Source organism: Aerolutibacter ruishenii (genome assembly GCF_007830115.1).
Taxonomy (GTDB): domain Bacteria; phylum Pseudomonadota; class Gammaproteobacteria; order Xanthomonadales; family Xanthomonadaceae; genus Aerolutibacter; species Aerolutibacter ruishenii.
This window is the reverse complement of sequence record NZ_VLKP01000015.1, coordinates 1-55,635: the sequence shown is the minus strand read 5'-3', so window position 1 is coordinate 55,635 and position 55,635 is coordinate 1. Positions and strand designations below refer to the sequence as shown.

At 68.5% G+C, this 55,635-nt stretch carries 53 protein-coding genes, 5 tRNA genes, 1 other RNA gene and 1 pseudogene (1 of these 60 only partly in view); 17 read left to right on the top strand and 43 right to left on the bottom strand.

What is annotated here, in order from left to right:
• Positions 1-919, bottom strand: partial view of a translocation/assembly module TamB domain-containing protein gene (locus tag IP93_RS14480; protein ID WP_144816886.1) — the 5' portion only. The gene continues 1,118 nt to the left of window position 1, outside the view; the window shows 919 of its 2,037 coding nt (coding positions 1-919); it begins with the start codon at positions 917-919; its stop codon lies beyond the left edge, outside the window.
• Positions 920-964: 45 nt separating this feature from the next.
• Between IP93_RS14480 and IP93_RS14475 the strand changes: the two genes are divergently transcribed.
• A complete protein-coding gene (locus tag IP93_RS14475) occupies positions 965-1,720 on the top strand; it encodes a response regulator (RefSeq protein ID WP_144816885.1) in 756 nt (251 codons plus the stop codon).
• A 117-nt stretch (positions 1,721-1,837) separates the two neighbouring features.
• On the opposite strand, the gene recO is transcribed toward IP93_RS14475, so the two are convergent.
• The 9 genes from recO to rpoE all read right to left on the bottom strand — a co-directional run bounded on the left by recO (position 1,838) and on the right by rpoE (position 10,808).
• Positions 1,838-2,563, bottom strand: a complete 726-nt coding sequence (recO, locus tag IP93_RS14470; RefSeq protein ID WP_144816883.1) for a DNA repair protein RecO — start codon at positions 2,561-2,563, stop codon at positions 1,838-1,840.
• Positions 2,564-2,650: 87 nt separating this feature from the next.
• Entirely contained in the window at positions 2,651-3,556 is a 906-nt protein-coding gene (era, locus tag IP93_RS14465) for a GTPase Era (protein ID WP_144816881.1), read from the bottom strand.
• Positions 3,557-3,732: 176 nt separating this feature from the next.
• Positions 3,733-4,398, bottom strand: coding sequence for a ribonuclease III (gene rnc / locus IP93_RS14460; protein WP_144816879.1), 666 nt, complete (start codon positions 4,396-4,398; stop codon positions 3,733-3,735).
• Positions 4,391-4,768, bottom strand: a complete 378-nt coding sequence (locus tag IP93_RS14455; protein WP_144816878.1) for a DUF4845 domain-containing protein — start codon at positions 4,766-4,768, stop codon at positions 4,391-4,393. The genes rnc and IP93_RS14455 overlap by 8 nt, the downstream gene beginning before the upstream one ends.
• A gap of 47 nt (positions 4,769-4,815) precedes the next feature.
• Positions 4,816-5,601: a signal peptidase I gene (lepB, locus tag IP93_RS14450; RefSeq protein ID WP_144816876.1), complete on the bottom strand. Its 786-nt coding sequence runs from the start codon at positions 5,599-5,601 to the stop codon at positions 4,816-4,818.
• Between the two features lie 231 nt (positions 5,602-5,832).
• A complete protein-coding gene (lepA, locus tag IP93_RS14445) occupies positions 5,833-7,623 on the bottom strand; it encodes a translation elongation factor 4 (protein WP_144816874.1) in 1,791 nt (596 codons plus the stop codon).
• Between the two features lie 123 nt (positions 7,624-7,746).
• Positions 7,747-9,234, bottom strand: a complete 1,488-nt coding sequence (locus IP93_RS14440; protein WP_144816872.1) for a DegQ family serine endoprotease — start codon at positions 9,232-9,234, stop codon at positions 7,747-7,749.
• A gap of 60 nt (positions 9,235-9,294) precedes the next feature.
• A complete protein-coding gene (locus IP93_RS14435) occupies positions 9,295-10,191 on the bottom strand; it encodes a sigma-E factor negative regulatory protein (protein WP_144816870.1) in 897 nt (298 codons plus the stop codon).
• Positions 10,188-10,808: an RNA polymerase sigma factor RpoE gene (gene rpoE, locus IP93_RS14430; protein ID WP_144816868.1), complete on the bottom strand. Its 621-nt coding sequence runs from the start codon at positions 10,806-10,808 to the stop codon at positions 10,188-10,190. Before rpoE ends, IP93_RS14435 begins: the two co-directional genes overlap by 4 nt.
• A gap of 300 nt (positions 10,809-11,108) precedes the next feature.
• Between rpoE and IP93_RS14425 the strand changes: the two genes are divergently transcribed.
• Complete coding sequence (locus IP93_RS14425; protein ID WP_144816866.1) at positions 11,109-13,178, top strand: 3-hydroxyacyl-CoA dehydrogenase NAD-binding domain-containing protein; 2,070 nt, start codon at positions 11,109-11,111, stop codon at positions 13,176-13,178.
• A 180-nt stretch (positions 13,179-13,358) separates the two neighbouring features.
• Here IP93_RS14425 and IP93_RS14420 read toward each other — a convergent pair whose 3' ends face one another.
• From IP93_RS14420 to IP93_RS14360, 13 genes are all read right to left on the bottom strand, one after another.
• Positions 13,359-13,721: a PilZ domain-containing protein gene (locus tag IP93_RS14420; protein ID WP_144816864.1), complete on the bottom strand. Its 363-nt coding sequence runs from the start codon at positions 13,719-13,721 to the stop codon at positions 13,359-13,361.
• Complete coding sequence (locus IP93_RS14415) at positions 13,718-14,755, bottom strand: DNA polymerase III subunit delta' (protein WP_144816862.1); 1,038 nt, start codon at positions 14,753-14,755, stop codon at positions 13,718-13,720. Before IP93_RS14415 ends, IP93_RS14420 begins: the two co-directional genes overlap by 4 nt.
• Complete coding sequence (gene tmk / locus IP93_RS14410) at positions 14,752-15,405, bottom strand: dTMP kinase (protein WP_144816861.1); 654 nt, start codon at positions 15,403-15,405, stop codon at positions 14,752-14,754. The genes IP93_RS14415 and tmk overlap by 4 nt, the downstream gene beginning before the upstream one ends.
• The gene (gene mltG, locus IP93_RS14405) at positions 15,402-16,460 is read right to left on the bottom strand and encodes an endolytic transglycosylase MltG (protein ID WP_242006885.1); all 1,059 of its coding nucleotides are present in this window, start codon (positions 16,458-16,460) and stop codon (positions 15,402-15,404) included. Before mltG ends, tmk begins: the two co-directional genes overlap by 4 nt.
• Positions 16,457-17,350 carry an aminotransferase class IV gene (locus IP93_RS14400; protein WP_199747238.1) on the bottom strand — a complete coding sequence of 298 codons (894 nt, stop codon included), beginning with the start codon at positions 17,348-17,350 and terminating at the stop codon, positions 16,457-16,459. The genes mltG and IP93_RS14400 overlap by 4 nt, the downstream gene beginning before the upstream one ends.
• Positions 17,347-18,741: an aminodeoxychorismate synthase component I gene (locus IP93_RS14395; protein WP_144816859.1), complete on the bottom strand. Its 1,395-nt coding sequence runs from the start codon at positions 18,739-18,741 to the stop codon at positions 17,347-17,349. The genes IP93_RS14400 and IP93_RS14395 overlap by 4 nt, the downstream gene beginning before the upstream one ends.
• An 88-nt stretch (positions 18,742-18,829) precedes the next feature.
• Positions 18,830-20,083 carry a beta-ketoacyl-ACP synthase II gene (gene fabF / locus IP93_RS14390; RefSeq protein ID WP_144816858.1) on the bottom strand — a complete coding sequence of 418 codons (1,254 nt, stop codon included), beginning with the start codon at positions 20,081-20,083 and terminating at the stop codon, positions 18,830-18,832.
• 277 nt (positions 20,084-20,360) lie between these two features.
• Entirely contained in the window at positions 20,361-20,600 is a 240-nt protein-coding gene (gene acpP, locus IP93_RS14385; RefSeq protein ID WP_144816856.1) for an acyl carrier protein, read from the bottom strand.
• Positions 20,601-20,718: 118 nt separating this feature from the next.
• On the bottom strand, positions 20,719-21,465 hold the full coding sequence (gene fabG, locus IP93_RS14380) for a 3-oxoacyl-ACP reductase FabG (RefSeq protein ID WP_144816854.1): 747 nt from the start codon (positions 21,463-21,465) through the stop codon (positions 20,719-20,721).
• An 82-nt stretch (positions 21,466-21,547) separates the two neighbouring features.
• Complete coding sequence (fabD, locus tag IP93_RS14375; RefSeq protein ID WP_144816852.1) at positions 21,548-22,504, bottom strand: ACP S-malonyltransferase; 957 nt, start codon at positions 22,502-22,504, stop codon at positions 21,548-21,550.
• Positions 22,505-22,834: 330 nt separating this feature from the next.
• Positions 22,835-23,815 carry a beta-ketoacyl-ACP synthase III gene (locus IP93_RS14370; RefSeq protein ID WP_144816851.1) on the bottom strand — a complete coding sequence of 327 codons (981 nt, stop codon included), beginning with the start codon at positions 23,813-23,815 and terminating at the stop codon, positions 22,835-22,837.
• Between the two features lie 215 nt (positions 23,816-24,030).
• On the bottom strand, positions 24,031-24,225 hold the full coding sequence (gene rpmF / locus IP93_RS14365) for a 50S ribosomal protein L32 (protein ID WP_144816849.1): 195 nt from the start codon (positions 24,223-24,225) through the stop codon (positions 24,031-24,033).
• Between the two features lie 19 nt (positions 24,226-24,244).
• Positions 24,245-24,772, bottom strand: a complete 528-nt coding sequence (locus tag IP93_RS14360; protein ID WP_144816847.1) for a YceD family protein — start codon at positions 24,770-24,772, stop codon at positions 24,245-24,247.
• 123 nt (positions 24,773-24,895) lie between these two features.
• Here IP93_RS14360 and IP93_RS14355 point away from each other — a divergent pair, with 123 nt between their 5' ends.
• Together IP93_RS14355 and IP93_RS14350 are read left to right on the top strand one after the other, a co-directional pair.
• Positions 24,896-25,264 carry a hypothetical protein gene (locus IP93_RS14355; RefSeq protein ID WP_144816846.1) on the top strand — a complete coding sequence of 123 codons (369 nt, stop codon included), beginning with the start codon at positions 24,896-24,898 and terminating at the stop codon, positions 25,262-25,264.
• The gene (locus IP93_RS14350) at positions 25,261-25,836 is read left to right on the top strand and encodes a Maf family protein (protein ID WP_144816844.1); all 576 of its coding nucleotides are present in this window, start codon (positions 25,261-25,263) and stop codon (positions 25,834-25,836) included. The genes IP93_RS14355 and IP93_RS14350 overlap by 4 nt, the downstream gene beginning before the upstream one ends.
• A gap of 100 nt (positions 25,837-25,936) precedes the next feature.
• On the opposite strand, the gene IP93_RS14345 is transcribed toward IP93_RS14350, so the two are convergent.
• Positions 25,937-27,778, bottom strand: a complete 1,842-nt coding sequence (locus IP93_RS14345; protein WP_144816842.1) for a glycosyltransferase family 39 protein — start codon at positions 27,776-27,778, stop codon at positions 25,937-25,939.
• 45 nt (positions 27,779-27,823) lie between these two features.
• Between IP93_RS14345 and IP93_RS14340 the strand changes: the two genes are divergently transcribed.
• From IP93_RS14340 to IP93_RS14325, 4 genes are read left to right on the top strand one after another with little or no spacing between them, the layout of a single operon-like run.
• Positions 27,824-28,777 carry an AAA family ATPase gene (locus IP93_RS14340; RefSeq protein WP_242006884.1) on the top strand — a complete coding sequence of 318 codons (954 nt, stop codon included), beginning with the start codon at positions 27,824-27,826 and terminating at the stop codon, positions 28,775-28,777.
• A gap of 5 nt (positions 28,778-28,782) precedes the next feature.
• On the top strand, positions 28,783-29,748 hold the full coding sequence (locus IP93_RS14335; RefSeq protein ID WP_144816840.1) for a DUF58 domain-containing protein: 966 nt from the start codon (positions 28,783-28,785) through the stop codon (positions 29,746-29,748).
• Positions 29,741-31,723, top strand: a complete 1,983-nt coding sequence (locus IP93_RS14330; RefSeq protein ID WP_144816838.1) for a transglutaminase TgpA family protein — start codon at positions 29,741-29,743, stop codon at positions 31,721-31,723. The genes IP93_RS14335 and IP93_RS14330 overlap by 8 nt, the downstream gene beginning before the upstream one ends.
• Positions 31,720-32,208 (top strand): Slp family lipoprotein, encoded by a 489-nt coding sequence (locus IP93_RS14325; RefSeq protein WP_144816837.1) that lies wholly within the window; start codon positions 31,720-31,722, stop codon positions 32,206-32,208. Before IP93_RS14330 ends, IP93_RS14325 begins: the two co-directional genes overlap by 4 nt.
• 7 nt (positions 32,209-32,215) lie before the next feature.
• On the opposite strand, the gene IP93_RS14320 is transcribed toward IP93_RS14325, so the two are convergent.
• From IP93_RS14320 to dnaX, 4 genes are all read right to left on the bottom strand, one after another.
• Entirely contained in the window at positions 32,216-32,569 is a 354-nt protein-coding gene (locus tag IP93_RS14320; protein ID WP_144816835.1) for a histidine triad nucleotide-binding protein, read from the bottom strand.
• Between the two features lie 74 nt (positions 32,570-32,643).
• Complete coding sequence (gene recR / locus IP93_RS14315) at positions 32,644-33,243, bottom strand: recombination mediator RecR (protein ID WP_144816833.1); 600 nt, start codon at positions 33,241-33,243, stop codon at positions 32,644-32,646.
• Positions 33,244-33,304: 61 nt separating this feature from the next.
• Complete coding sequence (locus IP93_RS14310; protein WP_144816831.1) at positions 33,305-33,625, bottom strand: YbaB/EbfC family nucleoid-associated protein; 321 nt, start codon at positions 33,623-33,625, stop codon at positions 33,305-33,307.
• A 3-nt stretch (positions 33,626-33,628) separates the two neighbouring features.
• On the bottom strand, positions 33,629-35,623 hold the full coding sequence (gene dnaX, locus IP93_RS14305; RefSeq protein ID WP_144816830.1) for a DNA polymerase III subunit gamma/tau: 1,995 nt from the start codon (positions 35,621-35,623) through the stop codon (positions 33,629-33,631).
• Positions 35,624-35,952: 329 nt separating this feature from the next.
• Here dnaX and IP93_RS14300 point away from each other — a divergent pair.
• Positions 35,953-36,045: transfer RNA gene (locus tag IP93_RS14300), tRNA-Ser, on the top strand.
• Between the two features lie 85 nt (positions 36,046-36,130).
• An RNA gene (ffs, locus tag IP93_RS14295) (signal recognition particle sRNA small type) lies at positions 36,131-36,227 on the top strand.
• 10 nt (positions 36,228-36,237) lie between these two features.
• Here ffs and IP93_RS14290 read toward each other — a convergent pair.
• Together IP93_RS14290 and IP93_RS14285 are read right to left on the bottom strand one after the other, a co-directional pair.
• Positions 36,238-36,987: an MBL fold metallo-hydrolase gene (locus tag IP93_RS14290; protein ID WP_144816907.1), complete on the bottom strand. Its 750-nt coding sequence runs from the start codon at positions 36,985-36,987 to the stop codon at positions 36,238-36,240.
• Complete coding sequence (locus tag IP93_RS14285; RefSeq protein WP_144816828.1) at positions 36,987-37,736, bottom strand: 3-deoxy-D-manno-octulosonic acid kinase; 750 nt, start codon at positions 37,734-37,736, stop codon at positions 36,987-36,989. The genes IP93_RS14290 and IP93_RS14285 overlap by 1 nt, the downstream gene beginning before the upstream one ends.
• 45 nt (positions 37,737-37,781) lie before the next feature.
• On the opposite strand from IP93_RS14285, the gene IP93_RS14280 reads away from it, so the two are divergent.
• Positions 37,782-38,807 carry a glycosyltransferase family 9 protein gene (locus tag IP93_RS14280; RefSeq protein ID WP_144816905.1) on the top strand — a complete coding sequence of 342 codons (1,026 nt, stop codon included), beginning with the start codon at positions 37,782-37,784 and terminating at the stop codon, positions 38,805-38,807.
• Between the two features lie 187 nt (positions 38,808-38,994).
• Here IP93_RS14280 and IP93_RS14275 read toward each other — a convergent pair whose 3' ends face one another.
• Positions 38,995-39,405 (bottom strand): DUF6165 family protein, encoded by a 411-nt coding sequence (locus tag IP93_RS14275; protein ID WP_144816826.1) that lies wholly within the window; start codon positions 39,403-39,405, stop codon positions 38,995-38,997.
• A 103-nt stretch (positions 39,406-39,508) separates the two neighbouring features.
• Here IP93_RS14275 and IP93_RS14270 point away from each other — a divergent pair.
• Positions 39,509-39,599: transfer RNA gene (locus IP93_RS14270), tRNA-Ser, on the top strand.
• A 149-nt stretch (positions 39,600-39,748) separates the two neighbouring features.
• A complete protein-coding gene (locus tag IP93_RS14265; RefSeq protein WP_144816824.1) occupies positions 39,749-40,453 on the top strand; it encodes a PP2C family protein-serine/threonine phosphatase in 705 nt (234 codons plus the stop codon).
• Positions 40,454-40,537: 84 nt separating this feature from the next.
• Here IP93_RS14265 and dnaQ read toward each other — a convergent pair whose 3' ends face one another.
• From dnaQ to IP93_RS14250, 3 genes are all read right to left on the bottom strand, one after another.
• Positions 40,538-41,266, bottom strand: a complete 729-nt coding sequence (gene dnaQ / locus IP93_RS14260) for a DNA polymerase III subunit epsilon (protein ID WP_144816823.1) — start codon at positions 41,264-41,266, stop codon at positions 40,538-40,540.
• Positions 41,267-41,401: 135 nt separating this feature from the next.
• Positions 41,402-41,863: a ribonuclease HI gene (gene rnhA, locus IP93_RS14255; protein ID WP_144816821.1), complete on the bottom strand. Its 462-nt coding sequence runs from the start codon at positions 41,861-41,863 to the stop codon at positions 41,402-41,404.
• Positions 41,860-42,573 carry a class I SAM-dependent methyltransferase gene (locus IP93_RS14250; RefSeq protein ID WP_144816819.1) on the bottom strand — a complete coding sequence of 238 codons (714 nt, stop codon included), beginning with the start codon at positions 42,571-42,573 and terminating at the stop codon, positions 41,860-41,862. Before IP93_RS14250 ends, rnhA begins: the two co-directional genes overlap by 4 nt.
• A gap of 100 nt (positions 42,574-42,673) precedes the next feature.
• On the opposite strand from IP93_RS14250, the gene gloB reads away from it, so the two are divergent.
• From gloB to IP93_RS14235, 3 genes are all read left to right on the top strand, one after another.
• A complete protein-coding gene (gene gloB / locus IP93_RS14245) occupies positions 42,674-43,435 on the top strand; it encodes a hydroxyacylglutathione hydrolase (RefSeq protein ID WP_144816818.1) in 762 nt (253 codons plus the stop codon).
• Positions 43,436-43,488: 53 nt separating this feature from the next.
• Positions 43,489-44,427, top strand: a complete 939-nt coding sequence (locus IP93_RS14240) for a lytic transglycosylase domain-containing protein (RefSeq protein WP_242006883.1) — start codon at positions 43,489-43,491, stop codon at positions 44,425-44,427.
• An 84-nt stretch (positions 44,428-44,511) separates the two neighbouring features.
• Entirely contained in the window at positions 44,512-45,309 is a 798-nt protein-coding gene (locus tag IP93_RS14235; RefSeq protein ID WP_144816816.1) for an enoyl-ACP reductase FabI, read from the top strand.
• A gap of 192 nt (positions 45,310-45,501) precedes the next feature.
• On the opposite strand, the gene IP93_RS14230 is transcribed toward IP93_RS14235, so the two are convergent.
• The 9 genes and pseudogenes from IP93_RS14230 to IP93_RS14190 all read right to left on the bottom strand — a co-directional run bounded on the left by IP93_RS14230 (position 45,502) and on the right by IP93_RS14190 (position 55,220).
• Positions 45,502-47,481: a SurA N-terminal domain-containing protein gene (locus IP93_RS14230; RefSeq protein ID WP_144816814.1), complete on the bottom strand. Its 1,980-nt coding sequence runs from the start codon at positions 47,479-47,481 to the stop codon at positions 45,502-45,504.
• A gap of 229 nt (positions 47,482-47,710) precedes the next feature.
• Positions 47,711-47,787 (bottom strand) — tRNA-Asp (locus IP93_RS14225).
• Positions 47,788-47,891: 104 nt separating this feature from the next.
• A tRNA-Val gene (locus tag IP93_RS14220) sits at positions 47,892-47,966 on the bottom strand.
• Positions 47,967-48,004: 38 nt separating this feature from the next.
• A pseudogene (locus IP93_RS14215) lies at positions 48,005-48,370 on the bottom strand (HU family DNA-binding protein); the annotation flags it as partial.
• 116 nt (positions 48,371-48,486) lie between these two features.
• Positions 48,487-50,937, bottom strand: a complete 2,451-nt coding sequence (gene lon / locus IP93_RS14210) for an endopeptidase La (protein ID WP_144816811.1) — start codon at positions 50,935-50,937, stop codon at positions 48,487-48,489.
• Between the two features lie 260 nt (positions 50,938-51,197).
• On the bottom strand, positions 51,198-52,490 hold the full coding sequence (gene clpX / locus IP93_RS14205; protein ID WP_144816810.1) for an ATP-dependent Clp protease ATP-binding subunit ClpX: 1,293 nt from the start codon (positions 52,488-52,490) through the stop codon (positions 51,198-51,200).
• A gap of 197 nt (positions 52,491-52,687) precedes the next feature.
• Positions 52,688-53,314, bottom strand: a complete 627-nt coding sequence (gene clpP, locus IP93_RS14200; RefSeq protein ID WP_144816808.1) for an ATP-dependent Clp endopeptidase proteolytic subunit ClpP — start codon at positions 53,312-53,314, stop codon at positions 52,688-52,690.
• 235 nt (positions 53,315-53,549) lie between these two features.
• The gene (gene tig, locus IP93_RS14195) at positions 53,550-54,842 is read right to left on the bottom strand and encodes a trigger factor (RefSeq protein WP_144816807.1); all 1,293 of its coding nucleotides are present in this window, start codon (positions 54,840-54,842) and stop codon (positions 53,550-53,552) included.
• A gap of 292 nt (positions 54,843-55,134) precedes the next feature.
• Positions 55,135-55,220 (bottom strand) — tRNA-Leu (locus IP93_RS14190).
• A gap of 165 nt (positions 55,221-55,385) precedes the next feature.
• Here IP93_RS14190 and IP93_RS14185 point away from each other — a divergent pair.
• Positions 55,386-55,635: transposase family protein (locus tag IP93_RS14185; protein ID WP_144816805.1), on the top strand; the 250-nt coding region annotated here is incomplete at its 3' end.

Below are 55,635 nucleotides of genomic sequence, written 5' to 3'. Positions count from 1 at the left end.
TCGGGCTGTGCATGCGCAGCGTGGCGTCGCGCAGTTCGCCTCCGGGGGTCAGTGCCGCGCTTCCCGAGACGGACAGAATGCCGTCGTCCTGCCAGCGCAACTCGGGGAAGCGCCATCCGCCAGTCCCGTGCCTGGCGCCCTGCACGTGCAACCCCACCCGCCGGTCCTGCAGCGAGACGTAGGTGGTGCCGAACAGCAGTTCGCCGCCCAGGACCTGTCCCCACACCGACACCGTGCTCGTGTCGGCGAAGCCCGCATCGACATCCAGGTCAGCGCCTACGCCCTCCGCGGCAATGGTGCCGTCGGGTGTGTCCAGTGCGGCGTCCCGCACCTGCAGCGGCCCGTGGATGCGCAGCGGGCGCGCGGGGCTGCTGTCGATGTCCAGCCGCCCGGACAGACGCCCTGCGGTCAGGTTTGCCGCGGGCCACGCCGTGGCGAGCAGCGCCTGGGTCCAGGCCAGGGGGACGGCGGTCAGGTCGATGCGGGTGAAGTCGGGCGTGGCCGCATTGCGTTGCAGGTGCAGGGTCGTCGCCCCGCGCGCCAGGCGCGCATCGGTGGTCGCCACGCCCAATGCAATGGCGAGGCGGAACGGCGCGCCGTTGGCCGCGCGCAACTCGCCTTCGCAACGCCAACCACCCTGCCCATCCCGTTGCAGTGGGCACCGCCAGTCCAGGTTGCGGAACCGGTAGCCGAAATCGGGGGCATCGGCGCGCCCCGCCTGCAGCCGCAAATGGCCTTGGGCGGCGGCCGCGTCCCATTCGAGCCGCACGCGCACGTCCTGCAGCGTGGCCACCGGGGTGTGCACCCGCTGGATGCGCACGCTCATGGCCCGCGCGTGGCTTGCCCCCGCCGCCAGCAGCACCAGCAACGCCACCGCGCACTGCACAGGCAGCGCCAAGGGCGTTCGCGGGCGTACCATCCGTGTTTCCATGGCCGCAGCATAACCAGCCAGCGCGAACTGCTCATGAAATCCGATGACATTCCCTGCATCCTGCTGGTCGAGGACGATCCCGTGGCGCATGCGTTCCTCGCCGCCTCCATCGAGGCGGCAGGCTTCAGGGTCGACGGTGCCGGCAGCGTGGCGCAGGCGCTGGACCGTGCGGCCGAACGCGAACATGCGGCGTGGCTGATCGACGCCAACCTGCCCGATGGCCGTGGCGATGCGCTGCTCGTCCAGTTGCGCCAGCAGCATCCGGCTCGACCCGCGATCGCGCACACGGCATCCCACCTGCCCGAAGAACTGGATGCGCTGCTGCAGGCGGGGTTCCAGGAGGTGCTGGTGAAACCCCTGCCGTCCCGCGCCGTGGCCGATGCGCTGCAGCGCGCGTTGACACAGCTGGCATCCGGCACGCCCGGCGCAGCCGACGACGGGAACGCACCCGGCGCGCTGCCGGTATGGAATGACGAGGACGCCGCGCGCACCATGGGCGGCAACATGCAGCATGTCGCGGCATTGCGCGACCTGTTCCTGGCCGAGTTGCCCCAGGTGCGCGAGCGCATCGCCGAAGCAGGTCGCCTCGCGCGGGCGGCCACGGTGCTGGACGAGGTGCACAAGCTGCGCGCCAGTTGCGGATTCGTGGGGGCGGCGCGGCTTGCCTCGGCGGCCGCCGCGCTGCGCGCCGATGCCTGCGGCGCCGACGCGCTGGCGCAATTCGACCGTGTCGCGGAAGACACCTTGTCGATGCCGCCACTGCATCGGCAATGCATCGACGCCTGCTGATCGGCGGAACCGCCCCTGCATCGACACGGCGTCGATGCCTGCTGACCGAAGCCCCCCCCTGCATCGACACGCCATCAATGCCTGCCGACCGATGGACTGGCCCGCGCAGTGCGGCCGTTACCCGCCCGGACGCGGGAGTCCAGCCAGCATGTCCCACGACTTGAGTCCCCGCGGGCCCAGGTGGTGCGCCAGCACGGCGCGCAGTGCATGGCGCAGGCCGGCCAGGTCCTCGCGTTCGGGCAGCGTGTCATCGGCCAGCGCAAGCAACGCCCGGCCGGTGGCCGCCGTGGCCCGGTCCCCGTGGCCGCGATCGCTCAGCACGCGGCGTGGGCCATGTTCGGGCTCGATGCGGTAACGCGCCGCCGGATCGATCGGCACGCCCTCGCCATCGCACTGCCAGTCGAAGCCGTAGCCCAGCGCGTCCAGCAGGTCACGTTCATAGCGGCGCAACGTCCACGCCAGCGGCTCGTCGGACGCCATCCGCTGGCGCGCCGCCGCATACGCGACGAACACCTCCGGCACCGGGTCCATCCGTGGCGCCAGCCGCAGCGTGAGCTCGTTGAGGTAGAACGCCCCCATCATCGCGGCGCCGCCCAACCGCGGCGCGACATCGATGGCCTCGGCCGCCGTCAGGCGCGCCAGTTCACCGCGCAGCAGCGCGTCGAGCCGGATCAACTGCAGCGGCTGCAGGGCCGCACGCAGCACGTGGCGTTTGGGCCCCTGCACGCCGCGGGCGACCACGCCCACGCGGCCGCAGCTGGCGGTCAGCACTTCCACCAGCAGGCTGGTTTCCCGCCACGGTCGCGCGTGCAGGACGAAGGCGGGTTCGGCCATCAGTTGCATGTGCCCTCCCTTCGTCCTGACACCAGGAACACCCGCCCAGGCCGATGCGGTCGCGACGGGTCCGCCTCGCGCGCCGGCGCGCGCGACTCAGTCGTGATAACCGAAGGCGCGCAGCGCGGCTTCGTCGTCCGACCAGCCCTCGCGCACGCGCACCCACGTCTGCAGGAACACCTTCGCGCCGAACAGCCGTTCCATCTGGATGCGCGCCTTGGCGCCGATCTCGCGCAGGCGTTCGCCACCCTTGCCGATGACGATGGCCTTCTGCCCGTCGCGTTCGACCCAGATCACCGCGCCGATCCGCAGCATCGTGCCATCGACTTCGAACTGCTCGATCTCGACGGTGGTGGCGTAGGGCAACTCCTCGCCCAACTGGCGCATGAGCTGTTCGCGCACCATCTCGCCCGCCAGGAAGCGCTGGCTCTTGTCGGTGATCTCGTCCTCGCCGTACAGCGCGTCCTGCTCGGGCAGGTGCTGCAGCACGGACTTCACCAGCGGCTGCAGGCCGGTGCGCTTGAGCGCGGACACCGGGTGCACCGCGGCGAACTCACGGCCTTCGCTGACCTGGGCCAGGTACGGCAGCAGCGTCGATTTGTCCTTCAGCCGGTCCACCTGGTTGACGACCAGGATCACCGGCAGGCCGGCGCCACGCAGCGCCTCATAGGCGAAGCCGTCGGCCTCATCCCACTGCCCGGCGCGGACCACCAGCAGGGCCACGTCCACGCCTTCCAGCGCGCCGCGGGCGGCACGGTTCATCCAGCGGTGCATGGCCGTGGCGGTGGACTTGCCCTGGTCGCGGTGCAGGCCGGGGGTGTCGACCAGCACCAGCTGGCCTTCGGGAAAAGTGGCGATGCCCAGCAGACGGTGGCGCGTGGTCTGCGGACGCGGCGAGACGATGCTGATCCTGGCGCCCACGAGCGCGTTGGTCAGGGTGGACTTGCCGACGTTGGGCCGGCCGATGACGGCCACGTGGCCGGCGCGGTAGGGGGTGGTCATGCGGTAATTGTAGGCAGTCGTGGGCGCGCTGGCGCGAAATGATGCAGTCCCGTGCGGGCGGGTCATCGGGCAATGGCCGGAAGGGATCCGCGGGTAGTCCGCGCGGCCGGCCAACTTGAGCTGCTGGCCGGGGTGGCATCCGCCGCTGGCGGCCATCCGCCACCAAGGGCGGCCGGTCAGCGCCGCAGGCCTTCGACCTGCTCCAGCGCGGCCTCGGCGGCCGCCTGTTCCGCGGCACGCCGCGAGTTGCCCTGCCCCTCGGTGCGGACCGCCGGCTGGACCAGGGTGCAGCTGACGTGGAAGGTCTTGGCGTGCTCTTCGCCGGATTCGGAGATCAGCTCGTACAGCGGCAGCGGCTTCTGCCGCCCCTGCAACCACTCCTGCAGCCGCGTCTTGGCGTCCTTGCCCACCTTGTGCGGCGGCGGCAGGGCCGCGATGGCGGCCTCGAACCAGGGCAGCACGATGGATCGGCAAGCCTCGTAGCCGGCATCCAGGTAGATCGCGGCGATGATCGCCTCGACCGCGTCGGCGAGGATCGAATCGCGGCGGTGCCCGCCGGATTTCATCTCGCCCGGTCCCATCACCAGCCGCGGTCCCAGCTCCAGCGTGCGGGCGATGGCGGCCAGCGAGGATTCACGCACCAGTTCGGCGCGGGCGCGGGTCAGCGCCCCTTCGTCTGCACTGGGCCAATGGGCGTACAGCGCCTCGGCGATGAACAGGTTGACCAACCCGTCACCGAGGAACTCCAGCCGTTCGTTGTGTGGCGTTCCCGCGCTCCGGTGGCGGAGCGCGTGGGCCAGCAGGTTCGAATCGGCGAAGCGGTGGCCGATGCGATCAGTCAACCGCGCCCCGACGCAATTCCTGGTCCGCCTTGAACTTGCCCACCACGTCCAGGTTGGCGATCAGCGGCTTGCGGACTTCGTATTCCACCGTCATCACGTAGCCGGCGTCCTTGCGGACGACCTTGACGTTCTCGGCCTTCACGTTGTCGGCGTAGCTGATGTACAGGCGGCGGAAGAACAGGTCCTTGATCTTGGCCGGGTCGTACCCCGTCACGCCCGGTTCCTGCGCCAGCCCGTTGAGGGCCTGCTTGACCGCGTAGTACTCCGAATACATCGGGATGGTCTTCATGCCCATGTACACGAACACGCCGACCACGGCCAAGGTGATGATGAACCCGATCAGGGTCATGCCACGCTGCGTACGCTTCATCCGTTCACTCCCCAATTGTAACGGTTTCTGTGACTGGCCGGCTTCCCTCACCGGATGCCGGTGCCGATGCGGGAGAAGTCCACCCCGCCATCGAAGTTCATCCAGACCAGGAACGCCTTGCCGCGCAGGTTCTTCTCCGGCAGCAGGCCCCAGTATCGGCTGTCCTCGCTATTATCCCGATTGTCGCCCATCACGAAATAGTGGCCCGGCGGCACTTCCCACTCGCCTTCCCCGGGATCAATGAACGGAAGATCCGTCCTCTCGAGGACGCGGTGCTCGACGCCGGGCAGCGACTCGCGCAACTCCTCCGCACCGGTCATCTCCGTGCCATTGCCCTTGCCCTGGTACGTGCCGACCCGCGTGTACGAAAGCGGTTCTCCGTTCAGGTAGACCTGGTTGTCCCGGTACGCAATGCGGTCGCCCGGCACACCCATCACGCGCTTGATCCAGTCCTGCTCGGGGTGGTGCGGCGGGCGGAACACCACCACGTCACCGCGCTGCGGCTCGCCCAGTGCCACCACCTTGTGGTTGTTGATCGGCAGGCGCAGGCCGTACTTGAACTTGTTGACCAGGATGAAATCGCCGGTCAGCAGCGTCGGCATCATCGAATTGGAGGGGATGCGGAACGGCTCGGCGACAAAACTGCGCAGGATCAGCACGGCCGCCAGGATGGGGAAGAAGGCCTTGGAGTAGTCCACCACCACCGGCTCGGCGGCCTCGTCCAGCAGGCCCTCGCGTTGCGCGCGGCGCTTGGCCAGCACGAACCTGTCCAGCAGCCACACCAGGCCGGTGAAGAGGGTCAGCACGACCAGCGCGGTCTCAAACCAGATCATCGTGTTGCATTCTCCTTGCACCGCACAGATTCGGATGCGGCGCCTCCAGGGCGTCGCCAGCTTGCCACCTTAAAGCACTACGGCCCGCCGTCCATGGGCCCGTGGTCATGCCCTGGGCGGCCCACCCGGACCACGATCCCCGCCACTCCAGTCTCCCATGACCACGCCCGCCAATGACAACAGATCGGGGAACCGGGCATCGCGTCGCCGGGGCTTCGCGCCATCCCGTCGTTACTTGTCCACCGACAGCACCGCCAGGAAGGCCTCCTGCGGAATCTCCACGCGGCCAACCTGCTTCATGCGCTTCTTGCCTTCCTTCTGCTTTTCCAACAGCTTCTTCTTGCGGGTGATGTCGCCACCGTAGCACTTGGCCAGCACGTTCTTGCGCAGCGCCTTGACCGTGGTCCGGGCGATCACCTGGCTGCCGATCGCGGCCTGGATGGCCACGTCGAACATCTGCCGCGGGATCAGGTCCTTCATCTTCTCGGTCAGCTCGCGGCCACGGCGGTCGGCATGGCTGCGGTGCACGATGATGCTCAGCGCATCGACCTTGTCGCCGTTGATCAGCGTGTCCACGCGCACGAACGGACCGGCCTCGAAGCGCAGGAAGTGGTAGTCCAGCGAGGCATAGCCGCGCGACACCGACTTGAGCTTGTCGAAGAAGTCCAGCACCACTTCGGCCATCGGCAGTTCGTAGCTGACCTGCACCTGGCTGGCCATGTACGTGATGCCGATCTGCACGCCGCGCTTTTCCTCGCACAGCTTGATCACCGCGCCGATGTAGTCGGGCGGGGTCAGGATGTTGGCGCGGATGATCGGTTCGCGCACCTCCTGCACCATGTTCACCGGCGGCAGCTTGGCCGGGTTGTCCATCGGCACGGTGGTGCCGTCGGTCTTCAGCACCTCGTACACCACCGTCGGCGCGGTGCTGATCAGGTTGAGGTTGTACTCGCGCTCCAGGCGCTCCTGCACGATCTCCATGTGCAGCATGCCGAGGAAGCCGCAGCGGAAGCCGAAGCCCATCGCCTCGGAGCTTTCCGGCTCGAAACGCAGCGCGGCGTCGTTGAGGCGCAGCTTGTCCAGCGCCTCGCGCAGGTCGGGGTAATCCTCGGCATCGACCGGGAACAGGCCGGCGAACACGCGCGGCTGCATTTCCTGGAAGCCGGGCAGCGGCTTGGGCGCCGGATCGGCGGCCTTGGTCAGCGTGTCGCCGACCGGCGCGCCGTGCACGTCCTTGATCGACGCCGTGACCCAGCCCACCTCGCCCGCGCGCAACGCATCGAGCACCTTGCGCTTGGGGGTGAACACGCCGACGTTGTCGACCTCGTGCGCACGGCCGGTGGACATCACCAGCAGCTTGTCGCCCTTCTTGATCTCGCCCTGCATCACGCGCACCAGCGAGACCACGCCCAGGTAGTTGTCGAACCACGAGTCGATGATCAGCGCCTGCAGCTTGTCGGTATCGCGCGGCCTGGGCGGCGGAATGCGATGCACGATGGCTTCAAGCACGTCGACCACATTGAGGCCGGTCTTGGCGCTGATCGCCACGGCGTCGGTGGCGTCGATGCCGATGACGGCTTCGATCTCCTCCTTCGCGCGTTCGATGTCGGCGGTGGGCAGGTCGATCTTGTTCAGCACCGGCACCACTTCCAGTCCCTGCTCCACCGCGGTGTAGCAGTTGGCCACGGACTGCGCTTCGACACCCTGCGCGGCGTCCACCACCAGCAGCGCACCTTCGCACGCGGCCAGCGAGCGGCTGACCTCGTAGCTGAAGTCCACGTGGCCGGGGGTGTCGATGAAATTCAGGAAATACGTCTGCCCGTCCTTGGCCTTGTACGGCAGGGACACGGACTGGGCCTTGATGGTGATGCCGCGCTCACGCTCGATCGGATTGTTGTCGAGTACCTGCGACTCCATCTCCCGCTCGGACAGGCCGCCGCAGATCTGGATGATGCGGTCGGCGAGGGTCGACTTGCCGTGGTCGACGTGGGCGATGATGGAGAAGTTTCGAATCTGCTGCATGCGGGGGGCGCGGCGTGGGGACCGCGTAGGCCTGGAAAGGTTAACGGGCGATTATCGCACAGCAGTTGACCAAGCCCGGCCGCCGGTATCACCGGCCGACCGGGCCTTGCCGAGGTGACCGCCTCAACCCTTGTCGGCCGTCACCGGCACGTATCGCGTACCGCCACGGCTGCGCACCAGCAGCATCACCGTGTCGCCCGCCTTCACCGAGCCCAGTGCCCGCTCCAGCGCGGCCACCGAGCCCACGCTCTGCCGACCCACGCCCAGGACCACGTCGCCCGGATTGAGGCCGGCCTCGGCGGCACCGTCACCGGTCACCCAGGCCACCACCACGCCTTCGTCCTTGTCCAGCCCGAGGCGTTGGCGCTGTGCGGGGTCAAGATCCTGCGCGGTGAAGCCCAGCGCATTGCTGCCGCGGGCCGGGGTTCCCGGCGCGGCGGGTGCCGCACCGTCATCATTGGCGGCAAGCGCCGCGTCCAGGGCGCCCAGCACCACGGTGAACTCCCGTTCGCGGCCGTCGCGCACCACGCCCAACTTCACCTTCGCGCCCGGGGCCAGGCCACCGATCAGCGGGGGCAGGTCGCTGCTGGTGTGGACCGGCTTGCCGTTGACCGAGCGGATCACGTCCATGCGTTCGATGCCGGCCTTGGCCGCGGCGCTGCCCGGCACGACCTCGCCGACCAGGGCACCTGCGGCATTGGGCAGGCCCAGCGCCTTGGCCCCGTTGGCGGTCAGCGCCTGCACCTGCACGCCCAGCTGTCCGCGGGCGACGCGGCCGGTCGCGCGCAGCTGCTCGGCCGAGTTCATCGCCACGTCGATGGGGATGGCGAAACTCACGCCCATGTAGCCGCCCGAGCGGGAGAAGATCTGCGAATTGATGCCCACCACCTCGCCCGAGGTGTTGAGCAGCGGCCCACCGGAGTTGCCTTGGTTGATGGCCACGTCGGTCTGGATGAAGGGCACGTACTGCTGCTCGGCGCTGGTGGTGCGGCCGACGGCGCTGACGATGCCGGCGGTGACCGAGTGGTCCAGGCCGAACGGCGAACCGATGGCCACCACCCACTGTCCGGGCTTGGTGTTGGCGGCGTTGGCCACGCGCAGGTACGGGAGATCCTTGGCGTCGACCTTGAGCAGGGCGACGTCGGACGGCTGGTCGCTGCCGATGACCTTGGCGGTGAACTCGCGACGATCATTCAGGCGCACCTTGACGGTATCCGCGCCTTCCACCACGTGGTGGTTGGTCAGCAGGTAGCCGTCCTGCGAGATGAAGAAGCCGGTGCCCTGCGAGACGCCGCGACGCTGCTGCGGGCCACCCGGGAAAGGCATGTCCGGTCCGAAGAAGCGGCGGAAGATCTCGGGCACGTTCTCCATGTCCGGGTCCTGCTCGCGCGCGTTGCGGCGCATGCCCACCTCCGCGGTCACGCTGACCACGGCCGGACCCACTTTCTGTACCAGGCCGGTGAAATCCGGCAGGCCGGTCACCAATGGCGCGGCGGGCGTGGCCGCCGGAGGCGGAGCGATGGGGGTGGACGGCGACTGCGCCGAGCACGCCGTCGGAATGAGCGCCGCCAGGGCGGCAGCAAGGGTCAGGGTCTGGAAGGGTCGGTTCATGGAATCGGCCTCGGGGGGAATCAGGAGGTGATGGCGGCGGGGTGCAACGGTGCGCCGGGATCAGGGTTGGGGGTTGGCGTTGGCGTTGGCGTTGGCGGCGTTGGCGTTTGCGGCCGGCGCATGTGCGACGTCCGGCTCAAACGGATAGAACGACGGCGAGGGCGAGTTCGTGCCAAAGCGCGCGGTGAAGGCACCCGCCGCACTGGAGTCCGGCAGCAGGGCCCGCGGCCACGGGCGGGTGACGAGATCGCCCACCTGCGGCTTGAAGGGATTGCCGGCCGCCGGGGCGGTCGTTCGGGGTGTCGGCTCGGCCGCCAGGGCCACCGTGGCGGGCGCTTCGGCATCGGGGCGCGCGTTCGTCGCAACGGCGGTCACGCGCGACGGGGTCCTGCGTTCGGCCACGCGTCGCGGGGTTTGGGCCGCGGCGACCGTCGCCACGGCCACTTCGGCCGCACCCGCAGCGGAGGCTGGGGCGGCATCCGAAACCGGAGGAAGAGGACTGGGGGCGGCCGAGTCGGTCGCGGCGGGGATGGCCGCCAGGGGGGCGTCGATCGAACCGGCCTCATCCCCGGAGCCCAACCTGGAGAACGGATCGGTCACGAACAGGGCCGCCATCGCCACGGATGCGGCCAGCGCTGCCCGGCCCCACCAACGTCGGGATCGCGCCTGTGCCGCGCCGGATGCAGGAGTACGACGAACCTCGCCTGCGACTGCGGCCAGCGGCGTGGCCTCCTCGGCCAGCGCCTCGGAGATCCTCTGCGCGAATCCGCGGGGGGCCAATCCCATCGACTGCCCGCGCATCACGTCGCCGGCCAGTTGCCAGCGGCTGCAGGCATCCCGCCAACCCGCGTCATGGTCCAGGCGTCGCAACGCGAAGCGGGCGGCGTCGCCTTCCAGTTCGCCATCGAACAGCGCACTGAGGGCTTCGCGGTCGTCGGAGGTCATCGAGGAGCTCATGGGCGGGCGTTCTCCCGGGTGTCGGTATCCAGCAGGGGCTTGAGTTGCGCGTCGATCGCATCGCGCGCGCGGAAGATCCGCGACCGCACCGTGCCGATCGGGCAGCCCATCCGTTGCGCGATCTCGTCGTAGCTCAGGCCGTCCACCTCGCGCAGGGTGATGGCCACCTTCAGGTCCTCCGGCAGGCTGTCGACCGCACGCATCACGGTGCGTTCGATCTCCTGCCGCAGCAGTTCGTGCTCGGGGGTGTCGGTGTCGCGCAGCCGCATGCCCACGTCGAACTGCTCCGCATCGGCCGCGTCGATGTCGTCCGTCGGCGGCCTGCGGTTCTGCGCTACGAGGTGGTTCTTGGCGGTATTCACGGCGATACGGTGCAACCAGGTATAGAACTGGGCGTCGCCGCGGAAGTTCGGCAGTGCCCGGTAGGCGCGCATGAAGACTTCCTGGGCCACGTCCTGGCATTCGCTCCAGTCGGACACGTAGCGCCCGATCAGCCCGACGATCCGGTGCTGGTACTTGCGCACCAGGGCATCGAACGCCGTGCTGTCGCCGCGCTGGACGCGCCTGACCAACTCCTGGTCCAGGTCCAGTTCTTGGGACACGATGTTTTCGGCCATGCCTTGCCGGCACTCCTGTCAGCTCGGTCATCAGCCGAGCATTGAGACAACCCTGTCGGGGGAAAAGTTCACTCCGCGCCTCGACGCGGATGCTGGATAGTAAATGGGGTGCCCGGCGGCTGGCTGCAACTGCCGTGTGTCATGGACCGTCGCGACCGGGGCTGGCCGTGCCCGATTGCCCGCTGGGCCCGTCGCCGCCCGGGAAACATGGCGGAGCCGGGTTCCAAACGTCCATTTGACTGCGGGCAAAGGTCCTCGGGATGATAGGGCATCTTCCATACGTGAACGGATGGTTCCGGTATGACCGCTGGCCTCCAGGGACAAGACAACTTCGCCGGCCTGCGCCTGCAGCACTGGCGCACCGAGCCACGCCCCGACGGCGTGCTGGTGCTGGTGTTCGACCGCGCCGGCGCGCCGGTCAACACCTTCGGCCAGGACGTGCTGATCGAGCTGGACGGCCTGCTGGAGCGCATCGCCATCGACCCGCCGAAGGGGCTGGTGGTGCGTTCAGGCAAGGACAAGGGCTTCATTGCCGGCGCCGACATCAAGGAATTCCAGACCTTCGACGAGAAGGGCGTCATCGGCGACGCCATCGGCCGCGGCCAGCGGGTGTTCCAGCGGCTGGCCGAACTGCCCTGCCCCACCGTGGCCGCCATCCACGGCTTCTGCATGGGCGGCGGCACCGAGATCGCGCTGGCCTGCCGCTACCGCGTGGCCAGCAACGACGCCTCCACCCGCATCGGCCTGCCCGAGGTCAAGCTGGGCATCTACCCGGGCTGGGGCGGCAGCGTGCGCCTGCCGCGACTGGTGGGCGCGCCGGCCGCCTTCGACATGATGCTGACCGGGCGCTCGCTGTCCGCGTCGGAGGCGCGGGGCATCGGACTGGTGGACAAGGTGGTCGATCCCGCGCAACTAATCGAGGCGGCCGCGACGCTGGCACTGCGTGGCACGCAAAGACCGTTCAAGCAGCGGCTCATGGGCTGGGCCACCAACACCCTGCCCGCCCGCAAGCTGCTGGCGCCGATGCTGGTCAAGCAGGTGGCGCGCAGGGCCCGCAAGGAACACTACCCGGCGCCGTTCACGCTGATCTCCACGTGGTCGCGTGCGGGCGGCGGCACCCGGTCGCTGCTGGCCGCCGAGCGCAGGTCGGTGGTCAAGCTGGCCTCCACGCCGACCGCGCGCAACCTGATCCGCGTGTTCTTCCTGCAGGAGCGTCTGAAGGGGCAGGGCGGCAAGGAGCATCGCATCCAGCACGTGCACGTCGTTGGTGCCGGCGTGATGGGCGGCGACATCGCGGCGTGGTCGGCGTACAAGGGCTTCGAGGTGACGCTGGCCGACCGCGAGCAGCGCTTCATCGACGGCGCCCTCGCCCGCGCGGGCGAGCTGTTCGCCAAGAAGGTGAAGGACGAGGCCAAGCGCCCCGCCGTGGCCGCCCGCCTGCGCGGTGACTTGGAAGGCGAAGGCGTCGCCAAGGCCGATCTGGTGATCGAAGCCATCATCGAGCGCCCGGACGCCAAGCGCGAGCTCTACAACGCGGTCGAGCCGCGGATGAAGCCCGACGCGCTGCTGACCACCAACACCTCGTCGATCCCGCTGACCGAACTGCGCGAACACATCCAGCGCCCGGCACAGTTCGCCGGCCTGCACTACTTCAACCCGGTCGCGCTGATGCCGCTGGTGGAGATCATCCGCCACGACGCCATGGCGCCGGAGACCGAGCAGCGCCTGGCCGCGTTCTGCAAGGCCATCGACAAGCTGCCGGTGCCGGTGGTGGGCACGCCGGGCTTCCTGGTCAACCGCGTGCTGTTCCCGTACATGCTGGAAGCGGCCACCGCGTTCGCCGAAGGCATCCCCGGCCCGGCCATCGACAAGGCCGCGGTCAAGTTCGGCATGCCGATGGGGCCGATCGAGCTGATCGACACCGTGGGTCTGGACGTGGCCGCGGGCGTGGGCGCGGAGCTGGCGCCGTTCCTCGGCCTGCCGATACCGGCGTCGCTGTCCACGCCGCCGGAGGCCGGCAAGCGCGGCAAGAAGGACGGCCAGGGCCTGTACAAGTGGGAGAACGGCAAGGCGGTCAAGCCGGAACTGCCGAAGGACTACCAGGCACCGTCAGACCTGGAGGATCGCCTGATCCTGCCGCTGCTCAACGAGGCGGTGGCGTGCCTGCACGATGGCGTGGTCAGCGACGCGGACCTGCTGGACGCGGGCGTGATCTTCGGCACCGGCTTCGCCCCGTTCCGCGGCGGCCCGATCGCGCACGTGCGTGCGGTGGGGCCGGATGCACTGGTGGAGCGCCTGAAGCAGTTGCAGCAGCGCTACGGCGACCGCTTTGCGCCGCGCCCGGGCTGGGACAATCCGGCGCTACGCTGAGCGTCCCACCAGCCAGACCTGCAAACAGGAAAGGCGCACCGGTGGGTGCGCCTTTTCCTTGTTCATTGATGATGCGTATTCGCCACGTCCGGATCGTCCGCATGACTCCAGCGACCGGCCGCCGATTGGACATCCATCGCCACCGGCCGCCCGGCACGTCGGGCTCCGCCGGCACGGACATCACATCGTGTGCGTCGGCTTGTCCGCGTTGAGCAGGCCCGCCAGCAGCGCTTCGATCTTGCCGCGCACCGCCTCGCCCTCCGCGCTGTCGGCAAACTGCACGCCGATGCCCGCGGGGCGGTTACCCTGCGCGCCCACGGGGGTCACCCACACCACCTTGCCGGCCACCGGCAGGCGCTCGCTGGACTCCGGCAGGGTCACCAGCAGGAACACTTCGTCGCCAAGGAAGTAACGCTTGGTCGTGGCCACGAAGATGCCGCCGTGGCGGATGAACGGCATGTACGCGCTGTACAGCCCCGCCTTGTCCTTCAGCGCCAGCGACAGGATACCTTGGCGGGCACCGCCCGGTATTGCTCCACTCATTCCCTGCGTCCTCCATTGGCGGCGGGCCCGGATGCGGCACGCCAACCCATCAGCAATTCGGCCACGGCCAGATCCGCGCGAACGGTGGTCCGCAACAGGTCACGCACGCGATTGGCCTTGTCGAACCACGCCGCCAGACTGCGCGTCCTCGCCGGGTCGGTCAAGCGCGACGCTTCGGCCAGCGCGAGGTCGGCGGCGTGGTTCAGTCGCAAGGCGGCATGATCGTCGCCAATCCAGGACTGGGCGATGTCGATGGCGGTCGCGTCGCCACGCGCCAAACGCGCCAGGTCGTCGCCTACCGTGCGACGCAGGGTCAGGCCCCCGCCCTGCAGCCACTGGTGCGCCAACCCGGGATGGCCGCGGGCGGCGTCCAGGGCCTCCGCGGCGGCATTGGCGGGGTGCCCCTGCCCCACCAGCCAGGTCAGCGCCTCATCGCGCGGCGGCAGGCGGAACTCCAGCCGCTGGCAGCGGCTGCGGATGGTGGCCGACAGGCGCGCCGGCTGGGAGGACACCAGCCACAGGTAGCGCCCCGGCACCGGCTCTTCCAGTGTCTTGAGCAGGGCGTTGGCCGCGGCATGGTTGATGGCATCGGCCGGGTCGATGATCGCGATCTTGGCCCCGCCAAACTGCGGGGTGAGGGCCATTTCCTCCGACACGCCGCGGACCTGCTCGATCACCAGTTCAGTGCGCAGTCGCGGTGGACGGGCTTTCTCGTTCCATTCAAAGCCGACAAACCGCAGGTCCGGATGGCCCGAGCGACCGAATGGATGCGCCAGCGAACCATCGGGACGCAACTCCGGTGGGTCGGCCTGCGTGCGACTGGCGAACAGGCGGCAACCGCGGCATTGCCCGCATGGCTCGCCGCCGGACTCGCGGCCGGTGCACAGCAGACGCTGGGCAAGGCGCTCGGCCACCTCCCGCTTGCCCAGGTGCTCCGGGCCGCAGAACAGCAGCCCATGGCCCAGGCGTCCGGCTTCCACCGCGGCGGCGGCCTGTTCGTAGATCCGCTGCTGCCAAGGCGCAAAGGCGCTCATGCAGGGCGCTCCATGAGGGCGCGCAGGTGCGCGACCACCGCTTCCGCCACGGCCTCGGCGGACTGGCTGGCATCGACCACGCGGAAACGCGCCGGGTCAGCCGCGGCCCGGGCGAGGTAGCCTTCGCGCACGCGTTCGAAAAAGTCCTCGCGTTCGGCCTCGATGCGATCGGTCGCGCCACGGCCGCGCGCCCGCTGCAGGCCAATGGCCACGGGGACGTCCAGCAGCAGGGTCATGGCCGGCTGGATGCCGACCACCCGCTGCTCCAGCTGCGCGATGAAGGCGACGTCACCTCCCCGCGCGGCCCCCTGGTAGGCGTAGCTGGCATCGGTGAAGCGATCGCTGATCACCCATTCGCCACGCGCCAGCGCGGGCAGGATGGTTTCGCGCACGTGCTGGGCGCGTGCGGCGAACATCAGCAGCAGTTCGGTTTCGGCGGCGGGCGGCTCGTGGTGCGTGTCCAGCAGCAGGCCGCGGATCTGCTCGGCCAACGGCGTGCCGCCGGGCTCGCGGGTACAGGTCACGGCCTGGCCAGCGGCTTCGAGCGCGTGGCGCAACGCGGCGAGCACCGTGGACTTGCCCGCACCCTCGCCGCCTTCCAGCGAGATGAAGCGATGGCATGTTCGCAGTGGCGGCAGCGCACCGCTCATTGGGCGCCCTTTGACTGTGCCTTGCGGTAGTTCTGCAGGTACTGGCGCACGTTGGCCTGGTGCTCGGCATAGGTTGCGGCAAACAGGTGGCGGCCACTGCCATCGCCCACGGCCACGAAGTACAGGTGCTCGCCGGATGCCGGCTTGGCCACGGCCTGCAATGCGGCGACGCCGGGCATCGCGATCGGCGTGGGCGGCAGGCCGGCCCGGGTGTAGGTGTTGTAGGGCGTGTCGGTCAACAGGTCCTGCTTGCGGATGTTGCCGTCGTAACGTGCGCCGAGGCCGTAAATGACCGTCGGATCGGTCTGCAGTTTCATGCCGGTCTTCAACCGGCGTTCGAACAGGCCGGCGATCTGCGGACGTTCCTCCGCGATGCCGGTTTCCTTTTCCACGATGGAGGCCAGGACCAGCATCTCGTCGGGTGTCTTCAGCGGCGTGTCGCCGCGACGCTCGGCCCACGCGGCGGCCAACGCCTTCGACATGGCGTGGTGCGCGCGCCTGAGCACGTCCAGATCGCTGTCGCCACGCGTGTAGACATAGGTTTCCGGCAGGAAGCGGCCCTCCGGATGCTGGCCGGGCTGGCCGACGGCCTTCATCAGTGCCGCCTCGTCCCAACTGGCCGTCTCCTGTTCCAGCGGCGTGGCCTTGGCCAATGCCGCACGCAGCTCGCGGATGTTCCAGCCTTCGACCAGGGTGAAGCGGTGGCTGATGACCTTGCCATCGCGCATGGCTTCCAGCAGCACACGCGGGGTGATGCCTTCCGGCAACGCGTACTCGCCGACCTGCAGCTTGCCGGCAGCGCCAAGTTGCTTGGCCAGCAGACGCCATTCGATGGCTTCGCCGGTGTCCACGCCTGCATCGGCCAGCTTGCGCACCACCACCGGCAGTGAATCGCCAGGCTTCACCACGATGCTCATGTCCGCACCGGTGCCGGCAAGCGGCGCATCGGCGAAGCCGGTGAAGCGTTGCCAGCCCCAGAACGCGACGGCCACGGCGGCGATGAGCAATACCAGGACCAGCAGGCCGGCCTTGCCGGACGAACGCTTGCGACTCACGAAGACTCCGGTGCGAAGGCGGGGTGATCGGCGGCCAGGCGCACCTGCAGCGCGGCCACCAGCGGGTGTGCAACCCACGTGCGCTCGCCCAGACGCGCAACCGGCAGGATACCGCGCACCGCATTGCACAGGAAAACGGCCTCCGCCGTTTCCACGTCGGCCACGTCCAGTCGGCCTTGGGTGGCGCCGGTCGCGCCCATGATCCAGCCACGGCAAACGCCGGCGATGCCGCAGCGGTCCACCGCGGGCGTCAGCCAGCGACCGTGCCGCAGGATGAAGAGGTTGGCCGCCGTTGCGCAGACCACGTCGCCCTCGGTGCTGCGCATCAGGCCTTCGTCGACCGTTGGTGAAGAGGCCACTTCCGCGTCGGGGTGCAGCGTGCGAGTGTCTGGCGTCGCTGTGCCTGGCCCGTCCACAACCGGTGCCGACGCAGTCCACTCCGCGCGCGCCAGTACCTGTTCAAGCCGGTTGCAGTGCTTCAGGCCGGCCAGCAGCGGCTGCACCGCAAGGCGCGTATCGCACCAGCGCAGCACCAGGCCGTCACGCGGGCGCGCCGGCGCCGGGTGGTGCGACAACAGCCACGTGGGCACGGCCGCGTCGGGAGGGGCATAACCGCGTCCACCACTGCCACGGGTGACCAGCAGTTTCAGCACGCCGCCGCGGCCACCCAGCAACGCTTCCGCCTCGGCGCGGGCCAGCGCTTCGTCGGGCAGCGGCAACTTCAACCGCGCCGCACCCGCAGCCAGTCGCGCCCAGTGTGCTGGCCACCATGACACGCCACCGCGATGCGCGCGCATGGTTTCGAACAGCCCATCGCCGTACGCCAGGCCGCGGTCGTCGGGCGGCACGGCGTCCACCGCATGCGTCCCCACGAAAACGCGCACGCTCACCCGTCCACTCCCAGCGCACGGAACATGCCACGCGCCTTGGCCCGGGTTTCATCCAGCTCGCGCTCGGGGATGGAGTCGAAGACGATACCCGCACCGGTGCGGAAGCGGGCTGTGTCGCCCTCCACTTCCGCACTGCGGATCAGGATGTTGAGGTCGAGGTCACCGTCGCGGTTGAGCCACCCCATCGCGCCGGTGTAGGCACCGCGACCGTCGCCTTCCAGCTCGGCGATGATCTGCATGCAGCGCACCTTGGGGCAGCCGGTGATGGTGCCACCCGGGAAGGTCGCCCGGATCACCTCGCCGGGCGCGACGCCCTCGCGCAGGTGGCCACGCACGTTGCTCACGATGTGGTGCACGTGGGCGTAACTCTCCACGGTCATCAGCTCGTCCACCTCCACGCTGCCGGGCGTGCATACGCGGCCCAGGTCGTTGCGCTCCAGGTCGATGAGCATGACGTGCTCGGCGCGCTCCTTGGGGTGGCCCACCAGTTCGCGGATGCGGGCGCTGTCATCGTCACCGGCAAAGCGCGGTCGCGTGCCTGCGATGGGACGCGTCTCGACGACATCGCCACGCACCGATACCAGTCGCTCGGGAGAGGCGCTGACCACCGCCCAGCTGGCATCAACGCCATGGCCCCTGCCACCGTCATCGCCTACATTGCCGGCGAAGATGCCGGCGAAAGGCGCGGGATTGTTGTCGCGCAACCGCTGGAACAGCGCAGCCGGGGGAAGCGACTGCGCGAATCGCGCGCGCCAGCCCCGCGAGAGATTCACCTGGAACACATCGCCTGCCGCAAGGTACTGCAACACCCGGCGGACGCCGTCGGTGAACCGTGCCGGCGCGTCCTCGTCCAGCGCGACGGGCGGTTGCCATGCAGGCAAGCGTGGCAACGCCGATGCCGCCGCCGCGTCGCGTTCGATGGCATCCAGCAGTGCCTCCTGCCCCGCCTCTGCGATGGCTATGCACTCGCCGGTTGCGTGGTCGCGGAGCACGGCCGCGGGGCAACGCAGCGCGCAGGCCACCGGCAAACCGCCGGACGCGGGTGGCAGCCGCAGCACGGGCTCGACCTGTGCGGCCAGTTCGTAACCCAGCAACAGCGCCCAGCCGCCCCGGAATGGCCAACGCGGCTCATCGCGCGGAACCTTGGCCGCCCGCCATGCGCGGTCCAGCGCCGCCAGGAAGTCGCCTTCCACGGCGACGCCCGTGGCGTCCCGGGTCACGCCGTCGGCGCCCAGCGACAACGACTCGCCGTTGGCCACCAGCAGCAGGTCCCACCGGCCATGCGCGGTGCCATGGGCGGTGGATTCGAACAATGCGGCATAGCGCGCGGGCGCCAGCCGGTGCAGGTCCAGCAGGTCGATGGCGGGAGAAAGGGAACGCGTTACCAGCATGGAGTCGCACTACCGCCGCAAGGTCGCCGGGCCGGCGGCAGATTGCCGGCCCTCGGGCCGGCGTCCATGCACGGGCCGCGGGCGTGGATCAGATGCGCTTGAACACCAGCGTGCCGTTGGTGCCGCCAAAGCCGAAGCCATTGGACACGACCACGTCCACCCGCTTCTCGCGCGCCACGTTGGGCACGTAATCCAGGTCGCAGCCCTCGCCCGCCTCGTCCAGGTTGATGGTCGGCGGGATGATGCCGGTGTGCAGCGCCATCACCGAGAAGATCGCCTCGGCGCCACCGGCCGCGCCCAGCAGGTGCCCGGTCATCGACTTGGTGGAGCTGACCATGGCCTTGTAGGCGTGGTCGCCCAGCGCGCGCTTGATCGCCAGCGTTTCGGCCAGGTCGCCCAGCGGCGTGGAGGTGCCGTGCGCGTTGAGGTAGCCGATCTGCTCGGGGTTGACGCCGGCGTCGTTGAAGGCCGACACCATGCAGCGCGCCGGGCCTTCTCCGTTCTCGCTGGGTGCGGTCATGTGGAACGCGTCGGACGAGGCGCCGAAGCCGGCGAGCTCGCAGTAAATGCGCGCGCCGCGCGCCTTGGCACGCTCATACTCCTCAAGCACCAGGATGCCGGCGCCGTCGCCCAGCACGAAGCCATCGCGGTCCTTGTCCCACGGACGCGAAGCGCGCGTCGGATCGTCGTTGCGGGTGGACATGGCCTTCATCGAGCAGAACCCGCCCATCGAGGTGGGCGAGGAGCCACGCTCCGCGCCACCGGCGATCATCACGTCGGCATCGCCGTACTGGATCATGCGCATGGCCATGCCGATGGAATGGTTGGACGTGGCGCACGCCGACACCGCCGAGAAATTCGGACCCTTGATGCCGGTGAGCAGCGACACCTGCCCCGGCAGCATGTTGATGATGGTGCTGGGCACATAGAAGGGCGAGATCTTGCGCGGGCCGCCTTCGTGCAGCTTCACCGCGGTTTCCTCGATGCCCAGGATGCCACCGATGCCGGAACCGATCAGCGCACCGATGCGCTCGGCGTTGGCCTCGGTCACTTCCAGCCCGGCGTCCTGCATCGCCATGAGCGACGCGGCCACGCCGTAGTGGATGAACGGGTCCATCTTCTTGGCGTCCTTGACGTTCACCCACTGGGTCACGTCGAAACCGCGGATCTCGCCGGAGATCTTGGTGGTGTAGCCCTCGGTGTCGAAATGGGTGACCGGGCCGATGCCCGAACGGCCATTGACGATGCCATCCCAACTGCTGGCCAGGTCGTTGCCCAGCGGGGAGACGATGCCGAGACCGGTGACGACGACGCGTCGGGACGAAGCGGGACGGGAGGCCATGGAAACTCCGTTGTCAGCCTGCGGGCCGCGGCGCGCAACGTGCGCCGCCGCCCATGTTGCCGGCACGGAGCCGGCGGGAATGAGGGGGCAGCCCGGTGGAATGTCCGGACTGCTCCGATTACCTGTTGCCGTGACACCCATCGGGGTCACGCGGCGGTGTTACCGCCCAAAGACACAGGGCCGCAGCAAGCGGCCCCGGTCTGGATGTCGGCAAGGCAACGCACACGACCCGGAGTCGACGCGTGGCCTTGCCCGGGCGCAAGCGCCCACAAGCGGATTACGCCTTGACGTGCGCCTTGACGTAGTCGATCGCCTGCTGCACCGAGGTGATCTTCTCGGCCTCTTCGTCCGGGATCTCGCACTCGAACTCTTCTTCCAGGGCCATCACCAGCTCGACGGTGTCGAGCGAGTCGGCGCCGAGGTCGTCAACGAACGAAGCGTTGTTGGTGACTTCCTCTTCCTTAACGCCCAGCTGTTCAATGACGATCTTCTTGACGCGCTCTTCGATGCTGCTCATTTCTGCTCACTCCTCCCGGGATCGGGATATCAGACGGATAGTTTAGTGGAATCGCGGGCCTTCGCCAGTATGGTGCAAAAGCCTTTTGTATCAAATCTTTACGACCATCGTACGATGGTCACGGCATGTACATGCCGCCATTGACGTGCAGGGTCTCGCCGGTGATGTACGCCGCCGACGGGCCCGCCAGGAACGCCACCGCGTGCGCGATGTCGGCCGGCTCGCCCAGACGACCCAATGCGATCTGGCCGAGCATTGCGTTCTTCGCGTCCTCGGGCAGGTCACGGGTCATGTCGGTGTCGATGAAACCCGGCGCAACCACATTGACGGTCACGCCACGCGAGCCGATCTCCTTGGCCAGCGATTTGCTGAAGGCGATGATGCCGGCCTTCGCCGCCGCGTAATTGGCCTGGCCGGCATTGCCGGTCACGCCCACCACCGAGGCGATGTTGATGATGCGGCCCTTGCGCGCCTTCATCATCGTGCGCATCACCGCCTTGCTGCTGCGGTAGACGCTGGTGAGGTTGGTGTCGAGGATGGCCTGCCAATCCTCGTCCTTCATGCGCATCAGCAGGTTGTCGCGGGTGATGCCGGCGTTGTTGACCAGGATCGAGATCCCGCCGAATTCCTTGGTGATCGCGTCGACCAGCGCCTCGATGGCGCCCGGCTCGGTGACGTTGAGCACGCGGCCGTGGCCGCCGCTGGCCGCCATGCGCGCGCCGATCGCCGCGGCACCCGATTCGCTGGTGGCGGTGCCGATGACGGTGGCGCCCTGCGCGGCCAGTTCGTCGGCGATGGCGGCACCGATGCCGCGCGTGGCGCCAGTGACGAGGGCGACTTCGCCGGTAAGAGGACCGTTGGCCATGTGTGTTACCTCGTTGTGGGGTGGGGACCGCCGGCCAGGCGGCGCGCGGTGGCGCGTCCTGCCCGCCGCGGACGGTGATGCCTTACTGCCAGTCCGCCAGCGCGGACTCGAAATCGGACGGCGTGCCAATGGCACGCGCGTCCAGCGACTTGTCGATGCGCTTGACCAGGCCTGCCAGCACCTTGCCCGGGCCGCACTCGGCGATGCGGGTGATGCCGCGCGCGGCCAGCGCCTGCACGCAACCGGTCCACTGCACCGGCAGGTACAACTGGCGGACCAGCGCATCACGGATCGCTTCGGTGCCTTCGTGCACTTCGGCATCCACGTTCTGGATCACCGGCAGCGCAGGCGTGCGCCACGTGAGTTCAGTCATGGCCTCGCCGAGGCGGTTGGCGGCTTCGCGCATCAGCGGGGTGTGCGACGGCACGCTGACCGCCAGCTTCACCGCCTTGCGCACGCCGCGCTCGGCCAGCAGCGCCAGCGCCTTGTCGACCGCGGCCGCATGGCCACCGATCACGACCTGGCCGGGCGAGTTGAAGTTGGCCGGGACCACGACTTCGTCACTGGACACGGCTTGGCAGACCTCCAGCACCAGCGCGTCTTCGGCGCCGAGCACGGCGGCCATCGCACCAGTGCCGGCCGGGGCGGCGGCCTGCATCAGCTGGCCACGCAGGCGCACGAGCCGGGCGGCGTCATGCAGCGACAGCACGCCCGCGGCGACCAGCGCGGAATATTCGCCCAGGCTGTGGCCGGCCAGGAGCGCCGGTTGTACGCCGCCACGGGCCTGCCACAAGCGCCACGCGGCCACACCGGCGGCCAGCAGCGCCGGCTGGGTGAATTCGGTCTGGTTGAGCTGCTCTTCCGGGCCGTTCTGGCTCAGCGCCCACAAGTCCACGCCGGCACCTGCGCTGGCCTCGGCGAACGCGGCCTGCACCACCGGGTCCATCGCGGCCAGCTCACCGAGCATACCCAGCGACTGGGAGCCCTGGCCGGGAAAGACGAATGCCAACTGCGATTGGGTCGGAAGCGATGCGGTCACGCGACAGCCTTGAGGTTTGAAACGGAGAGGTACAAACGAACGCGCAATGATACGAGTGAAAGCTCTAACGTGTCTGTACCCGGCCGTACAGTCCGGTGTTTGAAACCGTTGACCGAAATTGGGCGCAGTTGGCCACTGGACCTCGTCACGCGCGGGCTGTACTGCCGCAGCGCCCGCGATAGCCGGCCCGGATTGACGCGCGGTGCCTGCTCTCCCGGTTTCGCAGGGCGGACCGACACGCCATGGCAACAGTCCCCATGAACACGAACGCCCCGGCAAGCCGGGGCGTCTGGTGGACACCGAACTCCGCCAAGGGGCCGGACTACGGCATCAATAGCGGATCAGCGCCGAGCCCCAGGTAAAGCCGCCGCCAAAGGCTTCCAGCAACAGCAACTGGCCACGCTCGACCTTGCCCGAACGCACCGCGTGATCCAGTGCCAGCGGCACCGAGCCAGAGGAGGTGTTGCCGTGCTTGTCCACGGTGACGATCACACGTTCCATCGGCATATCCAGGCGCTTGGCGGTGGCTTCGATGATGCGCAGGTTGGCCTGGTGCGGGATCAGCCAGTCCAGCTGGTGCCGATCCAGGCCATTGGCCTGCAGCGTCTCCTCGACCACCGAATCCAGCGCCTTGACCGCGTGCTTGAACACGTCGTTGCCGGCCATCATCACGCGCACGCCCGCGTTGTGCTCGTCGGGCTTGAAGCCCTTGGACACGCCGACCGGGTTGTGCAGCAGGTCGGCCTTGGTGCCATCGGCGTGCATGTGGGTGCTGAGGATGCCGGTCTCTTCGTCGGCCTTCAGCACCACCGCCCCTGCGCCGTCGCCGAACAGCACGCAGGTGCCGCGGTCGCTCCAGTCGAGCATGCGCGTCAGGGTTTCGGCACCGATCACCAGCGCGGTCCTGGCGGCGCCGGAGCGGATGAACTTGTCGGCCACCGTCAGCGCGTAGACGAAACCCGAGCACGCGGCGTTGACGTCGAATGCAGGACAGCCGGAGGCACCCAGCCGCGCCTGCACCAGGCATGCGGTGGACGGGAAGATGACATCGGGGGTGGTGGTGCCCAGGACGATCAGGTCGAGGTCCCTGGCATCGACACCGGCCGCTTCCAGCGCGCGCACGGCGGCGTGGTAGGCCAGGTCGCTGGTGGTCTCGCCCTCGGCGGCGATGTGGCGCTCGCGGATGCCGGTACGCGCGGCGATCCATTCGTCACTGGTGTCGACGATCTTGGACAGGTCGTCGTTGGTGAGCACCTTCTCCGGCAGGTAGCTGCCGGTGCCGGCGATACGCGAGAACACTTGCTTGATCATGCCAGGGGGACACCTCGACGGGGCGGCTCGCCGGCCTCACCGACGCGCCGCGGACGGGCCCGCACGCCAAGCCTCAACGCCGACCCGGAAAAAGACTGCGGCCCGAAGGCCGCATTCCTGCGCAGGAGCACCGGTCAGGAACCGGTGACTCCGGGGACGTTGACAGGTGCCGACGCCCCACAGCAATGCACGCGGCGCGGTGCGCCGCGGTGCGATTACTCGACGTCGACGACCTTCGACTTGACCTCGATGACCTTCTTGCCACGGTAGTAACCGTCAGCGGTCACGTGGTGGCGGATGTGGGTCTCGCCGGTGGTCGGGTCGGTGGCCAGCTGCTTGCTGGACAGCGCATCGTGCGCACGGCGCATGCCACGCTTGGACGGGGTAACGCGGGACTTCTGGACAGCCATGGTCTTGCTCCAAGGAAACTCAGTTCGATTTGTTCTTCAATGCCGCCAATGCAGCGAAGGGGTTCGCGCGTTCCTGCTCGACCTCTCCGGCCGGCCAGTCACGCTCCATCGCCTCCGTGCCGGGCATCGTCGGCACGACCGGGACGGCCAGGATGAGCTCATCCTCGACCAGCTCGGCAGCCCGCAGCAGCCCGTCGGACGGGACCAGCAGCGGTTCATACCCGGGCGGCAGCGCGGCTTCGTCCGCTTCATCACGGATCAGGCCGAGCCGCTGCACGATGTTCACCGGAAACACGAAACGCTGCAGGCTGCGCTGGCATTCCAGCGGCAGACCGGCATCGATGCGCATTTCCACGTATGGCACCTGCAGTTCGTCCGTGTCGAACTCCAGCGAGTAACTCACCTCGCCTTCGGTATCGACCAGACTGTCACGCAACCGGTCCAGCGACGACAGCGGCAGGCGGCCTTGAACACCGCGCCGCGCCGCCACCATGCGCCAAGCGTCCAGAGTCTCGGAAACCGGCGATCGGGGTGCGTCTGCGGACATAAGCTGCAGAATGTTAGGAGGTGAACGCCCCCCTGTCAAACCGGAAAACCGTTGCGGGGCGGTGATTTGCCCCGATGGGGGCGGCCGGTTCAGACTGCGGGTCCCTCCTCCAGCACCCGCGCCGTGACCACTGCCCTCCTGCTGATCGTCCTGGCCGCCCTGGCCCTGGGCCTGCTGGCCTACCTGCGTCGCGGGGTCACACCGCGCCAACGGGCCATGCGCGACCTGCTGGACGCCGCCGACACGCTGGAGGCCCGGTTGCGCACCGCCCGCGCCGAGATCGAGGCGGTAACCGGTGACGAGGGCCAGGACCCGGTGCGCGAGGCCATGCGCGAGATGCTTCGCCAGCGCATGTGGCTGCGTGACCACGGGCAGGAGGCGTCGCTGGAACAGCTGGCCGGGGTCCGCACGTCCATCGACGCCGCGCGCGAACGCATCGACCAGCAACTGTCCCGCATCGACCAGGCCCGGACAACTACTCCCGACCCATGACCCCGCTGATCCTCGCCTCCACGTCGGTCTACCGGCGTGACCTGCTGGCGCGCCTGCGCCTGCCCTTTGACACAGCGCGCCCGGAAACCGACGAGACGCCGTTGCCCGGCGAGTCCCCCGACCACCTGGCGCTGCGCCTGGCGGAGGCCAAGGCACGGGCCGTGGCCACGCGGCACCCCGGTGCCTGCGTGATCGGCTCGGACCAGGTGGCGGAACTGGCCGGCGAGCCGCTGGGCAAGCCCGGCTCCCGTGACGCCGCGATCGCCCAGCTTGCAAGCATGTCCGGGCACGAAGTGCTGTTCCGCACCGGCCTGTGCGTGTTGGGCCCGGACGGTGCCGCCCACGTCGTGCTGGACACGACGGTGGTACGGTTCCGAACGCTGTCGCAGGCCGAGATCGCGCGCTACCTCGATGCGGAGCAGCCCTTCGACTGCGCCGGCAGCTTCAAGTCCGAAGGCCTGGGCATCGGCCTGTTCGACGCCATCGAGTCGAGCGACCCGACGGCGCTGATCGGGCTGCCGATGATCACGACGGCCCGGCTGTTGCGCGAGGCCGGCTACCAGATCCCCTGACCCGCCGTCCGGTACGGCGCAGCCTCGTGACTGGCAGGCGTGCGCAGACGACCCGGGCGCGCCACGTGCCAGGCCAGGGCTTCAGATCAGCGCGCGCCGATCAACGCACGCGAACCGGCTGCTCCGCCCAGTCCTCCACGCTGCCGTCGCGGCCGTGCAACCGGAGTCCCAGCCAGTGCGTGCCCGGCGCCACCGCCCCCAGGTGCATGCGCCCACCCAATCCCACGTGCGGGTGCGATGGATCGGTCGATATCTGCCAGTAGGCCGCGATCCCGGTATTGCGCTGCCCATAAGGCACGTCGCCCACGGGTTGGCCATCGAGCAGCAGTTCCACGCGCGACAGGCCCACGCCGTCCTTGAATGCCCAGCCGCGGACCTCCAGCGTGCGGTCCACGGCGGCCCCCGCGACCGGCGCATCCAGCCACGCCATCGCCGGCGTCGTGCAGGGCCCCACCCGTCGTCCGTGCAGCCGGAACAGCATGAACCGGCGGCGGCCATGGTCGATGTTGACCACCCGCGGTGCCGGCAACGGCCCGACCATCGCGCACAAGGCGTGGTATCGCGCCAGCAGGGCCTTGTAGGGCACGTCGGTGGCACCCACCACCAGCAGCACGGGGCCGTCGCCGATGCCAGACACTGCGTCGCGATGCAGGCCCCACAGCCGCAATTGCGGTGCGCGGCCATGGTGGTGGTTCAAAGGATGGTCCAGCACCGGGATACGCGGGTTACCCAGCGCGAATCCCAGCTCCGCACCGATCTTGAAGTTGTCGGCAAGCAGGTGCGCGCCTGCTGGAAGCGTGGCCTGCTCGCCCCTGACCGCATCGGCCAGCACATCCCAGCCAGCGAAGTTCTCGGGGTACGCCTTGCCCACCGCGGCGCGCTCACGCAGGTGCGGTGCGGAAACCGCCACGTAGTAGCCAAGCACGGCCACCATCCCCAGGCCCAGCAATGCCCAGGTGGCACGCCGTGCCCACGTCGGCCAGGCGGCAAGCACCCACGGCACCAGCGGCAACAACGCCAGGTACCCGGGCAACGGCCAGTGGAAACTGACGCGCTCGTTGTCGGCGACAAAACCCAGCAGGAAGAATCCCAGCAACAACAGCCCACCGCTCCACGCCAGGTAGCGCGATGCCGCCGAAGGCCACGCCCCCGCGATGCCCTGCCGCGCCGCCGCCAGCATCGCCACCAGCAACAACGGGGTGGCGAGCAGCGCCTGGATGCCGATGAACCACAAACCGTCCAGATGGAACGCCCACGGATGCCGTTCCACCAGCTGGAAGCGCAGGCCGGCATCGGCGTTGGACAGGTTCCACGCCAGCAGGGGCATCCACGCCAGCGCGCCGATGGCGATGCCCGCCCAGACCCGGGCATTGCGCAGCGCACGCCGCCCTTCCGGCAGCAGCAACAGCGCCACGAAGCCCACGCCGATCACCGCGACGAACCGGTAATGGCTCAACGCACCGAGGGCGAGGCCAACGGCAAGTTCGCAGGCCGCTCCGGCATCCGCGCGCCGCAACAGGCGCGCCCCCGCGTCCAGGCAGAGCAGCGTCGCCAACGCCAGCGCCACGTCCGGCAACCCCAGCACGCCCAGGGTGCCCGACAGCGGCAACAGCAACGCCAGGCTGCCGGCCTGCCAGCCAACGGCCGCGCCGAACTCGCGCCGCGCCAGCGCCACCATCAGCCAGGGCACCAACGCGCCCATCAACAGAAATGGCCAACGCACGCCCAGCAACGTATCGCCGCCCACTGACACGCCCAATCGGGTGAGCCATGCGGTCAGGCCCGGCAGGTCCGAATAGGCGGCCGCCAGATGTTGGCCCTCCTGCCAGTAGAACGCCTCGTCCACGAACAGCGGCAACCGCGCCGCGACCACGCATTTGGCCAGCAGCACCGCCACGAACAGCACAAGGAACGCCAGGCGTGACCGGCGCACATCCATCATGGGCACAAGACCTCTTACACTCCGGCTGAATACGGGAGAACCACCATGGCAGCGTCCCCTTCGAGCGCGAGCATGCTACCTGATGCCCTGCGCCAGGCCCTCGACCGCGCGCAGGCGCAGGTCAACCAGCTGGTGCTGGGCAAGCCCCACGAGGTGCGGCTGGCGTTCGTTGCGCTGCTGTCCGACGGCCACCTGCTGATCGAAGACCTGCCGGGGCTGGGCAAGACGACGCTGGCCCACGCGCTCGCCGCCACGTTGGGGCTGGAGTTCCAGCGCGTGCAGTTCACCTCCGACCTGCTGCCGTCGGACGTGGTGGGCGTGTCGGTGTTCGATCCGCAGGCCCGGCGATTCGAATTCCACCCGGGCCCGGTGTTCACCCAGGTGCTGCTGGCCGACGAGATCAACCGCGCGCCGCCGCGCACGCAAAGCGCGCTGCTGGAAGCGATGGCCGAGCACCAGGTGACGGTCGATGGCGTTGGGCATGCCCTGCCCTCGCCGTTCTTCGTCATCGCCACCCAGAACCCGGTCGATCTGTCCGGCACCTATCCGCTGCCGGATTCGCAACTGGACCGGTTCCTGCTTCGCCTCGCGCTGGGCTACCCCAGCGAGGCCGCCGAACGCGACCTGCTGGCCGGCGCCGACCGCCGCGACCTCATCGCGCAGTGCATGCCGCAACTGGGCAGTGACGATGTAGTGGCCGCGCGTGCGGCGGTGCTGTCGGTGCACGCCAGCGACGCGCTGATCGACTACGTGCAGGCGTTGCTGGTCCGCAGTCGTCGTCATCCCGGCGTGCGCGTGGGACTGTCGCCGCGCGCAGGCATCGCACTGCTGCGTGCGTCCCGTGCCTATGCGCTGCTGCTGGGGCGACAGCATGTGCTGCCGGACGACGTCCAGGCCCTGTTCGGTGCCGTCGCGGCGCATCGGCTCACGGCGGACGCGGATGCCGGCGACCCGGCCGCGCTGGCCAAATCGATCCTGCACTCGGTGCCGGTCGACTGAGTGCAATGACGGATACCTGGCAAGCCGCCTGGCGCGACCGGGCCGCGGCGCTGGCGCGCCCGCGCCACCCCGAGGCGATGCCGGCCCGACTGGACCGCCGTCGCGTCTACGTGTTGCCCACGCGCTTCGGCCTGTTCTACGGCGTGCTGTTGTCGGCGATGCTGCTGGGTGCGTTGAACTACAACAACAACCCGGCGTTGCTGCTGGCCCTGCTGCTGGCGGGCACGGGGCTGGCCAGCCTGGTCGCCGCGCACCTGCAATTGACCGGCCTGGAGATCGTGGCCGTGGACGGCGAGCCGGTTGCGGCCGGCCGGCCCCTGGTGCTGCGTCTGCACGCCACCGCCCCGCCGGACCGCGTGCGGCGCGGGCTCCAGGTGGCCTTCGTGCGGACCCCTGCGGACCGCACGGTGCTCCACCTGGACCAGGGGCATGGCGAAGCGGACCTGTCGCTGCCCACCCGGCAGCGCGGTTGGCTGGACATCCCGCGCCTGACGATCTCGACGATCCGACCATTGGGGCTGGCGCGCGCCTGGGCCTACGTCTGGCCCGATGCGCCGCTGCTGGTGTATCCAGCGCCCGAGCCGGCCGGCCCACCATTGCCCGAAGGCGCGGGCGACCGGGCCGACAATCGCCTGCATCCCGCTGGCGAGGACGTCCACCATCTGCGGCCCTATCGCCCCGGCGACGCTCGCCGGGCCATCGCCTGGAAACCTTCGGCGCGCCGCGACCAGCTGATCGTGCGCGAGTACGAGCAGCCGCAGGGCGCCGAGACCACCCTTGACTGGTCGTCGTTGCGCGCGCTGCCACACGAGGCGCGCATCGCCCGCCTGGCGCGCTGGGTCGACGAAGCCGAACGTACCGGCCGCCGCTACCGGCTGGCCCTGCCCGGCCAGCCGACGCTGGGCCCCGACCACGGACCACACCACCGCCACGCCTGCCTGCGCGCACTCGCGCTGATGCCCCATGGCTGACGCACCACGCACCCCGCCGCTGGACCAGGCCACGCGCCACTGGGCATTCGCCGCGGGTGCGGCTTCGCTGACGCCCATGCTGCTGCAGTTGCCCAACGTGATGGCAGGCACCATCGCGGCGTGTGCGATTGCCGTGGCGGCGCTGGCGTGGCGACAGCCGGCACACTCGCTGATCCGGTTGCTGCTGGCCGTCTCGCTGGTCGGCACGGTACTGGCGTTGTCGCGGTTCTCGTTTGGCCGCGACACGGGCTGCGCGATGCTGGCCGCGATGCTGGCCATCAAGCCCTCCGAAACCGCCACCCTGCGCGACGCGCGCAGTCTGGTGGGCTTCGCACTGTTCGCTCCGTTCGCCACGTTCCTGCTTGACCAGGGACCGCTGAGCCTGGCGCTGGGCCTGCTGGCGACGTTGATCTCGCTGTTGGCATTGCAGCGATTCGCCGACGTGGAGGCCGGGGACACGAGCGCACCCACGCTGCGCCACCGGCTGCCGGCGATCGGCCGGCTGGTGGCCATGGGTGTTCCTTTGACGCTGGCCGCGTTCTGGTTGTTTCCGCGTATGGCCACCCCGTTGTGGGGCGTGCCGGAACGCGCGCTGGCCCGCCCCGGGTTGTCCGACAGCATGACGCCGGGCGAGTGGGTGGACCTGATGAATGACGACACGCCCACGCTGCGCGTGCGCTTCTTCGGTGCCGCGCCCCGCCAGGAACAGATGTACTGGCGAGGGCCGGTGCTGTGGCAATTCGACGGCCGCAGCTGGACCCAACCCGGCTGGTACCGCAACCTGCCCGTGGCCGACACCGAGCCCGCGGAAACTCGATGGGACTACGAAATGGAGGTCGAGTCCACCGACCGGCGCCAGCTGGTGGCGCTGGACCTGCCGCTTTCCGCTCCCGCCGGCACCCGCCTGTCCATTGACCACGGCCTGTGGGCGGAGCATCCACAGACCACGCTGGGTCGTTGGCGGGTGCAGTCGGCACCGCCTCGACGCTACCAGGCCGAACTTCCCCAGACCCTGCGCCATGCCGCCCTGGAACTGCCGCCCGGCTACAACCCGCGGACGCTGGCACTTGCGCGGCAGTGGCGTGCCGAGGCGGGAGCCGACGACGCGGCCATCGTGCAGCGCGCGATGGCATGGATCCGTGCCGAATTCGCGTACACGCTGGACACGCCATTGCTTGGCCGGCATGCCGTGGACGAATTCCTGTTCGACTACAAGCAGGGCTTCTGCGAGCACTTCAGTTCCGCGTTCGTGGTGCTGATGCGTGGTGCAGGCATCCCGTCGCGGGTGGTGACCGGTTATGCCGGCGGGTATCGCAACCCCATCGGCAACTACTGGCTGGTTCGCCGTTCCGATGCGCACGCCTGGGCCGAGGTCTGGTTGCCCGACCGCGGCTGGGTGCGCGTGGATCCGACCGCCGCCGTGGCCCCGGAACGCATCTATGACACGCTGGAGGATCGCGCGCCCGGCGCGGGGATGTTCGGGGCGGCCGGCGGGGTGACGCCGCTGCTGGACATGGGCGACTGGCTGCGCCGCGGCTGGAACGACTTCGTGCTGGGGTTCAATGCCGCGCGCCAGCAGGACCTGCTCAAGCCCTTGGGCATGGACCCGTTGGGCGGCCGGGGATTGATCGCCCTGTTTGGCGCGGCGGGTGGACTGGCCCTGCTCTGGATGCTGTGGCTGAGCACGCGCGAACCGCACGAGGCCGACCCGGTGCTGCGGGCCTGGCACCGCATGGACCGGCGATATCGCCGTCTTGGCCTGGGCCGCGAGTCTCATGAAACCGCCGATGACTGGGCGCGCAGGGTCGCGACCGCCCGTCCGGACCTGGGCCGGGACCTGCTGAAACTCAGCCACCGTTTCATCAATTGGCGCTACGCTGGAACACGAACCGGACGACTGGCCACTCACGAACAGCATGATCTGGTTCGCGCGCTCAAGGCCCACCGCCCACGCCCGCCAGGAGAACGCAGATGAAGTTCCGATCAATCGCCCTTGCCGTCGGCACCGCCACCGTGCTGGTTGCGTGCGTTTCCCAGCCCAAGCCCTTGCAGGGTGCCTTTGCGGAGATCAGCCCGCAGGACGCCGTCGCCAGTGACCGCACCGGCGCGGTGGTGCGCTGGGGTGGCCGCGTGGTCGAGGTGGAACCACAGGCAAACCGCACCTGCTTCCAGATGATCTCCACCCGACTTGGCGGCACTGGCCGCCCGCTGGAGTCCACTGACGACACCGGCGGCCGCTTTGTTGCCTGCCGGACCGGGTTCTATGACCCAGCGCTGTTCCAACCCAACCGTGAAGTCACTTTCACCGGTCGCGTCAGCGGTTACGAGTCGCGCAAGATCGGCGAGTACGACTATCGCCTTCCGGTGGTGGATGCCGAAGTGGTGTACCTGTGGCCCATCCGCGAGCGGGTCGACGTGGTCCAGTACCCGGCGCCGTACCCGTGGTGGGGCTGGTACTGACCGCCCTTCAGTGGGGCGTGCCGAAACGCCCCAACGGCGCACCCGCCAGCAGGTGCAGGTGGATCTGGAACACGGTCTGCCCGGCATCGCCGTTGCAGTTCATCACCACGCGGTAGCCGCTTTCGGCAAAACCTTCGCGCTTGGCGTAATCCGCCGCGGCGATCACCAGCCGCCCCACCACCTCGGCCTGCGAAGGCTGCAGGTCGTTGAGCCTGGGCACCGTCACCTTCGGCACGAACAGCACGTGCACCGGCGCCTGCGGTGCAATGTCGCGGAAGGCGATGAGGTGCTCGTCCTCGTGGACGATCGTCGCGGGGATCTCGCGGCGGATGATCTTGTGGAAGATGGTGTCGTCGCTCATCGGTGGGTCCTCATGAAGGAAGGCAATCGGCAGGTTGCAGCGGGTTGGCGACCCGCCGGGATACCCCGGCATGTTCAGTCGGGCATTTCGCTGCGACTGCCGAAGGCGTGGGAGAGCGTCCCGCGGTCCACGTATTCCAGCTCGCCGCCCAATGGCACGCCATGGGCCAGTCGACTGGGCCTGACCTTGTGCTGGCGGGCCAACTGCGCGAGGTAATGGGCCGTCGCCTCACCTTCCACGGTGGGATTGGTGGCGATGATCATCTCCTGCACCTCACCCTCCGCCAGGCGCGCGGCAAGCGTGTCGAGGCCGAGTTCGCGCGGACCGATGCCATCCAGCGGCGACAGGCGCCCCTGCAGCACGAAGTACAGGCCCCGGTAGCCGGTGGCCTGCTCGATGGCGAGGCGATCGGCGGGCGACTCGACGAGGCACAACTGGTGCGCATCGCGCGAGGCGCTGCCGCAGGTCGCGCAGATGTCGGTTTCGCTGAAGTCGCGGCAGCGCCTGCAGTGGCCAATGCGTTCGATCGCCTTGGCCAGGGTGTCGGCCAGGCGCCGGCCCCCCTCGCGTTCGCGTTCCAGCACGTGGTACGCCATCCGCTGCGCCGACTTCTGCCCGACGCCGGGCAGCACGCGGAACGCATCGATCAGTTGTTCAAGCAGTGAGGCGCTCATTGCAGGCGGCAGAAGCCCGCGCGCGGCAGCCCCACGGCCGCCGCCACGCGACCGGTTGCCATCAGAACGGCATCTTCATGCCCGGCGGCATCGGCATGCCGGCGGTGGCGGCCGACATCTTCGCCTGCGATTCGGCGTTGACCTTGTTCACCGCATCGTTGAAGGCGGCGGCGATCAGGTCTTCGGCCATCTCGGCATCGCTGATCACGCTGGGGTCGATGCGCACCTTGCGGCACTCCATGCGGCCGGTCAGGGTCACGCTGACCATGCCGCCGCCGGCGTTGCCGGTGACCTCGATCTTGGCCAGTTCTTCCTGCGCGCGCTGCACGTTTTCCTGCATTCGCTGCGCCTGCTGCATCAGTTGGGCAATGTTTCCACGCATGTTTCAGTCTTCCAGGGGGCGGATTGAGTCGGGGACAACGCGGGCGCCGTATTGCGCGACCAGGCGCTGCACGTCGGCGTTGTCCATGAAAACGGCTTCTGCGGCGGCCTGGCGCTCGTCGCGCGCGCGGTCGTTGCGCTCGCGCAGCGATTCGCCCACGGCGGCGCTGGCGAAGCGGATCATTGGCGCACTGCCCAGGCGGGGCACCAGGGCTTCGGCCACCATTTTGACCAGGTTGGGCACGCCCAGGTGCTGGTCCGCCTCAGGCAGCGCCAGCGTCAGCACGCCATCGGCATAGCCGCCAAACACGGCGTGTTCGGCCAGCAGGCGCGCGGGGCCCTTGAGGTCGCTGGCGGCCACGATGTCGTGCCATTCGCTGGCGTCGGCGATGCTGGTGGACAGGTCGGCATCGACGATGGCACCGAGGACGGAGGTGGACGCGTCGGCCGACGCTGGCGGCGCAACGGGCGGCATCGCGGAAGCGGCGGCCGGTGCTGCGGCAATCCGCGGTACCTGGTTACGCTCGACCACGATGGGGGGCGCCAGGCCAGCCATGCTCCCGATGGGCGCCACGCTCGCGGAGGACGGCACCTGCGGCATGGCTTCGGCCCACGGCGGGGTGTCGTCCTCGGCCGATGTGCTTTCGACCGGCGATCGCTTCGGCGGCGCCGGGGCGTGTACGTCTGTCTCCGACGCAGTGATCGGCCTGCCTTCAACCGCAAGCACAGGCGAAGTCGACGTTGCAGTCGAAGCGTCAAAAGAAGGTGCGGCCGGGGAGCCGGTCGGCACCACCGCAGCACCGGCAGACGCCGCTGCTGCCGTCCCGCTCGCCGCAACGCCGGTTGGCGCAGCGCCACGCAGCGCCCCCCCCTCCGCCTGGGCGGATCGCATGCCTCCACCGCCCTCCGCGGGACGGAACGCCAGCATGCGCAGCAGCGTCATCTCGAAGCCTGCGCGCGGACTCGGTGCCATCGGCAGGTCACGACGCCCGTTGAGCGCCATCTGGTACCAGAGCTGCACCACTTCGGCACGGATGCGCGCGGCGAGTCCGTCGATGTCCACGCCATCGGCTTCCACCGGCGCAGTGGGCACCAGCTGGCGCACCTGGATGCGGTGCATGGCATCACTGAGCGCATCCAGCACGGTGCCCCAATCGGGCGAGAAGTCGGCCAGCGCAGCCACTTCCGCCAGCAGCGCCTCGCCGTTGCCGTCGGCCAACGCCGACAGCAGCGTGCCCACGCGCGTGCGGTCCACCGACCCCAGCATCGTCGCCACACCGCTTTCGACCAGCTGCCCGCCGCCACTGCTGGCGCCGGTGTAGGCAATGGCCTGGTCCAGCAGGGACAGGCCATCGCGCAGGCTGCCATCGGCGGCCTTGGCCAGCAGGCGGATCGCGCCCGGCTCCACGGCAATGCCCTCGGCGTCGAGGATCTTGTTCATCTGCCCGGTGATCTGGCCCTCGTCCAACCGCTTCAGGTTGAACTGCAGGCAGCGCGACAGCACCGTCACCGGCAGCTTCTGCGGGTCGGTGGTGGCCAGCAGGAACTTCACGTGCCCCGGCGGCTCCTCCAGCGTCTTCAGCAGCGCGTTGAACGCCGCTTTCGACAGCATGTGCACTTCGTCGATCAGGTAGACCTTCACCCGGCCGCGGCTGGGCATGTACTGCGCGTTCTCGATCACCTCGCGCACATCATCCACGCCGGTGTTGGACGCGGCGTCGATCTCGATCAGGTCGAAGAAGCGGCCGGCGTCGATGTCCTGGCAGGTGGCGCACGCGCCGCACGGGTCGGACGAGGTGCCCTGCTCGCAGTTCAGCGACTTGGCGAAGATGCGCGCGATGGTGGTCTTGCCCACCCCGCGGGTGCCGGTGAACAGGAACGCGTGGTGCACGCGGCCGGTTTCCAGCGCGTTGGTCAGCGCACGCACCACGTGCTCCTGCCCGACCAGTTCGGCGAAGCGCCTGGGGCGCCATTTGCGGGCGAGGACGAGGTAGGACATCGGATCCTTTGCAGTGCTGACGATGCGACGACGGGGCCACGGTAGCCGCGTGCCGAACCGGATGATCGGACTTGGCCCATTGTGCCATGGCGTACCAGACACTCCGTTACCCAAGGGGACAGAACCTCCGCACAGGAGAAACGCCGGAGCGGACTTCCAGCGGTGCAGGAGCAAGGACTGGTTGCGGGGCCCGGACACTGATGGGGACCCCGGCCGGTCGCCACGGACTCCCGAGCCGCAATCCCAACGCCTCGACTTGTCCGAAAGCCCCGCGACCGCTAGACTTTGCGACCCCGAGGCCGCAGCCCAGCGCCGTGGCCCCGGGACCCGGAGAGGTGTCCGAGTGGTTGAAGGAGCACGCCTGGAAAGTGTGTAAGCGTCTAAACCGCGCTTCGGGGGTTCGAATCCCCCTCTCTCCGCCAGATTCTTGAATGCGAGTCCCGCCCAGCAAGCCGCGCCCGCGCGCCGTTTTGCCCACGCGAAGCCCCGCAGTCGCCTATGGTGGCCCCGTCGGCCCCTCGCGACGCTAGGTCGAAAACCCCGCCAGGGCCGGAAGGCAGCAACGGTATCGACTGATGCGGGTGCCGAGGCCAGCCGGCGGGGCTACCGCCTTTTCAGGCGCGCATGGCCGTGGGCTCGGCCAAGGGCAGGCACTCATCCGGATGTGCCACGCGGTAGCCGCGCGCCGCCAGCACTTCGCCCTCTTCGCGACTGGCGTAGTGGTACAGCACGCAGCGCGACAGCAGCGCGGCCGGGTACTCGCGCTCCAGGTCCTCGATGCCGCTGTGCGAGGGATTGCCGTGCAGCGCGCAGTCATGCGCGATCAGTTCCCCTTCACCGGCGACCCGCGCCAACACCTCGGGAATCGGCCGGGTATCCCCCGTCCACACCAGGCTGCCCTTCAAGCGCAGGCCGAACGCGGTGTCCGGCCAGTGATGGCGCGCCTGGAATACTTCCAGCCGCACTCCGTCATGCCAGAACGCACTGCCCACGGGGATCACCTGGAATGCATCCCAGAAATTCGCCCCGCCTTCGGCCAACGCATTGGGGTAATCCCCCACGCGCTGGTGCAGCAGCGGCACCAGCGGCGCCGGCACGTACAGCTTCACCGTGCCGCGCAGCGCCGGATTGAAGTAGCTCTCCACGAACAGCCGCTCAAAACCGGCTATGTGGTCCAGGTGGGTGTGCGTGATGAACAGCGCCCGCGGCGCCTGCCCATAACGCGCCAGCAACGCGGTGAGGCCTTCGCCGCCGCAATCGATGGTCAGCCATGGCGCGCCGTCTCGCTCGATGGTGGCCATCGCCGAGCCCAGCTCGACGGCGGAGGCATTGCCCACACCGTGCAAACGCAATGCCCAGCCCATCAGGTACCCCGGCTCCACGCCATCTCGTAGGCGGATCGAAGGCGCTGGAAATCGCGCTCCACATCCTCCTCCGAACGCCCGCCCCGCAGCTTCATCAGCGAACGGTGCAATCGCTTGAGGTTGCCTCGCCGCCATCCGGTGGCGGGGATGCGCAACTGGCCACGGTCGAGGTCGATCACCCAGCCATTTCCGCCGGGGTCGAACAGCAGGTTGTGCGCATTGAGGTCCGCATGGTCCAGGCCCGCGCGGTGGCTGCGGGCGATCAGTCGACCCGCCTCCTCCCACGGCGCGCCGTCACCGGCCACGGCCGCGCGATCGGCCAGCGAACGCACGTCCTCCAGCCGGTCCAGCAGGATCGCGGCGGTGTAGAACAGACCATCACGGCGGTAATAGGCCGCCACCGGCCGCGGTACGGACACCCCCTTGGCCGCAACGGCGCGGGTCAACCGGAACTCGGCGAAGCTGCGGGTAGCGGCGGCGCCATGCCACCAGTAGCGGTCACGGCTCACGTTGGCCGCCATGCCGCCGCGCAGGTAGCGGCGCAGCAGCACCGGACCGAAGGGCGCATCGACGAACCATGCACCACCACGCCCGCCACTTTCCACCGGCCGCGCGCGCGCGCCCCAGTACTGTGGAGAGAACCACTCCGGCGCGGCTTGCCGCACCCGCGTGGTGTCGAACAGAATCGCGCCGTACCCGCTGTCCTCGCGGAACGGAACCAATCCCTCGGCGGCGTCGTAACCCGTCATATCTTCTGGAGTCTAACAATTCACGCCGTCCCTGCACCTGCTTCGATCTGCATCCTGCGGCTGTCGGCCCTGGGCGACGTCACCCACGTGGTGCCCGTGGTGCGCACGTTGCGCAGCGCGTGGCCGGACGTTGCCATCACCTGGGTGATCGGCAAGGGCGAGCACCGCCTGCTCGCAGGCCTGGACGGCGTGGAGTTCATCGAGTACGACAAGAAGACCGGCCTGGCCGGCATGCGCACACTGCGCCGGCAACTGGCCGGCCGCCGCTTCGATGTGCTGCTGCAGATGCAGGTAGCCGCGCGCGCCAACCTCCTGTCGGCCTTCATTCCCGCGCGCCGCCGCATCGGCTACGACAGGTCGCGCTCCAAGGACCTGCACGGACTTTTCATCAACGAGCGCATCCCGGACCGGCCGGGCATGCATGTGCTCGACGCACTGGGCAGCTTCTGCGAACCGCTGGGCCTGCGCCAGACCGCGGTGCGCTGGGACCTGCCGGTACCGGCCGAGGCCTTCGACTGGGCGAAGGCGCAGTGGCCGGACGATGGCCGCCGCACGCTGATGATCTCGCCCTGCTCCAGCCACGTGCTGCGCAACTGGCGCGCCGAGCGCTACGCCGCCGTGGCCGACCACGCCATCGCGTGCGGCTGGCGCGTGGTGCTGTGCGGCGGCCGCAGCGAACTGGAACGCCAGACCACCGACGCCATCCTCGCCGCCATGCACGGCAGCGCGCTGGACCTGGTCGGTAAGGACACGCTCAAGCAGTTACCGGCCCTGCTGGCACGCGCTGACCTGCTGATGACCCCCGACTCCGGCCCCATGCACATCGCCAACGCGATGGGCACGCGGGTGCTGGGCCTGCACGCGGCCAGCAACCCGGAGCGCAGCGGCCCGTACACCACCCGCCGCTACTGCGTGGACCGCTACGACGATGCCGCCCGCAAGTACCGCGGCAAGCCGGCCGCCGAGCTCAAGTGGGGCACCAAGATCGAGCACGAAGGCGTGATGGACCTGGTCACGGTGGAAGACGCCATCGCTGCCTTCGAGCGATACGTGACTGACTGCGCTGACTGAGGAGAGTGGCTTCGGACGGGGCCGGCGCGCACCCGCCGGGATGCTACTCCCCTCCATCGGGGCATCCTGCCCCGAGTCGGGGCCGCGCGCCATGAATGGCGCGCGGCGCGACTCCGCGCAGGATTGCGCGGACGGAGCGCTGGAGCAATGCCATCGCAGGCCGGCTCCCGCCCCCGCAACACCAATATCAGGGCGCCCCAGCCCCCGACTTGTAGTCCTCGTACGACTTCTCCTCGACGTAGCTCGATCCCAGCGCCAGGTTGATCTCCTTCTTGATCCGCGCCCGCTCGTCGTTCTCGAAGTACACGCTGCGCGCCAGGCGCACGAACTCATCGTCGAAGGCCTGCGCCTTCTCCTTGACGCGGATGTCGTCCTCGATCACCCACAGGCGCTCGTTCACCGACTTCAGGTCCGCGCGCAGCTTGGCGATGTCGTGGCCCGCCGCCGGATGCGCCATCCAGGTCTTCTCCAGCGCGGTCAGCTCGTTGCGGACGTTGGCCAGCTTGGCCGCGTCGGACATGCGCTCGCTCTTGATCTGCAGGATCGCGATCTTGTCGAGCAGTTCGCCAAAAGACACCGGGACCAGGATTTCGGACATGACGCCGCCATTTGTTCAGGGGGAAGGGCCACAGTCTAGCGCCGTCGTGTCCGGGCTTGCCGAAGCGGCCGCCGACCCGTATCATTCCCGGCTCACTGCACCCGGAGAGGTGGCAGAGTGGTTGAATGTACCTGACTCGAAATCAGGCGTACGTTTATAGCGTACCGAGGGTTCGAATCCCTCCCTCTCCGCCAGTTTTGCCGAAAAGGACCCCACCGGGGTCCTTTTCTTTTCCTGCGTCCGCCCCAAGCGCACCAAACTGCGCAATCTTTGTCTTGCCCAGCGGCCGACGCGGCACGATGATCGCGTTATACGCAGCAGAAGACCGACGACGCGAACGGAAATGATCGAATTTGGACACCTGACGCACGTCGGGCTTCGCCGCGAGCTCAACGAGGACACCTACTACGGGGACAGCGAGTTGGGCCTGTGGCTGGTGGCCGACGGCATGGGGGGCCACGACTACGGCGAGGTGGCCAGCGCCCTGGCCCGCGAGACCATCGTGCGTGAGGTCCGCGATGGCACGCCCCTCGCCCAGGCCATCCGCATCGCCGACGAGGAAATCATCCGCACTTCGCGCCGGCGCAACGATGCGCTGCCCATGGGCACGACGGTGGTTGCGGCCCGGGTCAACGGCAACCGCTTCGAAGTGGCATGGGTGGGCGACAGCCGGGTCTACCTGTGGCGCGACGGCAACCTCGCACAGCTCTCGCAGGACCACAGCTATGTGCAGGAACTGATCGCCAACGGCGCGCTCACCCATGAGCAGGCGCGCAGCCATCCGCACCGCAACGTGGTCACCCAGGCACTGGGGGTCACCGATCCCAACAGCCTGAACGTGGAAACCATGACCGGCGAGCTGCGCCCCGGCATGCAACTGCTTTTGTGCAGCGACGGCCTGACCGAAGAGGTCGAGGACCGGGGCATCGCCCGCGTATTGTCACGCAACGATTGCAGCGCCCAGGAATGTGTCGACAGCCTGATCGCGGCCGCCCTGGACGGTGGCGGTTCGGACAATGTCACCGTGGTGCTGGTACGCAATCACTGACCCACGCGGAGTCCCACACCGGTCACGTACCTCGCGGTCTTGCCATTGACCGGGCTCACGGCCACCAGCAACGCGAGGTGCCTGTCAGGCAACCGCCTCCGCGACTTCTTCAAGCATCGCGTCCCACACCGCCCGCCCCGCCTTCTTGCGCAGCTTCTCCAGCCGCGCTTCATGCGCGGCCAGTTCATCGGGCAGGATCGCCACGCGCGGACGCGCGGATGCCGCCGTGGACCTGAACCCGGTAGCCGCCTGGGCAGGCGCGGCCTCACCACCATCGCCAAACCCGATCTCGCCCTGGCCCGAGGTCAGGGCGATGTAGACGTCGGCCAGGATCTGGGCATCAAGCAGCGCGCCGTGCAACTGGCGGTGGCTGTTGTCCACGCCCAGCCGCTTGCACAACGCATCCAGCGAGTTGCGCTGGCCCGGGAACCGCTGCCGCGCCATCAGCAGGGTGTCCTCCACCGTGGCGTGGTCGAGGATCCGGCCGTACTGCGCGCCTGCCAGCGCAAGCTCGTTGTCCAGGAAGCCGACGTCGAACGCGGCGTTGTGGATGATCAGCTCCGCGCCACGGATGAACTCGATGAACTCATCCACCACTTCGCCGAACACCGGCTTGTCGGCCAGGAACTCCAGCGTCAGCCCTGTCACCTCCTGCGCGCCCTGCTCGAAATCGCAGTCGGGCCTGAGGTAGCGGTGGAAGTGGTTGCCGGTCGGGCGCCGCTCCACCAGTTCCACGCAGCCGATTTCCACCACGCGGTTGCCGGTCTTCCAGTTCAGGCCCGTGGTTTCGGTGTCGAGGATGATCTGGCGCATGCGCGGTTGGCACTCCGGTTACAGGGACAGCGCGGGCAGGTTAGCACCCGCTTGGGTTGGACGACGCAGCAAGTTGATGGGATGGCTGCTTGCGGCCGAAGGCGCACGCCGTGGCGCCATGCACCAACGCGCCACTCAGCCACGCATGGCCTTGAAACGGATGGCCTGGTCACGCGCCAACACATCCACGCGCTCGTTGTCCGGGTCGCCGGAGTGGCCCTTCACCCACTTCCACTCGATCTGGTGGCGCTGCGTGGCGGCGTGCAACCGTTCCCACAGGTCGCGGTTCTTGACGGGGTCACCGCCGGCCGTCTTCCAACCGCGGCGCACCCAGTTGCGCATCCACTCGGTGATGCCCTGGCGCACGTACTGCGAGTCGGTCTGCAACACCACGACGCACGGCTCGGTGAGCGTTTCCAGCGCCATGATGGCGCCCATCAGCTCCATGCGGTTGTTGGTGGTGTCGGCTTCGCCCCCGCTGAGTTCGCGCTCCTTGCCCTTGTAGCGGAGCAGTGCGGCCCAGCCACCCGGGCCGGGGTTGCCGAGGCAGGCGCCATCGGTGTGCGCCTCGACGGCCTTCTTGGATGATTCAGTCATGGATCCATTATCGCCGGCTCGCGTCGCGCTGGCTCGGACGGACGCAGGTGGCCGGTCTGCCAACGCAGCTTGCGCAGGGGCGAAGGCGGTATGACGGCGCGCACGCGCTTGCTGACGGTCAGCGCGATGCCCGCGCGCAGCCGGTCCGCGGCACCAATGCCGCCTTCGCCGTGTTCCACCCGCCAACGCGGGCCCAGCCACTGCAGGCGCACCGAATCGACCGCAAACCCCGCACGGCGCAACGCACGCTGCCAGGCGCCCGGATGGCGCGCACGCAAGCCCGCACCCGCCCATCGCATGCGATAGGGGCACCATGGATTGAGTGCAGTCAACCAAAGCGTGCCGCCGGGTGCGAGCACGCGCTCGCACTCCCCCAGCATTGCATCGACGGCCACGCCATCATCCAACGCGTGCTGTACCAGCACGGCCCCCAACGACTCGCTGGCCAGGGGCAACGGCAGGCTGCAGCGCACCGCGCCCCACAGCCCCTCGTCCCCCCGCCGGTGCAGCAACAGCCCGCGGCGGCTGTCGTTGGGCGGGGGTTCCGCGGCGGCAACGCCTATCCAGGCCCATGGCAATGCCGGACACGCCGCCAGCACCTGTGAACCGGCGGAATACTCGGCTGCCAGCAGGCCCTGGCCTGCCAGCGTGCCGAACCAGTGCAGTCCATCACGCTGTCCGGGTTGACGCGGTTGCGCGTACGAAGGCATGTTCGGCGGGGCATCCGCAGGGAAGGGGGCGGCCGTCCAGTCTAGACCGGAGCCGCCGCCGCCGTGTACAGGACCGTTGACGCCAAGAGGACCCGTCTGCATGCAGCTTCGCGCGCTGCCCGCCTTCAACGACAACTACATCTGGGCCTTGTGCGACGAGGCGGGACGTGCGCTGTTCATCGACCCCGGTGATGCGGCGCCGGTTCTGGCGGCAGTCGCCGGAGGCCTGCAGCCGGCGGGAATCCTGCTCACCCACCACCACCACGACCACATCGGCGGCGTGCCGGAACTGCTTGCGCGCTGGCCCGGGCTGGAGGTGATCGCCCCCCACGACCCGCGCATCGCCCAAGCCACCCGGCGCGTGCGCGATCACGACCGCGTGGACCTGGCAGGCTGGTCGTTCGACGTGATCGCGGTACCCGGGCACACGCTGACCCACATCGCCTTCCACGGGCATGGGATGCTGTTCTGTGGCGACACCCTGTTCAGCCTGGGCTGTGGGCGGCTGTTCGAGGGCACGCCGGAGCAGATGCACGCCTCGCTGGCGCGGCTGGCGACCCTGCCCGGGGAGACCCTCGTGTGCTGCGCCCACGAATACACGCTCGGCAATGCCGCCTTCGCACTGGCGGTCGATCCGGACAACCCGGACCTGCAGCGGCGCGTGGCCGAGGCCCGGCACCAGCGCGAACAGGGGATGCCTACGCTTCCGACCCCGCTGGCCACGGAACGCACCTGCAACCCCTTCCTGCGCACGGAAACGCCGGCGATCCGCGCGGCGGTCGCCCGCCACCTCGGGCATGACCCGCAACCGGGCGCGGACACCTTCGCCGCGCTGCGCCGTTGGAAGGACGGGTTTGCATGATTGCCGTGGGCCCGCTGCAGCGTCCGCCCGCCGGCTCATCCTGGCGACGAAGCATGCCGTCACCAGCCATCGCGGTGCTGGCCTGTGTGCTGGCCTGTGTGCTGGTGATGGCGGCCCCTGCCCATGCAGGCACCGGGACCGCAGAGCCTGCCGAGCCTCAGCCGGAGACCTTGCCTGCGCACACCCGCAACGGCCTGGCCGTCTACCAGGCATTCCGCCAGGGACTGGCCGATTCCGAGTGCGAACCCGGTGCCAGCAAGCGCTGGCAGAAACATTTTGCCCACGCCCCGGTGCAACTGGCACGATCTGAGAACGAGGCCCTGCCGCTGCTCGGCTACGTGGTGGAGGCGCTGCACGAAGCACGGCTGCCCACCGAGTACGCGTTGATCCCGCTCGTGGAAAGTGGCTACAAGCCGGGGGCACGCAGCCCAGCGGGACCAGCGGGTCTGTGGCAGATGATTGCCCGCACCGCACGCCACCACCGCGTTCCCATCGGTCCGGGTTATGACGGTCGGCTCTCCCCGGTCGACTCCACGCGGGCCGCGGTACGCTACCTCAAGACCCTGCACGGGATGTTTGGCGGCAACTGGCAACTGGTGGCGATGGCCTACAACGCCGGTGAGCACCGCATCCTGGGCGCCGTGAAGCGCAGTGGACGCAAGGCGGCGGCGGTGGATCCGTCCGCCCTGACCGGCATTGCGGACATCACCCGCGCCTACCCGCGCAAGCTGCACGCCCTCTCCTGCCTGCTGGAGCAGGCGGATGACCGCGAGCGGTGGCGCGAGGCCATGGACCGGGACGTACCGCGCCTGGTGGAGGTCACCCTGCCCACCGACGCCACGGACCTGGGCCAATGGGCCCGCGCCCAGGGCCACGATCCCGCCTTGCTGGCCCGCCTGAACCCCGCCCACGCCACCGGCCCGCTGCGCGGCCGCGAGCGCAGGATCCTGGCACCGGCCGTGGATGCCTCCGCTGCGGACGGCGGCAAATAGGTAGCCCCTGCCTCGCCGGCAAGGCAAACTAGAGTCTTTGCTCGGCCGTGCCGACGGCCATCGCCCCACAAAGAGGTCAAGTCCATGGGTTTCCTGCAAGGCAAGCGTGTACTCATCACCGGCGTCGCCAGCCAACGTTCCATCGCCACCGGCATTGCCGAAGCGATGCGCCGCGAGGGCGCCGAACTGGCGTTCACCTACCAGACCGAGAAGCTCAAGTCGCGCGTGGAAGACTGCGCGAAGGAAAACGGCTCCAACATCGTGATCCCGCTGGACGTCAGTTCGGACGAGCAGATCGAGCAGTGCTTCGCCGAGCTGGGCAAGCACTGGCCGGAAGGCTTCGACGTCCTGGTGCATGCCATCGCCTACGCCCCGCGCGAGGCCATCGACGGCGAGTTCCTGGACGGCCTGACCCGCGAGAACTTCGCCATCGCGCATGACATCTCGGCGTACTCGCTGGCCGCACTGGCCAAGGCCGCACGCCCGATGATGAAGGGCCGCCGCGGCTCGATCCTGACGCTGAGCTACCTGGGCGCGGTGCGCGCGCTGCAGAACTACAACGTGATGGGCGTGGCCAAGGCCAGCCTCGAGGCCACCGTCCGCTACCTCGCGCTCAACCTCGGCCCGGACGGCATCCGCGTCAACGCGATCTCCGCCGGGCCGATCAAGACCCTCGCGGCCGCCGGCATCGCCAACTTCCGCAAGATGCTGGGCCACTTCGAGAAGTACACCCCGCTGCGGCGCACCGTCACCATCGAGGACGTGGGCAACACCGCTGCGTTCCTCTGCTCGGACCTGGCCAACGGCATCACCGGCGAAATCACCTACGTCGACTCGGGCTACAACATCCTGGGCATGACCGGCATCGGCGACGAAGACTGAGCGCGCTGCGGGGCGACCACCCCGCGCCAGTGCAACCCAAAGCCCGCCTCGATGGCGGGCCTTTTGCATTGGGTCGCTTTCCGTCGCGGTCCGTTGTCGTCGCGGCTATTTTCCCGCGGCCAGACAAACTGAAAGGCCCGGCAGCGATGCCGGGCCTTTCGCGTTACGTCATGTCCCGGACAGGACCCACCCTCAGAGGTTGGCCTCGACCACGGTGACCTTCATCTGCTTGCGCAGATGGCGCGACAGCGCATCCACGTCCCCCAGCCCATGGGCCTGGGCCAACTGCTGGCGCAGCATGGCCCGCTCCTGCGGGGAAGCCTCGGCCGGATTGCCGGGCTTGACCGCGTGCACGGCGAACAGCGCGATGCGGCCGTCATCCAGCACCAACTTGCCAGCCGAGCTCGCCCCGTTGGCCGGAGCCTTGGCCGCGAAGATGGCCGCACTCACCTCCGGGCTGGGGATGGGCATGCCGCGACGCAGGCCCGGCAGGGCCTGCGGGGCAGGCAGCTGCCTGGAGGCGGCGACGGCCTCCAGTGCCTCGCCCGCGGCGACCCGCGCCACCAGCGCGTCGGCGTCCTTCGCAGCCGCCTTGCGGGCACGATCCGCACGGATGGAGGCGACCACCTGGTCGCGCACCTGCGCCAGCGGCAGTGTCCGTTCCGGTGTGTGGCTTGCGACGCGGATCAGCACGCTGTGGCTGGGCCCGATCTCGATCGGATCGCTCACCGTGCCATCCTGCACCAGCACCTCGGAGAATGCGGCACGCTTGACCGCCGCGTGCGCCAGGATGCCCTCGTTGGAATCACGGGCCACCGGGCCGACCTTCAGCACCGGCAGGCCCACCTCGCGCGCCGCCGGCGCCAGCGAGGACGGATTCTTGTACACCAGGTCCACCAGACGGGTGGACAGGTCGTTGAACGCGCGCTCACGGTCCGTCTGCGCCTGCTCGGCCGCCAGGGTTTCGCGCACCGCCTCGAACGGCTGTTGCGCGGTGCCCTTCACCTCGCGCAGCTGGATCACGTGCCAGCCGAACGCGGACTTCACCGGTGCGCTGACCTCGCCGGCCTTCATCGCGAACAGTGCGGACTCGAACGCGGGGTCCATGATGCCCTTCGACACCCAGCCCAGGTCGCCACCGGCGGCCTTGCTGCCATCGTCGTCGCTGTTGGCGCGCGCAATGGCCGCAAAATCCGCGCCCGGCGCCTTGGCTTCGGCAGCCAGTTTGGCGGCCTTGGCCTCGGCCGCCTTCTGCGTGGCGGCGTCGGCGCCATCGGCCACCTGCACCAGGATGTGCGAGGCCAAACGCTCCTCGCTGGCGGCAAACTTGCCCTTCTCCTGCTCATAACGCTGGCGCAGCGTGGCTTCGTCCGCCGGAGGAGGCGGCGCCATCGATGCGCCATCCAGGGTCACGTACTCCAGGCTCACCGTCTCCCTGGCGCGGAAATCCGCGCCATGGTTGTCGTACCAGGACTTGATCTCCGCATCGGCCACCGGGGCGACGTCGGGTGCCGGCGGCGGCATGAACAGCACGCTGGCATCGCGGGTTTCGCCCAGCACGCGCATCAGGCGCTCAAGCTCGGCATCGGTGACGAAGTTGCTGTTGGCTATCCCGGCGACCACCACGGACTGGCGCAGGTCATCGCGCAGGGTCGCTTCGAACTGGCGCGGGGTTTGCGCCGGCACGGCCGATGCCAGTGCCAACTGGTAGCGCTGCGGATTGAACTTGCCATCCACCTGGAAGGCCGGGATTTCCTGGATCGTCCTGCGCACCTGCGCATCGCTGACCTCGAGCCCCGCACGCTCGGACGCCATGCCACGCAGCTTCTCGTCGATCATCGACTCCAGGATCTCGCGCTTGTTGTCCACGGCTTCGAACGACTTGGGATCGAAGGCATCACCGTCCTGTTGGCGGCGGCGCTGGCGTTCCTGCTCGAAACGCGCGCGGAATTCCTCGGACGTGATCTTGTCGTGGTGCCACAGCATCGACGCTGGCCACCAGGACGGTGCGCTGGCCCACCACGTCGGCGGCGCGTCGATCTTGGCCACGGCGTCATCGGTGCGCTGCACCATGTAGTCCTGGAGACCAAACAGGGCGAAAGGAATGATCAGCAGGCCAAGGATGACCGTGGCGAGCCAGCCGGAAGTCTTGTCGCGGAGTGTCTGCAGCATGCCCGGAAAGAAGAAGACGGAAGCCGGACAGTGTAACCCGGCTTAACCGTGGAATCTGGCGCGGCGCAAAAGGCCCAACGGGGACCTCGGGCGTTGGCAACCCACGCGGCTGCGGACATTCGCAATAATGCGCAGGCGCATCCGGGGACGGCGTGAAACGCAGCCGCGAAAGTTCCGCCTGGCGAACGCGCAAAAACAAAGGCGCCCTTGCGGGCGCCTTTGGCGAAACTGGCGGAGTGGACGGGACTCGAACCCGCGACCTCCGGCGTGACAGGCCAGCATTCTAACCGACTGAACTACCACTCCGCGCTTCAAACTCGAGACAGATATTCTGCAGTAGTTTTTCTGTTTTGGGAAGATCCCAGTTCAGAATTTCTTGCAGGATTATTCTGGATGTTGCCTGGATGCTGTGGTGGGTGCTGAGGGTTTCGAACCCCCGACCCTCTCCGTGTAAAGGAGACGCTCTACCGCTGAGCTAAGCACCCATCCGACTGCCCGGGCCACGGCCCGGGCAGCGAGCCGCTTAGTTTACAGCGTCCTTCAGGGCCTTGCCAGCCTTGAACGACGGGTTCTTCGAGGCCTTGATCTTGATGGTCTCGCCGGTCTTCGGGTTGCGGCCCTGGCGGGCGGCGCGCTTGCGCACTTCGAAGGTACCGAAGCCCACCAGCGTGACGGTCTCGCCCTTCTTCAAGGTCTTGGTGATCACGCTGATGACCGCGTCGACGGCGCTGGAAGCGTCGGTCTTGGACAGCTCGGCAGCGTCGGCGACGGCAGCTACAAATTCGGCCTTGTTCATTCTTTTGGACTCCGTGTGCGGATGTGACCGCATTCTCTTGAGAACCGGGGCTGCCTGCCTCGGCAGTGCAGTCCCCGATCGAGCTTGCCGCGCAACAGGGACGCGCGGTTGCGCCCGTTATACCAGCGGCATTTTGACCCCGCAAGCCGCAAACCCAATAACGACGGGCCTTTCAGAGGTATTTTCCCACCGGTGGCCGCCGGTGGACATCAATGCTTGATGCTCGCCTGCGTGCCCGGCTTGCGTGCGCGCTTCACGCCTGCCGCCTTGTCTCCAACAGGTGGCTTCGCGGGCCCCAGCGGCCGTTCCAGCGCGATATCGAGCACTTCGTCGATCCACCGGACCGGAATGATCTTCAGGCCCTGGGTCACGGCCTTGGGCAGGTCGACCAGGTCCTTGGCGTTTTCCTCCGGGATCACCACGGTGCGGATGCCACCGCGCAGCGCGGCCAGCAGCTTCTCCTTCAGGCCGCCGATGGGCAGCACACGGCCGCGCAGGGTGATCTCGCCGGTCATGGCCACGTCGGCCTTGACCGGGTTCTTGGTCAGCATCGACACCAGCGCGGTGGCCATGGCAATACCGGCGCTCGGGCCGTCCTTCGGCGTCGCGCCCTCGGGCACGTGCACGTGCACGTCGTGCTTCTGCAGGAAGTCCAGGTCGATGCCCAGGCGCTCGGTGCGCGCACGCACCACGCTCAGTGCGGCCGACGCCGACTCCTTCATCACGTCACCCAACTGGCCGGTGAGCAGCAGCTGGCCCTTGCCCGGCACCAGCGTGGACTCGATCTGCAACAGGTCGCCGCCCACTTCCGTCCAGGCCAGGCCGGTCACCAGGCCGATCTCGTTCTGTTCCTCGGCGCGACCGAAGTCGAAGCGCTGCACGCCCAGGTACTTCTCGAGGTTCTTCGCGTTGACCTTGATCGCGCTGTCCTTGGCCTTCTTCGGCTTCGGGCCCGCCAGCGCGATTTCCTTCACCACCTTGCGGCAGATCTTTGCAATCTCGCGCTCCAGGTTGCGCACGCCCGATTCGCGCGTGTAGTAGCGCACGATGTCGCGCACCGCGCTTTCATCGATCTTGATCTCGCCTTCCTTCAGGCCATTGGCCTTGATCTGCTTGGGCAGCAGGTAGCGCATGGCGATGTTGAGCTTCTCTTCCTCGGTGTAACCGGGAATGCGGATCACCTCCATGCGGTCCAGCAGCGGGCCCGGGATGTTGAGCGAGTTGGATGTGGCGACGAACATCACCTCGCTCAGGTCCAGGTCGACCTCGAGGTAGTGGTCGTTGAAGGCATGGTTCTGTTCGGGGTCCAGCACCTCCAGCAGCGCCGACGACGGATCACCACGGAAGTCCATCGACATCTTGTCGATCTCGTCCAGCACGAACAGCGGATTCTTGCTGCCTACCTTGTTGAGGTTCTGCACGATGCGGCCGGGCATCGAGCCGACATAGGTCCGGCGGTGGCCACGGATCTCGGCTTCGTCGCGCACACCGCCCAGCGACATGCGCACGAACTTGCGGTTGGTGGCTTTGGCAATACTCTGCCCGAGCGAGGTCTTGCCCACGCCCGGCGGTCCGACCAGGCACAGGATCGCGCCCTTCATGTTCTTCACGCGCGTCTGCACCGCGAGGTATTCCAGGATGCGCTCCTTGACCTTCTCCAAACCGAAGTGGTCGGCGTCGAGCACGTCCTGCGCGGCCTTGAGGTCCTTGCGGATCTTGGTGCGCTTCTTCCACGGCACGCCCAGCAGCCAGTCGAGGTAGTTGCGCACCACCGCGGCCTCGGCCGACATCGGCGACATCTGCTTGAGCTTGTTGAGCTCGGCCTTGGCCTTGGCTTCCACCGGCTTGGGCATGCCGGCCTCGGCGATCTTGCGGGTGAGCTCGTCGATGTCGTTGGGCGCCTCGTCGATCTCGCCGAGCTCCTTCTGGATCGCCTTCATCTGCTCGTTGAGGTAGTACTCGCGCTGGCTCTTCTCCATCTGCGACTTGACCCGGCCGCGGATGCGTTTCTCCAGCTGCTGCACGTCGATCTCGCCGTCGACCAGGCCGACCAGCTGCTCCAGGCGCGCGCCGATGGCGTGCGTCTCCAGCAGCTTCTGCTTGTCGACCAGGCGCACGCCCAGGTGCGCGGCGATGGTGTCGGCCAGGCGACCCGGCTCCTCGATGCCCTGCAGCGTCTGCATCAGCTCGGGCGGCAGCTTGCGGTTGGTCTTGACGTACATCTCGAACTGGCCCATCAGCGCACGGGCGATGGCCTCCAGCTCACGCTCGGGGCGATCGACCTCAGGCGCCACTTCGTGGGCGCGGCCGGTCAACGTGCCATTGACCTCGCTGACCCCGTCCACCTGCACGCGCGACACGCCTTCCACCAGCACCTTGATGGTGCCGTCAGGCAGCTTGAGCAGTTGCAGCACGTGGGCCAGCGTACCGACACGGTGCAGGTCGCCGGCACCCGGGTCATCGGTCTCGGCGACCTTCTGCGCGACCAGGAGGATGCGCTTGTCGGCGTCCATGGCCATGTCGAGCGCCTTGATCGACTTCTCGCGGCCAACAAACAGCGGGATGACCATGTGCGGGAACACGACGACGTCGCGCAGCGGCAGCACCGGCAGGTCGAGCGTTGCGCTGGCAACAGGCTCACGGGGCTTGGATTCGGTCATGGTGCTCTCCGGGGACGGCAGGGTCGGACGGCGGGCGCCCTTCCACAGAAGAAACGGGGGGCTCAAGGCCCTATGGCCACGGTTATGGGGGCCTCGACGCGGGGATGCAAGCGCACCGGAACGCCGCCCCACGACGCGACCGCAAACCCGTTCAGGAACATGGGCTTGCAAACGCAGACGCCGCCCAATGGGGCGGCGTCCGGGGTGAACGGGAACGCGCCCCGGCCCGCCTGCGCGAACCGGGGATCGGCCCGGGCGGCTCAGTCGCCCGAGGCGGCCTTCGGCGCGGCGGCCGGCGGCGTCTGGTAGATCAGGTACGGGTCGGTCTTGTGGTCGATCACCGACTCGTCCACCACCACCTTGCTCACGTTCTCCAGCGACGGCAGGTCGTACATGGTGTCCAGCAGCACGCCTTCGACAATGGTGCGCAGGCCGCGGGCACCGGTCTTGCGCTTGAGCGCCTTGCGGGCGATCGCGGTCAGTGCGTCCGGGCGGAACTCCAGTTCCACGCCTTCCATCTCGAACAGCTTCTTGAACTGCTTGGTGATGGCGTTCTTGGGCTCGGTCAGGATCTTGACCAGCGCGGCCTCGTCCAGTTCCTCCAGCGTGGCGACCACCGGCAGGCGACCGACGAATTCCGGAATCAGGCCGAACTTGATCAGGTCCTCGGGCTCGACATCGGCCAGGATCTTGCCGGTGTCCACCTTGCGCTCGCTGCTCTTGACCTTGGCGCCAAAGCCGATGCCGCCGGCCTCGGTGCTGCGCTGCTGGATCACCTTCTCCAGGCCGGCGAACGCGCCGCCGACGATGAACAGGATGTTGCGCGTGTCGACCTGCAGGAATTCCTGCTGCGGGTGCTTGCGGCCACCCTGCGGCGGCACGCTGGCGATGGTGCCTTCGATCAGCTTGAGCAGCGCCTGCTGCACGCCCTCGCCCGAAACGTCGCGGGTGATGGACGGGTTGTCGCTCTTGCGCGAGATCTTGTCGATCTCGTCGATGTAGACGATGCCCTGCTGCGCCTTGTCGACGTCGTAGTCGCACTTCTGCAGCAGCTTCTGGATGATGTTCTCCACGTCCTCGCCCACGTAACCGGCTTCGGTCAGCGTGGTGGCGTCGGCCATGGTGAACGGCACGTTGAGCATGCGCGCCAACGTCTCGGCCAGCAGCGTCTTGCCCGAACCGGTGGGGCCCACCAGCAGGATGTTGGACTTGGCCAGCTCGACGTCGTCGTTCTTCTGCCGGCTCTCGATGCGCTTGTAGTGGTTGTACACCGCCACGGCGAGGGTCCTCTTCGCGCGCGGCTGGCCGATCACGTACTGGTCGAGGACCTCGAGGATCTCCTTGGGCTTGGGCAGGTGGCTGCGCGCCGACTGCGCCTTCTCCTCGAGTTCCTCGCGGATGATGTCATTGCACAACTCCACGCATTCATCGCAGATGAACACGCTGGGACCCGCAATCAGCTTGCGGACCTCATGCTGGCTCTTACCGCAGAACGAGCAGTAAAGAATCTTGTTGCTGTCGCCGGTACCGCGGCTCTTTTGCTCGTCGCTCATGCTTTTGCCTGTTGGTGCTCAAGTCCCCAGCCCAGGCCCGTTCACAGGGTCTGGGAGGGTGCTTCGGCCCGAGAATAGCACAGGGTTCCGGCCCGCCAAGGGGCCGGCTCCCGGGCCGGGAAAACGTGGTGAAAGCCCCGCGGAACGTGCCTGGCGGAGACCTGCCCCGCCATCCATCCCGGGGATGGGCCGATGGGTCAGCCCGCCTGGACCGACTCGTCCGGGCGGCGCTCCAGCACCTGGTCGATCAGGCCGTACTCGCGGGCGGCCTCGGCGCTCTTGAAATTGTCGCGCTCGGTGTCGCGGGCAATGGTCTCCAGCGGCTGGCCGGTGTGCTTGGACAGGGTCTCGTTGAGGCGCTGCTTCAGCGACAGGATCTCGCGGGCGTGGATGTCGATGTCCGTGGCCTGGCCCTGGAACCCGCCCAGCGGCTGGTGGATCATCACGCGCGAGTTGGGGAGCGCATAGCGCTTGCCCGGCGCGCCCGAGGCCAGCAGCAGCGCGCCCATGGAGGCCGCCTGGCCGACGCAGATGGTGCTCACGTCCGGCTTGATGTACTGCATGGTGTCGTAGATGGCCATGCCCGCGGTAACGATGCCACCCGGGGAGTTGATGTACAGGCTGATGTCCTTCTCGGGGTTCTCGGCCTCGAGGAACAGCAGCTGGGCCACGATCACATTGGCCATGTAGTCGTCGATCGGGCCGACGAGGAAGATCACCCGCTCCTTCAGCAGGCGCGAATAGATGTCATACGCGCGCTCGCCGCGGCTGGTCTGCTCGACCACCATCGGGACGAGGTTCAGGGCTTGGGTCCGGTAATCCATGCAATGGCACCTGTGAAGACTGTGGGGCGTTGCGACCAAATTGGGGCCGCCGTGTTGAAAGCGCAAGTGGTGCCTTGCCGTCCATGGGCGATCCGCTCAGGCGGACAGCCGGGGTGGGCAAGGACAAAGGGCGCCGCAGGGGCGCCCTTCCTGCCCAACGGCCCGGCTCGCTGCCGGGCGTGGAACGCTTGCTCCGGCAAGGCCTGCACCCTGCGGTGCGGCCGTGCCTCGGCGGTTACTGGCGGATCGCCTCGCTGAACGACAGCGGCTGTTCGGTGTGCTGGGCGCGCTCGGCGATCCAGTCGATCACCTGCTCTTCCATCACGCGGTTCTGCAGGCCGGCCATCAACTGCTGGTCATTGCGGTACAGCTCGATGACCTGCTGCGGCTCCTCGTAGGTGGAGGCGATCAGCTGCAGGGTCTCGGTGACGCGCTTGGGGTCCAGGCGCAGTTCGTTGCGACGGGCCACTTCGCCCACCAGCAGGCCCACCAGCACGCGCTTGCGGGCGGCGTCCAGGTAGTTCTGGTACATGTCGGCCGGCACGTCGCCGACGTTGCGGCCGGCGCGCTGCGCCTGCTCGACCACCTGGGCGGCCATGCCACGGGCTTCGCCCTCGACCAGCTTCGGCGGCATCTCGACGTGCGCGTAGGCCGCGATCAGCTGCTCACCGACTTCGCGGCGCAGGCGGGTCATCAGCGCGCCCTTGAGCTCGCGCTCCAGGTTGCTGCGGATGTCCTTGCGGAACTGTTCGGCATCGCCGCTCTTCACGCCGAAGCTCTTGATGAAGGCCGCGTCCACGTCCGGCAGCACCGGCTCGGACACTTCCTTGACCTGCAGGGTCACGGCGACCTTCTTGCCGGCGAACTGCGGTACGCGCCAGTCGGCGGGGAAGTCGACGTCGACGGTCTTCTCGTCGCCGGCCTTCATGCCGGCCAGCGCAGCCTCGATGGCCGGGAACATCACGTTCGAGCCAATGGCGGTGGCGCCACGCTCGGTGCCCTCGGCCGGCAGGCGCTCGCCGTCGACCACGGAGAAGGTTTCAAGGCCAACCAGGTCGCCTTCCTTCGCCTCGCGCTCGACCTTGTTCCAGGTGCGGCGCTGCATGCGCAGGTTCTCGAGCATGGTGTCGATGTCGGCGTCGGTGACGTCGGCGGTGTTGCGCACCACGTTGAGCTTGGCCACGTCGACGTCACCGAAGTCCGGCACCACCTCGAAGGTGGCGACGAAGTTCATCTCGCCCTCGCCCGGCACGATCTGCGGGTTGCCGGCGATCTGCAGCGCGTTGTCGCGCACGGCGTTGCCGAAGCTCTCGCGCAGCAGGCCATCCATCACCTCGGCGCGAACCTGCGGACCGAAACGCTGCTCGATCACGCTGGCCGGCACCTTGCCCTTGCGGAAGCCCTTGAGGTTGGCACCGCGCTGGATTTCCTTGAGGCGGCCACCGACCACGGACTCGTAGCGGTCCGTCGGCAGGGTGAAGGTGAGGCGGCGTTCAAGATTGCCCAGCGATTCGACCGAAACTTGCATATCCACTCCTGCAACCACGGCTACCTGCCGCGGCACGATGTTGTTGATCTGGTGTCAGGGACCGGGCACGGCGGTGCGCCGCGGGCTCCCTGCGAACTTGCTAGTTTCGCTGATTCCGGACCGGGCCGCCACCATCCAATGGAATCCAACTGATGCCGGGGCTGCCGACAGAGGGGCTTGCCTCCTGACGGCTCGCTCGGTGATGGGGTAAAGGGAAGCGCCTGCCGACGGAGCAGCCTTCCCCCGCGACGGCCCGCTTGGGCGACATGGGGGAACTTTTACTGAGTTGGCGTGGTGCGAAAGGGGGGACTCGAACCCCCACGCCTTGCGGGCACTGGAACCTAAATCCAGGGCGTCTACCAATTCCGCCACTTTCGCAAAGCCGGACCGATTGCTTCGACCGTCCGCCCCGTCATTCTAGGACGGGCTCCCGAAAAGGAAAAAGGTTCTTCTCCCAACTGAGGGAGAGGCGCACGGCCGACCCGGCTAATTTGTGGTTGTCGAGACTACAAACAGGGGTCGGCCGTGGCCGAAGGGGATTGTATGGCCCAGCTGGGTGGCTGGGTGGGCTACCGGGTTGGGGAGTGGCGTCACGAGATGCGTGGGGCGCTGCGCTGGCTGGTGGTGGAGCTGGCACCAGAACCTGGAGTGGCGCGAACCTGCATGGGGTGTGGCGGCCGGGTTGAAGCGATCCACGACCGCACAATGCGCCGGGTTCGGGATCTGCCGGTGTTCGGAGATCCGGTTGAGTTGCGGCTACCGCGCCTGCGACTGGCCTGTCCGGGGTGCGGCC

Excerpts from the sequence above, each read along its gene's own strand:
- lon (WP_144816811.1), bottom strand. The coding sequence starts at position 50,937 with ATGACCGAATCCAAGCCCCGTGAGCCTGTTGCCAGCGCAACGCTCGAC.
- IP93_RS14325 (WP_144816837.1), top strand. The coding sequence starts at position 31,720 with ATGAAGTTCCGATCAATCGCCCTTGCCGTCGGCACCGCCACCGTGCTG.
- IP93_RS14360 (WP_144816847.1), bottom strand. The coding sequence starts at position 24,772 with ATGTCCGCAGACGCACCCCGATCGCCGGTTTCCGAGACTCTGGACGCT.
- IP93_RS14370 (WP_144816851.1), bottom strand. The coding sequence starts at position 23,815 with ATGATCAAGCAAGTGTTCTCGCGTATCGCCGGCACCGGCAGCTACCTG.
- IP93_RS14330 (WP_144816838.1), top strand. The coding sequence starts at position 29,741 with ATGGCTGACGCACCACGCACCCCGCCGCTGGACCAGGCCACGCGCCAC.
- clpP (WP_144816808.1), bottom strand. The coding sequence starts at position 53,314 with ATGGATTACCGGACCCAAGCCCTGAACCTCGTCCCGATGGTGGTCGAG.
- IP93_RS14420 (WP_144816864.1), bottom strand. The coding sequence starts at position 13,721 with ATGAGTGGAGCAATACCGGGCGGTGCCCGCCAAGGTATCCTGTCGCTG.
- IP93_RS14265 (WP_144816824.1), top strand. The coding sequence starts at position 39,749 with ATGATCGAATTTGGACACCTGACGCACGTCGGGCTTCGCCGCGAGCTC.
- recR (WP_144816833.1), bottom strand. The coding sequence starts at position 33,243 with ATGAGCGCCTCACTGCTTGAACAACTGATCGATGCGTTCCGCGTGCTG.
- IP93_RS14435 (WP_144816870.1), bottom strand. The coding sequence starts at position 10,191 with ATGAGCTCCTCGATGACCTCCGACGACCGCGAAGCCCTCAGTGCGCTG.
- IP93_RS14415 (WP_144816862.1), bottom strand. The coding sequence starts at position 14,755 with ATGAGCGCCTTTGCGCCTTGGCAGCAGCGGATCTACGAACAGGCCGCC.
- IP93_RS14235 (WP_144816816.1), top strand. The coding sequence starts at position 44,512 with ATGGGTTTCCTGCAAGGCAAGCGTGTACTCATCACCGGCGTCGCCAGC.
- IP93_RS14230 (WP_144816814.1), bottom strand. The coding sequence starts at position 47,481 with ATGCTGCAGACACTCCGCGACAAGACTTCCGGCTGGCTCGCCACGGTC.
- dnaX (WP_144816830.1), bottom strand. The coding sequence starts at position 35,623 with ATGTCCTACCTCGTCCTCGCCCGCAAATGGCGCCCCAGGCGCTTCGCC.
- IP93_RS14290 (WP_144816907.1), bottom strand. The coding sequence starts at position 36,987 with ATGGGCTGGGCATTGCGTTTGCACGGTGTGGGCAATGCCTCCGCCGTC.
- IP93_RS14350 (WP_144816844.1), top strand. The coding sequence starts at position 25,261 with ATGACCCCGCTGATCCTCGCCTCCACGTCGGTCTACCGGCGTGACCTG.
- IP93_RS14395 (WP_144816859.1), bottom strand. The coding sequence starts at position 18,741 with ATGCTGGTAACGCGTTCCCTTTCTCCCGCCATCGACCTGCTGGACCTG.
- IP93_RS14310 (WP_144816831.1), bottom strand. The coding sequence starts at position 33,625 with ATGCGTGGAAACATTGCCCAACTGATGCAGCAGGCGCAGCGAATGCAG.
- tmk (WP_144816861.1), bottom strand. The coding sequence starts at position 15,405 with ATGAGCGGTGCGCTGCCGCCACTGCGAACATGCCATCGCTTCATCTCG.
- rpmF (WP_144816849.1), bottom strand. The coding sequence starts at position 24,225 with ATGGCTGTCCAGAAGTCCCGCGTTACCCCGTCCAAGCGTGGCATGCGC.
- IP93_RS14250 (WP_144816819.1), bottom strand. The coding sequence starts at position 42,573 with ATGCCTTCGTACGCGCAACCGCGTCAACCCGGACAGCGTGATGGACTG.
- IP93_RS14455 (WP_144816878.1), bottom strand. The coding sequence starts at position 4,768 with ATGAAGCGTACGCAGCGTGGCATGACCCTGATCGGGTTCATCATCACC.
- IP93_RS14440 (WP_144816872.1), bottom strand. The coding sequence starts at position 9,234 with ATGAACCGACCCTTCCAGACCCTGACCCTTGCTGCCGCCCTGGCGGCG.
- IP93_RS14285 (WP_144816828.1), bottom strand. The coding sequence starts at position 37,736 with ATGACGGGTTACGACGCCGCCGAGGGATTGGTTCCGTTCCGCGAGGAC.
- IP93_RS14425 (WP_144816866.1), top strand. The coding sequence starts at position 11,109 with ATGACCGCTGGCCTCCAGGGACAAGACAACTTCGCCGGCCTGCGCCTG.
- clpX (WP_144816810.1), bottom strand. The coding sequence starts at position 52,490 with ATGAGCGACGAGCAAAAGAGCCGCGGTACCGGCGACAGCAACAAGATT.
- IP93_RS14335 (WP_144816840.1), top strand. The coding sequence starts at position 28,783 with ATGACGGATACCTGGCAAGCCGCCTGGCGCGACCGGGCCGCGGCGCTG.
- recO (WP_144816883.1), bottom strand. The coding sequence starts at position 2,563 with ATGCAACTGATGGCCGAACCCGCCTTCGTCCTGCACGCGCGACCGTGG.
- IP93_RS14475 (WP_144816885.1), top strand. The coding sequence starts at position 965 with ATGAAATCCGATGACATTCCCTGCATCCTGCTGGTCGAGGACGATCCC.
- fabG (WP_144816854.1), bottom strand. The coding sequence starts at position 21,465 with ATGGCCAACGGTCCTCTTACCGGCGAAGTCGCCCTCGTCACTGGCGCC.
- lepA (WP_144816874.1), bottom strand. The coding sequence starts at position 7,623 with ATGCAGCAGATTCGAAACTTCTCCATCATCGCCCACGTCGACCACGGC.
- gloB (WP_144816818.1), top strand. The coding sequence starts at position 42,674 with ATGCAGCTTCGCGCGCTGCCCGCCTTCAACGACAACTACATCTGGGCC.
- dnaQ (WP_144816823.1), bottom strand. The coding sequence starts at position 41,266 with ATGCGCCAGATCATCCTCGACACCGAAACCACGGGCCTGAACTGGAAG.
- acpP (WP_144816856.1), bottom strand. The coding sequence starts at position 20,600 with ATGAGCAGCATCGAAGAGCGCGTCAAGAAGATCGTCATTGAACAGCTG.
- rpoE (WP_144816868.1), bottom strand. The coding sequence starts at position 10,808 with ATGGCCGAAAACATCGTGTCCCAAGAACTGGACCTGGACCAGGAGTTG.
- IP93_RS14345 (WP_144816842.1), bottom strand. The coding sequence starts at position 27,778 with ATGATGGATGTGCGCCGGTCACGCCTGGCGTTCCTTGTGCTGTTCGTG.
- fabF (WP_144816858.1), bottom strand. The coding sequence starts at position 20,083 with ATGGCCTCCCGTCCCGCTTCGTCCCGACGCGTCGTCGTCACCGGTCTC.
- rnhA (WP_144816821.1), bottom strand. The coding sequence starts at position 41,863 with ATGACTGAATCATCCAAGAAGGCCGTCGAGGCGCACACCGATGGCGCC.
- tig (WP_144816807.1), bottom strand. The coding sequence starts at position 54,842 with ATGCAAGTTTCGGTCGAATCGCTGGGCAATCTTGAACGCCGCCTCACC.
- IP93_RS14240 (WP_242006883.1), top strand. The coding sequence starts at position 43,489 with ATGCCGTCACCAGCCATCGCGGTGCTGGCCTGTGTGCTGGCCTGTGTG.
- IP93_RS14320 (WP_144816835.1), bottom strand. The coding sequence starts at position 32,569 with ATGAGCGACGACACCATCTTCCACAAGATCATCCGCCGCGAGATCCCC.
- lepB (WP_144816876.1), bottom strand. The coding sequence starts at position 5,601 with ATGATCTGGTTTGAGACCGCGCTGGTCGTGCTGACCCTCTTCACCGGC.
- IP93_RS14275 (WP_144816826.1), bottom strand. The coding sequence starts at position 39,405 with ATGTCCGAAATCCTGGTCCCGGTGTCTTTTGGCGAACTGCTCGACAAG.
- IP93_RS14340 (WP_242006884.1), top strand. The coding sequence starts at position 27,824 with ATGGCAGCGTCCCCTTCGAGCGCGAGCATGCTACCTGATGCCCTGCGC.
- era (WP_144816881.1), bottom strand. The coding sequence starts at position 3,556 with ATGACCACCCCCTACCGCGCCGGCCACGTGGCCGTCATCGGCCGGCCC.